We start from the raw sequence: 57,671 nt of genomic DNA, 5'->3' as shown, positions 1-57,671 counted from the left end.
TACAAGTTCAGTCATGACATCCATTAATAAAGTATTAAATGCTCTGTGTATTATAACATTAGAAGCGAGTTAAAAAGTTATCAAGCAGTTCTAAGCCTTGATCAGTTAGAATAGCTTCGGGGTGAAACTGCACACCTTCGATTGCTAGTTCTTTATGAAGTAACCCCATAATTTCGTCAAACTCGCCTTGCTCAGTCTGAGTCCATGCGGTTACTTCAAGTTCTTTAGGTAGAGTTTGATCTTTAACCACTAAAGAATGATAACGACATACTGTTAACGGGTTAGCTAAGCCTTTAAACACCCCTTTATTAGTATGAACTATGGGTGATGTTTTACCGTGCATTACTTTTTTAGCACGTATTACATCTCCCCCTAAAGCTTGCGCGATAGTTTGATGCCCCAAGCAAATCCCTAAAATAGGATATTGCCCTTTTAGTTGCTCAACAACATTTAACGAAATACCCGCTTCGTTAGGCGTGCATGGCCCCGGCGATAACACGATGTGCTGCGGGTTTAACTGTTTTATTTGCGCAATGCTTAGCTCATCATTACGTTTTACTAAAACGTCTTGATCTAAACGCTGAAAATATTGCACTAAGTTGTAAGTAAACGAATCGTAGTTGTCGATCATCAACAGCATTACACAACAGACCTTATAAATTATTGACCACTTACTTCACACAAGTGGTACTAAGCGCTGCATTCTACCACTATTAATTAGTCAACATAAATTAGCAAAAAGCGTTAAAAATTAACTCTTTTTGCTAAAAGCTCTTTAAAGTCTCTAGTGGGTACTGGTTTACTTAACCCGAACTCTGCTTAAGAGATTTATTAACGTATTAAATCATGATGATATTTAAATTTATTTTCTCTAGCCAGAGATACCTTGCAGCTTGAGCAATAATATCGAGCTATAAGCTTTTCGCGAGTAGTTAACACTCCTATTTAGGCTGTATACCCCAACAATAAATTATTGACCCCTAAAGTACGTGCGTTTATTGATCGCTCTGTTAAATACTTTGGTGAAATGCCTTACTGAGCAAAATAAACAGATTGTTTGCTCTACATCAAATTAGCGGCTCAATGGTTGAATTATATCTATGTAAGCCCCAGTGTATTATATGAAAGGCAGTAATTCACTTATACAACTCACTTACTTGTGAGCTCATTTATATCCTATTAAGGAGCGAATATGTTAGGCGAAGACCACTCATTAACTAATGACTTTCCAGAGTACTTAAGGACAATTGCCGAGTTAAATGAAAGCGATACTGAATTTGCAAAAAAAGCAGATAAGTACGACAAGCTAGATAAAGAAATTAGAGTGTTAGAGCTCAAAGATGCGCCCATAAGCGATGAGCAAATGCATCAGCTAAAACATGAACGTACAGAATTAAAAGATTGGCTATACGAGCGCTTGCAGCAAGAGCAGTAATCCAGCTAAAAAAAGAGCTCACTGACAAGTGAGCTCTTTAGATCAACCATAAGGATTTTTTCTAAAACTTTACAAAGCCACCCACAGATTTCATAAATACAGTACTTGGGTTAATAACATCTTTGCGTTTCTAGCAAGTGCTATCGGTAGCACCGGTAAGTAAAACTGTTTTATTTATGTTGCTCTCTCCTAACTTTGTTCTCGCTATATTAGCAGCCCCCCTACCGCTGAAATTAGGTCAATAATCGAAACAGTTTATCTAATCAATTTATAAAGCTAAGCCTTTGTTAGTTAAAACAAAAGCATGCTATTTAGAGGCAGGCGAGTGTTTAATCTGAATGTTTTTTATGCTTTTATTTGAATTATCCAACAATCATAACTATTGTTTTTAAACCACCTTAATAGTAGTATTTATCATATAAATACACTTTTCGAGAATAAACATGAAAGTTTTAGTCACTGGCGGCATGGGTTACATAGGTAGCCACACATGTATTGCATTGCATGAAGCAGGTATTACACCTGTTATTTATGATAACTTGTCTAATGCTAGTTCGCGGGTACTTGACCAACTCGAAAAGATTACTGGCACTCGGTTTGAGTTTATATTGGGTGACATTCAAGACGAGCAACAATTTAAACTCGCCCTAAAACATACTAAAGCCGAAGCTGTTTTTCACTTTGCGGCTTTAAAAGCCGTTGGCGAATCAACTGAGCAACCACTGCGTTATTATCAAAATAATGTGTCGGGCACATTAAGCATGCTACAAAACATGCAAGAGGCAGGCGTTAACCATATTATATTTAGCTCATCGGCTACAGTATACGGTGAGCCAGACTACCTCCCTATTGACGAAAAGCATCCTATACGCGCAACTAATCCTTATGGTTGGACTAAAGTCATGGTTGAACAAGCCATGCAAGACGTATGTAATGCCAACAGTCAATTTATGGGTATTGCGCTTCGTTACTTTAACCCAGTAGGTGCACACCCAAGTGGTTTATTAGGTGAAAGCCCTAATGGTATTCCTAATAACTTAATGCCTTTTATTGCTCAAACTGCAGTAGGTAAACGTGACGTGGTCAATATTTTTGGTGACGACTACGACACCGAAGATGGCACAGGCGTGCGCGACTATATTCATGTTTTAGATTTAGCTAAAGGTCATGTTGCGGCATTTATGCAGCATAAAACAGATACCGCCTTTCATGCTTACAACTTAGGCACAGGGCAAGGTTATTCTGTGCTTGATATGATCAACGCATTTAGCGCATCAGCCAATAAAGATATTCCGTATAAGATTGCGCCGCGCCGAGCAGGTGATATTGCCTGTAACTACGCCGATGCCACAAAAGCGCAAAACACACTTAACTGGCACGCAGAACTAACACTTAGCGACATGACAAACGACACATGGCGCTGGCAAACTAATTACCCAAGTGGGTTGGAGAGTTAACATGGCTTTATTAGAAAGTACTCACAGACGTAAAAATCCGCTAACGGGTCGTTGGGTATTAGTGTCACCACATCGTAATAACCGCCCATGGTTAGGCGCAACAGAAGCCGTTAACGAAAACGTATTACCAAAACACGATGACAGCTGCCCACTTTGCCCAAGTAATACCCGTGCAAATGGCGACAGTAACCCTGATTACAAATACACACACGTATTTAGAAATGACTTTGGCGCATTAACGCCTAATGCCAGCGAGCAATTACAAAGCTTAGAGTCAGACAGCGATTTATTTATTGCCGACGAAGCCAGTGGCGAATGCCGCGTAATTTGTTTTTCTCCAGAGCATAATAAAACACTACCAGAGCTTAGCCAAAACGCATTGCACGAAGTAGTAAAAACCTGGAAACAAAATTATACAGAGCTTGCACAGCAGTACGAATGTGTACAAGTTTTTGAAAATAAAGGCGAGATCATGGGTTGTTCGCAACCTCATCCTCACGGCCAAGTATGGGCTCACTCGCATTTATCAACCGAAATAGAAGCCGAAGATAACCAGCAGCTTGCCTATTATAAAAAGCATGGCACAGCCATGCTTGCCGATTACGCGCAAAAAGAGCAAGCAGATCAAACACGTGTTGTATTTGAAAACGAACATTGGCTTGTTGTTGTGCCATTTTGGGCAGCGTGGCCGTTTGAAACAATGCTAGTAACTAAAGATAACATTCAAAACTTTAGCCAGCTAAACGATGCGCAAACCGACTCTTTGGCTCAGGCACTTAAAGTATTAACCACTAAGTACGACAACGTATTTAATTGCAGCTTCCCATACTCAATGGGATGGCACAATGCACCTGCTAATAGAAGCTCTGATGAGCAACATTGGCGTTTGCATGCACACTTTTATCCGCCGCTACTTCGCTCTGCTACTGTTAAAAAACACATGGTAGGCTACGAAATGCTAGGCGAAAGCCAACGCGATTTAAGCGCAGAAACCGCTGCTTCTATTTTAAAAGCAGCCAGTACAACACACTATAAAGATACAGCAGGACACACAGATGAAGCTTAACGAATTCCAACAACAATTTTTGTCACTGTATGGCGCGCCTGCTCAAGGTATTGCTGCAGCACCGGGGCGTGTAAACCTCATTGGCGAATTTACCGACTACAACGACGGTTTTGTTTTACCGTGTTCGTTAGAGTTTCGTACCCAAGTAATGTTTAAAGAGCGCGACGACAATATTATTACTGTGCATTCTTTAAATTACCCAGGCGAAAAAGACAGCTTTAGTGTTGATGAAGAAATCACTGAAGGCCAGTCGCAATGGGGTAACTACATTCGTGCTGTGACTTATGCTCTTAAAAGAGCGGGCTACACACTGCGTGGCGCCGATCTACTAATTGACAGTAACTTACCGCAAGGTAGTGGCTTGTCATCATCGGCAGCACTAGAAGTTGCAGTTGGCGGTATGTTTAACCATATTGCACAGCTTGGTTTACCGCCAGAGCAAATTGCGCTATTTGGCCAAGAAGCCGAAAATGACTTTATGCATTGCCAATGCGGCATTATGGATCAGCTTATTTCAGCTAAAGGCGAGAACGGTCATGCACTATTAATCGACTGTGAAAACTTAGCAACCAAATCAGTTAAAGTTCCTGATGATTTAAATATTGTTATTGTTAACTCTAACTACCCGCGTAAGTTGGTTGATAGCGAGTACAACCAGCGCCGCATTGACTGCGAACAAGCTGCTGTAAAAATGGGTGTAGAAACACTTCGCCAAGCCACCATGGCTGGCCTGCAAGCAGTAAAAGCAACATTAAGCGAAAACGAATATAAACGTGCACACCACGTAATTAGCGAAAACGACCGTGTAATTGCAGCAACAACTGCACTACAAAATAATGATATGGATGCACTTCGTACGCTAATGGCAGCATCGCACCAATCACTTAAACACGATTTTGAAGTAACCGTACCTGCAACCGATGGCCTAGTAGAAATTTGTAAAGAAGCGATGGGCGATCGCGGCGCAGTACGTATGACAGGGGGTGGTTTTGGTGGCGCAATTGTATGTTTGTGTCGCGATGCGGAAGTACCACTAATTAAAGCTGCGGTAGAAAAGCATTACTTTGAGCGTTTTAGCCTAAATGCTGATATTTACGTATGTTCAGCGGGTTCAGGATTACAAATTACGTCTTTTTAAATAAACTTAAGGAATAAGCATGGCAAAGGTTAATTGGGGAATTATTGGGTGTGGCAATATAGCTCACACCTTTGCTAAAAGCATTGCGCATTGCAGTGATGCACAGCTCATTGGCGCTGCATCAACGAGTATGCAGCGCGCTAAAAGATTTGCCACACCGTACAATATTCAAGGCTATGAGAGCTATCAAGCTCTTATGCAGTGCCCAAATATAGATGCCGTATATATTGCCAATACGCACGATCAACACTTTAAAACTATCGCTCAATGCTTAACACACAATAAGCACGTGCTAAGCGAAAAACCAATTACCGTTAATGCTGAGCAGTTACAAAGCCTCACTAAGCTTGCCAAGCAACAAAACTGCTTTTTAATGGAAGGTGTTTGGATGCGGTTTTTACCAGCTATAGTAAAATTACAACAGCTCCTAAGTGAAGGTGTTATTGGTAATGTGCACAGTGTTAATGCCAACTTTAGTTTACCTGGCAGCTTTGCCGACACTCACCGATTAATGAATCCTGTAACAGCGGGTGGCGCCCTGCTCGATTTAGGTATTTACCCTATTTCGATTGCTGATGTGGTATTTAATAAAGCCCCTGAACATATCAAATCCTTTGTACATAAAAGCACAACCGGCGTTGATGAGCGAAGCACTGCTATAGTTGATTACGGTAACGGGCAATTTGCATCTCTTGCCAGCGCACTGCAGCAAAATGGCCCAACAGAAGCATGTATTAATGGTGAGCTTGGCTATATTCGAATACCTCAGTTTGTAGGTGCAAAAACACTAAAGCTACATATAAGTGGCCAAGACCCTAAATACTTTGAATACAACTTTAGCGACGATGAAAACTTTAAGTTTGAAATTGCACATGTCACGCAGTGTATATTACAAAAACAAACCCAAAGCAGCGTGTTGCCACTAAGTACTAGCTTACGAGTTATGAATATAATGGATACCTTGCGAGCACAATGGCAACTGCAATATAGCAATGCCGTCGAGTCGGCTGAACTGACTAATTAAAAAATAAAAATACACAACAAGGACACACAATGACACACACACTCAAGGCGCTTTCAAAAGCCATATTACTTGCTACGTGCAGTTTATCTGTCAGTGTAGCTGTTGCTGAATCTAATAAACCAGAGCAGCTATATCCGCCAATCACTAGCGAAGTACTCCCAGAACTTGCAGCTAAAGGTGGCTACAATGTAGGTGTGAAAACACTTGATTTAGTTAACCCTGCGCAATTTGACCCCGCTACCCAAGGTCAAAAAGATCGTCCTTTAAAAGTAGAGGTGTGGTATCCGGCTGCAAATACAGCAAAAGCGCCACTTACCAGCTACACCGATCAAACTCGCTCAGGTAAAGAGTTTACTCTGCAAGCCGATGCAATGCGTGATGTCGCCATTAATAATAAAGAGCACTACCCTGTGATAGTGCTTTCGCACGGTTATACCGGTTACCGTACAATTATGTACTACCTTGGCGAGCATTTAGCGTCGAACGGTTACATTGTGGTAGCTATTGATCATACTGACTCAACCAACGCCGATGTTGATTTTAAAAATGCGCCGTTCTCTGGCTTTTTTAGCACGCTTATAAATCGCTCACGCGATCAGCAGTTTGTTATTAATTACTTTAATGAGCAAAACAACTTTGCAAGCAAGCAAGTAGACAACAAAAGCGCAGGCGTAATTGGTTACTCAATGGGTGGCTATGGCGCTGTAAATACAATAGGTGGTTGTTACGCTTTTAATGAGCAAACTACAGCTATGTTTACGGGTATGAAAGACCCAGCTCAAATTAAACAAGTACAGCAATTGCTAAACAGCTGCGCTGGTGGGCAATACCAAAACCCAAAAGTAGACCCGCGTATAAAAGCGATGGTGGCCTTTGCACCATGGGGCGGACAGCACGCTATATTTGATGCCAAAGCAATGGAAAATATTAAAGTACCTTCGCTTTATGTAGCCGGTAACCTAGATGACATTTCAGGCTACGAAGGCATTAAAAGTCTTTATGAACAAACAGGCAGCAAAGATAAGTACATGCTTACTTACAAAAATGCACGCCACAATATTGCACCACACCCAGCCCCTGCTATTGCACAAAGCAGCAGTGAGCTAGATATAGGCCATTACTACGAGCCTTCGTGGTCTATGCGTACACTAAACGAAATCAACAAACACTTTGTACTTGCCATGATGGATTGCCACGTAAAAGGCATAGCCAGCGAGTGTAAATACTTAGATTTACCACAAAACGGCGACCAAGCTGTTGTTGATGGTAAGCCGCTGCCACAGTGGCGCGGGTTTGATAATCGCTTTTCTACCGGTATGGATTGGCAACAAGCTAAACCTCACACCAAGTAATAATAAACTTTAAGCGGCTGTTTTAATCAATAGCCGCATACGCCCTTAAAATAATGCAAAAATAAAACGCCTTTTATATAAAGGAGTTACCAGAAAATATTAGCGTGTTTATTTTTTAATCTGCTATTTTAAGAAAAAACCATTGCCATTAACTTCGGTTAAAGGCAATCTAGTCATATATAAGATAAGATAAATAACACAAATATCATGTCCAAATACATACTCTCAATTGATCAAGGAACCACAAGCTCTCGGGCCATCTTGTTTACAAAAGATGCAGACGTTTTTGGTACAGCACAACAAGAATTTTCGCAGCATTTTCCACAAAATGGTTGGGTAGAACACGACCCTAACGATATTTGGCAAACAGTGCTTAGCACTAGTCGCGAAGTGTTAACTAAAAACGATGTAAAGCCTGAAGAAATTATTGCCATTGGCATCACCAACCAACGCGAAACCACTTTGGTGTGGAACAAAAAAACAGGCAAAACAATTTATAACGCTATTGTATGGCAAGACCGTCGCACCAGTGACTATTGCGAAAGCCTAACAACTGATGAGCTTTGCCAAACGATAAGCGATAAAACAGGCTTATTGCTCGACCCTTATTTTTCGGCCACTAAAATTCGTTGGATTTTAGATAACGTTGAAGGCGCACGCGAACAAGCCCTTGCAGGTGAGCTCGCCTTCGGTACGGTTGACACTTACCTACTTTGGCAGCTAACAGGCGGCAAAGAGCACCGCACCGATGCAACCAATGCATCGCGCACCATGTTATTTAATATTCACACCCAGCAGTGGGATCAAGAGCTTCTAGAGTTATTCGATATTCCAGAATCTATGCTGCCAGAAGTAATGGATTCAGCTGACGAGTTTGGTTCAACCAGCGCTGATATTTTTGGCGCGCCAATTCGCGTATGTGGTATTGCAGGCGATCAACAAGCTGCGCTTGTTGGCCACGCATGTTTTGAACAAGGCATGGCTAAAAGTACTTACGGTACTGGCTGTTTTTTAATGCTTAACACTGGCGAAAAAGCACTGACCTCAGAAAACCGCTTACTGACCACTGTTGCTTATAGATTAAACGGCAAGCCAACTTACGCCATTGAAGGCAGTATATTTATGGCTGGCGCAACGATGCAGTGGATTGTTGAAGGCTTAAAGCTACTTAGCCATGCTGGCGAAAGTGAGTCGATGGTTAAAGATGTCCCCCTCGATCATGGTGTATTTTTAGTGCCTTCGTTTACGGGTTTAGGTGCTCCTTATTGGGACCCTAATGCACGTGGCGCTATTTTAGGGCTAACACGCGATTCGGGTATTAGCACCATAGTTGCCGCAGCGCTGCAATCAGTTGGTTACCAGACCAAAGATTTACAAAAAGCGATGGAGCGTGATGGTCTTCGCCCAAGTGTGCTTCGTGTAGATGGCGGTATGGTAAAAAATAATTGGGTTATGACCTTTTTATCAAACATTTTAGGCGCAACAGTTGAGCGCCCAACTGTGACCGAAACCACTTCTTTAGGCGTAGCATATTTAGCAGGCTTACAAACAGGTGTGTATGAGTCGACTGAGCAGTTATCTAAAATGTGGACATGCGACCGTCGTTTTGAGCCAACCATGAGTGCCGACGAGCGTAACGACCTATACGCAAAATGGCAGCACTGCGTAGCTCAAGTATGCTTAACGAATAAAAACTGCCCATAGTAAATACTACGTGGTTAAGGCCAATACTTTAACCACTTTGCTTTTTTAACTTAGCTAAATGCTAGATTTAAAAAGCATGCTTTACTGCTTTAAATTGAAAATGGATTGGCGTCAAAATTAACGAATAAAAATCTGGGTTTTCTATTGTCAAATGAAAACAGCAGCTTTATGATGCTTATGTCTTATTTATATTACAAATAAAAAGGTTAGCTCGGTGGAATTAGCAGATAACGAATATGACTTACTAGTCATCGGTGGCGGTGTAAACGGCACTGGAATAGCAGCTGATGCAGCAGGCAGAGGATTAAAAGTACTCTTGTGCGAACAATCAGACCTTGCCTGTGCAACATCTTCAAACAGTTCTAAGCTGATCCACGGTGGTCTGCGCTACCTTGAGCATTACGAATTTAGATTAGTAAAAGAAGCCCTAGCAGAGCGAGAAGTGCTACTTAAAAACGCACCTCATATTATGTGGCCGCTAACCTTTAGATTGCCGCATCAAAAGCATTTACGCCCTGCGTGGATGATTCGCATTGGTTTGTTTATGTATGACAACCTAGCGAAACGCGAAACACTAGCGGGTTCTCGAAGCATTAAATTTGGCGAAAATAGTGTTTTAGAACCCTCTATTACCAAAGGGTTTGAATACTCTGATGGCTGGGTTGACGATTCTCGCTTAGTCGTTTTAAACGCCCTTGCAGCGCAGGAAAAAGGCGCCGTTATTACCACACAAACTAAGTGTGTAAATGCTAAACGTGAGCAAGGTAAATGGCAGGTAACGCTTGAGCAGCAAAAGAGTAAAGCTAAATACACCATTTCTGCCAAAGGCATTGTTAATGCTGCGGGTCCTTGGGTAGCTAAATTATTTGATGAAGCCCTAACAGAAAAATCACCACAAAATATTCGCCTTGTAAAAGGTAGTCACATTGTAGTGCCTCGCATTCACGATGAGAAACAAGCTTATATTTTACAAAATAAAGATCAGCGCATTGTGTTTGTTATTCCGTTTGAAGATGACTTCTCACTTATTGGCACAACCGATGTAGAACACAAAGGTGAAGCACAAGACGTTAAAATTAGTGATGAAGAAATTGATTACTTAATTGATATTACTAATACCTACTTTAAACAACCGATTAAACGCGAAGACATAGTACATACCTTTTCAGGTGTACGCCCATTACTTGATGACGAATCAGTTAATGCACAAGCCGTTACTCGCGATTATAAATTAGAGCTTTCGAGTGATGCTAAGCAAACACCTCTACTGAGTGTGTTTGGTGGAAAAATTACAACTTATCGCAAACTTGCCGAAGCTGCGGTTAATAAGCTTGAAGACTTTTACCCACAAATGAGCAAAGCGTGGACCAAGCATAGCTCGCTCCCTGGTGGTGATTTTAGCTCTGTAGAAGCACTTAAATCAGAGCTAAAAGCAAAATACGAATGGCTACCTGAAATAACACTTAAACGTTTTGTACGCACTTATGGTACTCGTGCTAAACATATATTAGGTAGTGCAACTGGGTTGAGTGATTTAGGCCAAGATTTTGGCCATGGTTTATTTGCAGCAGAAGTAGATTACTTGCTAAATGAAGAGTGGGCAGAAAACGCATACAATATTTTATGGCGCCGCAGCAAATTAGGACTACGTTTTAATGAGGCACAAGTTGCTGCGCTTAATGATTATATTGAGCAAAGCAAAGCGGCTAAAATTGCTTAATAACCGCTAAAGTAATTGGCTGTTATAGTCCTAAAAACTTCCCGTGCAACCCCTTTATAATTTAATTATTATAGAGGGGTTTATTTTTTTGACTCTAAATTAAATAAGTAATTAAAGCCGCTTAGCGTGGCTGTTTTAATATCAAACTCAACACACTTAACACCAATTTGTTTAAGCGCTGTGGTAAAACACTTATTAAGCTGCTTTGTGCCAATCACCACAACTTGTGTATCACTCAATAATTGCCATTCGCTAGCATGGCGAGCTGCTCGTACATCACTGCCAATTAATACACCCGACAAATAGGCTTTAGCTTGTACTGGCGTTAACTCCTTTGAAAGCTGGCGTGTACGCACACTAAAAATACCATGTGCCAAGTTACCGCTATCACTACCTAAAGTTAGCTCACAGCCTTGCTCAAATGCTTTAAAATCAAAATCACCTTCTGCGCAGTCGTTAGGAATTAAAACACTTTGATGACATAACAAATCATATAACTCGCCGGTCATGGCTGTTTTAAAGCAAATGATTTCGCCGTTGTTTATAAGCACCCATTTAGTATGTGTACCAGGTAAACATAATAATATTTTACCTTGTTGATACTCTGGATTTTGTTTTAAAAACCCTAAAATTTGCAGCTCTTCGCCGCGCATTACATCAAATAAGCTATTTTGCAGCGTACACTTTGTGCCAGGTAACGCTTTAATAATATGTCCATCGCAATCAAAGCTAACCGCAGCATTAAGTAGCCCTTCAGGATTAATTGGGCATTCTAAATATGGCGTTTCGTGCCAGCCGATGCTTGAGGTAATTTGCCCTGCAATATATATAGGTAAACTGCCATATTCTTGCTTCCACACTGCAATGGTGTCGATTAGGGTTTGCTCAAAATTTTGATTCGCCTTAACAACTCCTGGGCCATCACGCTGTGCTAGTAATTTAAGTGTTGATTGCGCATGTACTTCGCACAAATAAGCACGTAAATGGCTCGTGCCCCAGTCAACAGCAATAAAAAGAGATGAATTAGCCAAGCTTTAAAGCCTCCCACCGTCGATTTTAATACTCTGCCCGGTGATCATACTGCTTTCATCGGCGGCTAAAAAGAGTGCCAAATTAGCAACATCTTCAGGGGTTACTAATTTTTTAAGCGCCATGGCTTCCATCCACTTAACTTGCTCTTCTTCGGTAAACCAACTTGCTAGTTGACGGTCGGTAGCAACCCATCCAGGTAAAATAGCGTTAACGCGAATACCAAACTCGCCGTAATCGCGAGCCAATGCCTTAGTCATGCCAATTAGCCCTGCTTTTGCGGTTACATAGCCTGCCATTTGTGGCTGGCCCATAATCGCGTTAATAGAGCTAAAGTTAATGATACTGCCGGCTCCATCGCCTTTCATAAAAGACATAGCAACTTGAGAAGCAAAAAATGCAGGGTTTAAGTTTATTTGTAAGCACTGATCCCAGTCTTGCACCGTAACGTCTTCGCTCGCTTGGCGGCGGTCGTTCGCTACATTATTAACTAGTACATTAATGGCACCAAAAGCGGCGCATGCATCCACAAGTGATTGCTGAAGTGCATGAGAGTCAGTTACATCAACTTGCCTATACCATAGTTTTGCATTGGGTAAATCACGAATAAGCGATTGCGCTGCCTTATCATCAATATCTATAAATGCTACTTTTGCATTTTGGTTTACAAAGGACTTAACCATTGCTCTGCCGATGCCTGATGCACCACCAGTAATAAAAATAACTTTACCAGAAAGACTATGATATTGAGCTAGGGTGTTCAAATTCAACTCTCCATACAGCGCATTTTCAATTTCATTTAAACTCTTTATAAACTTACACTATAAAGAGCCAAACTAAGCTGTTATTGCTGTGTTAAAATATTTAGCTAATTAAAAGTTTATATCATATCCTTGAGTACATTAATATGATATATGATATATAATAAAGCAATATATCAACTCGGAATCCTGCGCAATGAAAAGCCAACCCCGTCAAAATTTAACACAACAATTAACCCACGATTTGGGTTTTGCTATTGTGCGTGGTGTTTACCCTGTAAGCGAAGGCCTGCCTTCTGAAGCCGATTTATGTGTAAAGTATGATGTAAGTCGCAGCGCCACCCGCGAAGCGGTAAAAATGCTCTCAGCTAAAGGGTTAATTTCATCGCGTCCTAAGCAAGGTATTCGTGTATTACCTGAAAGCAGCTGGAACATGTTTGACACCGACGTACTACGTTGGATTTTAAGCAGCAAGCCATCACTTTCATTATTAAAAGAATTTACTCAAGTACGCGTTGCCCTTGAACCACAAGCAGCCGCTCTTGCTGCACTAAATGCAACTGCTGAACAACTCGCTGAAATTGATAACGCCTTAGCCCGTATGGCTGAAGCAGACGAAGGCTTGGACGATCCACTCGAAGCTGACATTGCTTTTCATACCAGTATATTAGTTGCCAGTAACAATCGCTTTTTTGTGCAGTTAACTGAGTTTATTAGTACTGCCCTTAGAGTAAGTATTCGTTATACAAACCACATTAAAGGTGTACCGGGCGCAGACGTTGCTAAGCACGCTGATATTTTAGAGACCATAAAGTCACGCGATCCTGAACGCGCTAAAAAAGCAGTAGAAACAATTTTAGAAGAAGCACTACAGTTAATTGAATCTAAATTAGTTTAATGTTATTTCAACATATTGTATAAATATTGAGTCCATCGAATTTACTCTTTGCAGTACATTCGATGGACTTTTTTATTGCCTATAAGGCTTAATACCAATCCGCAATAATACTTAATCATTTTGCGGGGCTAAACGTGTCGCTACCTGCGTTAAAAAATTCTCATTTACGACTGCATGGATGCAGAAGGTAGAGCAATGCAGGAGCAATTGCCGAGAACAACTAAATAGCGAATTTTTTGCCTAGCTACCAACACGTTTTTCCGCCCTCAAAATAGATCATTTAATTAAGCGAACTGGTATAAATTACAGGCATTAAAAAATCCGATATCAGTCTCCTGATATCGGATTTTTAATTATTTAAATCAGCTTAATAACTCTGGTTACTAACTGAGATAAAACGCCTTTTACAGGCTAGAATTACAATCCTAATTTCTTCTCAAGGTAGTGGATGTTAGTACCACCATTTTGGAAGTTTTCATCTGCAAGAATTCTCTTATGCAAAGGAGTATTAGTTTTAATTCCGTCAATTACTAGCTCGTTAAGTGCATTGCGCGCGCGGGCAATAGCTACATCACGGTTTTCACCGTAAGTAATTAACTTACCAATCATTGAATCGTAATGTGGTGGAACCGTGTAGTCAGCGTAAATATGGCTGTCCCAACGAATACCTAAACCACCTGCTGGATGGAAACGTGTAATTTTACCCGGTGACGGGATAAACGTTTCAGGATCTTCAGCATTAATACGACACTCAATAGCATGACCACGAATAACAACGTCGTCTTGAGTGAATGATAACGGTTGACCCGCTGCAATTTTTAACTGCTCTTTCACTAAATCGATACCAGTAACCATTTCAGTTACAGGGTGTTCAACCTGAATACGTGTATTCATTTCGATGAAGTAAAACTCGCCGTTTTCGTATAAAAACTCAAACGTACCTGCACCGCGGTATCCAATTTCGATACATGCACGTGTACAGCGCTCGCCAATGAATTTACGCGTTTCAGCAGTAATTCCTGGTGCTGGAGCTTCTTCAACTACTTTTTGGTGACGACGTTGCATAGAACAATCACGTTCACCTAAATGTACTGCATTACCTTGGCCGTCTGCTAATACTTGAACTTCGATATGGCGTGGGTTTTCAAGGAATTTTTCCATGTAAACCATGCTATTACCAAAGAATTGCTTAGCTTCTTGCTGTGTTAATGCAATTGAATCAATAAGTTCAGATTCGCTGCGAACAACACGCATACCACGACCACCACCGCCACCAGCGGCTTTGATGATTACCGGGTAACCGATACGCTTAGCAATTTGCATGTTGCGTTCTTTATCATCTGATACCGGACCGTCAGAGCCAGGAACACATGGAACGCCGGCTTTACGCATTGCTGCGATAGCAGACACTTTATCACCCATAAGGCGAATAGTGTCGCCACGAGGACCGATAAATACAAAACCACTTTGCTCAACTTGGTCGGCAAAATCAGCATTTTCTGCAAGGAAACCGTAACCAGGATGAATCGCTACAGCGTCAGTTATTTCAGCCGCAGCAATAATGCGCGGAATATCTAAATAACTTTCAGTTGCTGATGGTCTACCAATACAGATGGTTTCATCTGCAAGCAATACATGCTTAAGATCGCGATCTGCCGTTGAATGCACAGCAACCGTTTTGATCCCAAGCTCTTTGCAGGCGCGCAATATACGAAGTGCAATTTCACCTCGGTTTGCAATGACTACTTTATCTAACATTAGAGTTGGCCTTTTAGGTTACGCTATTATTCAATGATGAATAGAGGTTGATCAAATTCTATTGGCTCGCCATTTTCAGCTAAGATAGCTCTTACTGTACCGGCTTTATCTGATTCAATTTGGTTCATCATTTTCATAGCTTCGATAATACAAAGTGTATCGCCAACTTTAACTTGCTGACCAACTTCTACATATGCTGGAGCTTCAGGAGACGCAGCAGAGTAAAAAGAACCAACCATTGGTGATTTAACTTGATGACCCGTAGGCTCAGCTGGTGCTGCTTCAACAGCTACAGGAGCCGCTGCAACTGGTGCTGCTGGCGCTGGTGCATATTGCTGTGGAGCAAATTGCGGGTAACCTGGGCCTGCACTCATGTTGTTACGGTTAATACGTACTGATTCTTCACCTTCAGTGATTTCTAGCTCAGCAATACCTGATTCTTCTACTAATTCGATAAGCTTCTTTATCTTGCGAATATCCATTACACGACCCGCCTGTTAGTTTGTGTGTTAATTTAAATTAAATTGCGCTTTGCAACCGGCTCACAGCGGCATTCAATGCTGCGTGATAACCCATTGCGCCTAATCCACATATCACGCCTTGTGCCACATCAGAAAAATACGAATGATGACGAAAGGCTTCACGTGCGTGCACATTACTTAAGTGCACCTCAAAAAACGGAATATCAACACTCAACAGTGCATCACGTAATGCGACGCTAGTATGCGTAAATGCAGCTGGGTTGATAATTATGTAATCAACCGCTTGCCAAGCATCGTGAATTCGTTCGATGAGTGCTTGCTCACTATTACTTTGAAAATGCGTTAACTCAACATCTAGACTATTAGCAGCACTGGTTAGCTCCTCCATAATCTCACTCAGCGTCTGAAAACCGTATTTATCCGGTTCACGTTTACCAAGCATGTTCAAATTTGGACCATTTATAACTAAAAGGTTAAATTTTGCAGCCATAATACGCGATATATCCTATAAGTAATGAGTTAAGCGGTTACTAACTAGTTTTTCACTTTTAAGTAAGCAGAAAAAGCAATGTAGCAACAATTTCTCACGTTAACCAACTATTATAGTGATTTCGACGTAAATAGCAGCAAAATACTGGTCTTATCAGTGTCGTGGGTACAAATATAAGAAGAATTAAGAAGGTGCCACTTAGTCAATTCAAGTGGCACTATTGCACTATTATTGTGCGCTGGCGCGCACAACTGCTAGGTGTTTAGCAAAGTCCTCAGCATTTAAAAAGCCCGTTACGCGCTGCGTACTAAGCTCTTGTCCTTGAGTATTAAAAAACAAAATACTAGGTAAACCAAACACCGTGTACTCTTCCATTAGCTCAATTGTTTTATTATCACTCTCAGTTAAATCAATTTGAATAAGCTGATAGTGGCTAAACTCACTTTGCACTTTGGCATCAGGAAAGGTGTAATGTTCAAACTCTTTACACGCCACACACCAGTCGGCATATAAATCGACCATAACCATTCGACCTTCGTCGTTTGCTTGTGCAACTGCTTCTTTTAATTCTGCTAAATCAGCAACCTGTTTAAACTCATTATTTTGTGAGCTTACCTGTACTGTTTGTACTTGAACTGGCCAAAAGTAGTTTTTAGTTAACGTAAAGCCTGTAATAACTAATAGAGTTGCAGCAAACCATAATGCAGTTTTTAACTTGCTTTGTGTTTGGCTACTTTGCCAATGATGTAAGTACAGTGCTGTTGCTAATGCAAGCACACCTGCCATTAATAATATAATGTCGGCGCTTACTAGTCGCTCAAGTAATATAAGCGGCACAACGAGCATCACAAAACCAAACAAGGTTTTAACTTGCTCCATCCAACCACCGGCTTTAGGCAGTAATTTACCACCAGATGTACCAAGTAATAAAAGTGGTAACCCCATACCTAAACTAAGCACGTATAGCGTTAAACCACCTACTAAGTAATCACCACTTTGTGCTACAAATAAGAGCGCTGCCGACAGTGGCGCAGTAGTACACGGTGATGCAATTAACCCCGACAGTACGCCCATTAAAAATACGCCAACGTAGTTGCCGCCTTTTTGGTTGTTACTTACTTGGGTTAGCTTGCTCATCATACTGCTTGGCAGTTTAATTTCGTACCAACCAAACATCGACATAGCCAATAATACAAACAATAAACTAAAACTGATTAACACAAATGGATGCTGTAAATACCCCTGCACTTGCCCACCAAGCGCCGCAACAACTAAGCCTAGTGCTGCATAGGTAACTGCCATGCCTTGTATATATACAAACGACAACGCAAACGCTTTTTTAGTTGAAAGGTTTTGCTGACCCGCAATTAAGCTCGACAAAATTGGAAACATTGGGAATACGCATGGCGTAAAAGCAAGGCCTACACCAACAGCAAAAAATATGAGTAAATTAGTTATTAAGCTCTGACTGGCTAATTGCTCAGTAAAAGTCAGTTCTTTTTCGGTGTCACCTGAATTTGTTGTAGGTTCAGTAGTTGGCTCGTTGAGTGCTGCAAATGTACTTTGCGCTGTTGCCGCTTCATCTGTAGCGCTATTTTGATCTACATTTTTAATCTGTGCGCCACTAATTACACTAAGTGGGATACTAATCACTTCTGGTGGATAACAAAGCCCTGCTTTTGCACAGCCCTGATAGCGAACTTTAACAACCGCTCCCTCAGTGATATTACTTAACTTACTAACAACGCTCGCGGTATTAAAAAAGACTTCTGTTTTACCAAAAAATTCATCTTCAATAATTTCGCCACTACCCGAGTCACCTACTTGAATGTTTGCGCCCTTGGCAATGATTTCTATTTTCTTTTTATATAAATAATAGTCTGGCGCTATATCCCAACCTACAAACAAGGTGCTGCCTTGCTGATCAAAGTCAAATACAAACGCTTGGTCTACAGGTAAAAAAGTGTGTTGAGGAGGCCCAAGTAGATCACCAAGCACATTATTAGTCGCAGCCTTTACAGGTACGGTTAATAATGTAACCAACAATAAAAAGAAAAAACGCATTAATTCAGTACCTCGTCCATCCAATTAAAATACGCCAAATTTCCCGTAGAAACTTCTAAAACCTGAATCTCTGGCACTTCGTAGCTATGTAACTCTTTTATTGTTAGAAACACATCGTTCATTTTGTCTGATTTCGTTTTTATAAGTAGCTTAGCTTCAGTTGCTTCTGCAACTTCGCCTTCCCACATATAAATAGAGCCCATGTTAGGTAAAATATTTACACAAGCAGCTAGTTTTTTTTCTACCAACGCCCTTGCAAGTGTGCGTGCTTCTGCTTCGTCTTTGCAGGTCGTAAAAATCATTTTAAAATGCGTAGTCATTATGAACCTATACTTATTGGACAGTGTCTATCATCATAGTATCTGATAGCCGATACAATGTGTAGACGCTAAAATATCAGTAAAATGACGATACCTATGCCCTAACCTTGAAAAGAGACCTCGTCACCCTCATTTATATTTCATCAACTCTTTTGAGTGTCATTATTTAGAGAGCGCTATGTTTAGATTTTTATTTGTGTTGTTTATTATCATCCCTATTATCGAAATCGCTTTGCTGATTCAAGTAAGCGACGTGATTGGCGGATTTGCAACAATTGCACTTGTTGTTGTTACTGCGATTTTAGGTGCCAAAATGGTTAAAACACAAGGTATGGGTGCGCTGCAAAACGTACAAGCGCAAATGGCGCAAGGGCAAATGCCAGCCAAAGAATTATTTACCGGAATATGCGTTGTAATTGCAGGTGTATTACTCCTTACTCCTGGCATTATGACTGACGTATTTGGGCTACTATTATTAACCCCTGCAATTCGTAACAAATTGGCTGCAGGCCTTGCTAGCCAAGCAACTGTTAGAATGAGCGCAGGCATGCAACAAGGGCCATCGCCGTTTGCTGGGCAGCAACATGCTGAACGAGAGCAAGGGCAAATGGAACGACCAACTACTATTGATGGTGAATATGAGAGAAAAGATTAAAAATTTATCGTTTTTTCTCTTGGAATTTTTCACTCTACCCCCATTAATGAATGCAAATTAGAAAAGCTTTTTTCTGTACTGTTCAGAAACTGTTAGGAGAACTAAAAAACATGAACATTCGTCCTTTACAAGATCGCGTAATCGTTAAACGTCTAGAAGAAGAAACAAAATCTGCTGGCGGTATTGTATTAACTGGCTCTGCAGCTGAAAAATCAACTCGCGGAGAAGTTGTAGCCGTAGGTAATGGTCGCGTTTTAGAAAACGGTGACGTGAGAGCGTTAGAAGTTAAAGCCGGTGACACTGTGTTATTTGGCTCATATGTTGAAAAAGTTGAAAAGATCGAAGGTCAAGAGTACCTGATCATGCGTGAAGATAATATTTTAGGCATTGTAGGCTAAGCCTACTTTTCGTTTATAAACATTTAAGAATTTAGAGGAATTTAAAACATGGCAGCAAAAGAAGTACTTTTTGCAGGTGACGCACGCGCTAAAATGCTAACTGGCGTAAACATCCTGGCAAACGCAGTAAAAGTTACATTAGGTCCTAAAGGCCGTAACGTTGTACTAGATAAATCATTTGGCTCACCAGTTATCACTAAAGATGGTGTATCTGTAGCAAAAGAAATCGAACTTGAAGACAAGTTTGAGAACATGGGCGCACAAATGGTTAAAGAAGTTGCATCTAAAGCAAATGATGCAGCCGGCGATGGTACAACTACCGCTACAGTACTTGCACAGTCTATTGTTAATGAAGGCCTTAAAGCTGTTGCAGCGGGTATGAACCCAATGGATCTTAAGCGCGGCATCGACAAAGCAGTTATTGCTGCTGTTGCAGAGCTTAAAGCGTTATCTGTTCCTTGTTCTGATACTAAAGCAATTGCACAAGTAGGTACTATTTCAGCTAACTCTGATAAAGAGATTGGCGACATCATTGCACAAGCAATGGAAAAAGTAGGCCGTAACAGTGGTGTTATTACTGTAGAAGAAGGTCAATCACTTGAAAACGAACTAGATGTTGTTGAAGGCATGCAGTTTGACCGTGGTTACTTATCTCCTTACTTCATCAACAGCCCAGAAAAAGGCACTGTTGAACTAGATAACCCATTTATTCTACTTGTAGATAAAAAAATATCTAACATCCGCGAATTATTACCAACATTAGAAGCGGTTGCTAAAGCAAGCAAACCACTACTAATCATCGCAGAAGACCTTGAAGGCGAAGCACTAGCTACATTAGTAGTTAATAACATGCGCGGTATTGTTAAAGTATCAGCAGTTAAAGCACCTGGTTTTGGCGACCGTCGTAAAGCAATGCTACAAGATATCGCTGTATTAACTGGCGGTACTGTTATTTCTGAAGAAATCGGCTTAGAGCTTGAAAAAGCAACAGTTGAAGACCTAGGTACAGCTAAGCGCGTAATTATCACTAAAGATGATACAACAATCATTGATGGTGCTGGTGAAGAAGCGGGTATTAGCGGTCGTGTTTCACAAATTAAAGCACAAATCGAAGAAGCAACATCAGACTACGATAAAGAGAAACTACAAGAGCGCATGGCTAAACTAGCTGGCGGTGTTGCAGTAATCAAAGTAGGTGCTGCTACTGAAATGGAAATGAAAGAGAAAAAAGACCGCGTTGAAGATGCATTAAATGCAACTCGTGCAGCGGTTGAAGAAGGCGTAGTACCTGGCGGCGGCGTTGCACTTGTACGTGCAGCTAGCAAGCTGGTAGATTTAGTTGGCGACAACGAAGATCAAAACCACGGTATTAAAGTTGCACTTCGTGCGATGGAAGCGCCACTTCGTCAAATCGTAACTAACGCTGGCGAAGAAGCATCAGTTGTAATTAACGCAGTTAAAGGCGGCGACGGTAACTTTGGTTACAACGCAGCAACTGGCGAATACAACGACATGATTGAAATGGGTATCCTAGATCCAACTAAAGTAACACGCTCTGCATTACAGTTTGCAGGGTCTATTGCGGGTCTAATGATCACTACTGAAGCAATGGTAGCTGAAATCCCAAAAGATGAAGCTGGTGGCGCTGATATGGGTGGCATGGGCGGAATGGGTGGTATGGGCGGCATGATGTAAATCATCCCCTAAACACCTAGCTCAAATAAAAACCCAGCTTCGGCTGGGTTTTTAGCTATTGGGCACAAATAAAGTAAAAGCCACAGGTGTGGCTAATTAATAAAATGACTTCGCGTATCCCTTTGCTTCTTAAATGCATGCCAAGCCATACTCAGAGTTAATTTTATTTATTAAAAATTATTAAGGATATTAAGATGAATAAAAAACCTGAACTAATCATCTCATCACTCGATGCAGATAGATTGTATGACTTAATGGAATCATTGCCTGCAGGTAGCTTTGCTAATAAAGAAGAATTGGAAGCTGAACTGGCACGAGCTACAATAGTCGAACCTAAAGATATGCCATCGTCAGTTGTAACGATGAACTCAACTGTAAACTTTATTGTTGAGTCTTCTAAAGAAGAATTTACGTTAACCTTGGTGTACCCAAAGAACAGTGACTCTAGCGGCGATAAAATATCGATATTATCACCCGTTGGTAGCGCATTACTTGGGCTAAACCAAGGCGACGAAATTGAGTGGCCTAAACCGAGTGGCGGCTTAATAAAGGTAAAAATAAAAGAAGTAACCTATCAACCAGAACGTGCTGGTGAATTACACAGATAAACACTTTATGCACTTAGTACTAAAAAATCGATTTAAAGTAAACCCAGCCTCGGCTGGGTTTTGCTTTTTATTATAAAGCAGATTGATACTGTTTAATTTATACCTATAACTAAGTTGCATACTGCGGGCATATACCCTGCGTAATCGTTTACTAAATATGATAAAAAGCACATTTATTTAATAGTACGGAGTGAGCTAAACATGACTAACGTTCAACAGCATATCGGCAGCATTGCATTAGTTGTTAAGGACTACGACGATGCCATTGAGTTTTATACTCAAAAGCTAAATTTTGAATTAGTTGAGGATACTGATTTAGGAGAGGGTAAACGCTGGGTGTTAATTTCACCTCCAAATTCAAACGGGGCTAGTTCAAACGGGACTTGTTCAAATGGGACTAATTCGAGCAGGACTAATCTACTGCTTGCTAAAGCCACAACGCCCGAACAGATGAGTGCTATTGGTAATCAAACGGGTGGTCGCGTGTTTTTATTTTTGCATACCGATGACTTTTGGCGAGATTATAATTTAATGCTTTTTAAAGGCGTTACATTTAACGAAGAGCCTAGAGTAGAACCCTATGGCACCGTAGCGGTTTTTGAAGACTTGTATGGTACAAAATGGGATTTATTACAGCTTAATAATCAGTGAGATAAAATGCTGTTAAATATAAAAGCAAAATTTTTATTAAGCGCAGGAGTTATTGCATCTGCAGCGGCTGTATGGCATTTACTTTGTATATGGGGTGGCACTAGTTGGTTTATATTTGCTCGCGCCCCAATACAAATAATAGAATCATCACAGCAAGGTACATTCCTTGCGCCTTTAGGTAGTATTGCAATAGCTGGACTCATGTTTGCCTGTACTGCATTTGCCTTATCAGCAATTGGCTTAGTGCGTAACATAGTACTTACTAGAACCGCTTTAATTGCTATTGCAACCTTGTGTATCATACGAAGCTTAATAATTATCCCTGCATTAATACGAGCCGATACGTGGAATATTATAGCGAGCAGTGTTTGGCTTTATGTAGGTGTATGCTTTTTAGTGGGTGCAATAACGTTCCACAATTTAAAGCCGAACACTGATAGTTGAGTGACGCTTAAACTCACGTCACTTTATTAACTAACTCTCTTACAATTGCGAATAAATCACTGGGTAGCATTCCCCTTTGCCCGTCTCGCTCACTTGCGATATCACCGGCTTTAGCATGCAGTGTTACACCATAGCGTGCTGCTTCATCAATAGTTAAACCTTGAGCAAGTAAGGCACCAATAATACCAGTAAGTACATCGCCACTGCCGCCAACGGCCAGTCCTGGGTTGCCATCCTCACACACCCACGTGTGCTGGGCATTATCTATTAATGTTCCTGCGCCTTTTAATACACAAGTCGCGGTGTAGCGCTTGGCGCAAAGGCGAGCATAATTAAAACGATCAGATTCGATTTCGCTGGTGCTAACACTTAGCAGTCGCGAAGCTTCGCCGGGATGTGGAGTAAGTACGCATTGCTCTAACGTGTATGATGAAGCTTGCTTAGCCAGTAAATTAAGGGCATCTGCATCTATAACCAATGGCATTTTATTGTTTTGGCAATATTGCATTACTTCATCGAATGTTTGTTGTGCCCACTCGTCTTGCCCAAGCCCTGGGCCAATAACAACGCAGCTTGCCCACTCTAGCGCTTGATGTAAGTTATTACTGCTTACCATAAGTTCTGGTCTGCCAATACTAATAGGCGTTATTGAGCTTTCGTGTGTATACACTCTTACCATGCCAGCACCCGTTCTAAGAGCTGCTTCACTACTTAACCTAATTGCACCTGCAGTACCTTGATTGCCTCCAACACATAAAAGCTTGCCATGGCTGCCTTTGTGACTATTGATTGCCCGCGTGGCTATTCCTTTAAAGCTATTGATACTAACAAGGGTTCCTGATGATTGAGCGATACAAGTAAACGCATCGCCAATTGCTAAGTCATCAAATACTAACTTACCGCTATATTGTTTACCTGCCGTCGTTGTGAGCCCTTGCTTAATACCCACAAAAGTAACGGTTGAAGTCGCTTGTACTGCACATCCTAAAGGCTGTCCTGTATTTGCTTCAATGCCTGATGGAATATCAATGCTTATTACGGGCTTACCACTGTTATTTACCGCGTTAATTATATTTGCAAAATTATCGCGCACGGCGCTATTAAGCCCAGTACCAAGGAGCGCATCAATAACGATATCGCACTCATTAAGAGCATCTTTTGTAAAATGAGAAACCACCCCACCCGCTTCAATCCATAGCTGCTGCGCTTTTGCTGCATCACCGGTTAATACTTTATTAGGCTCAGCTGCGCATACTGTTACCTTTTTACCTGATTGAATAATAAGCCTAGCTACAACGTAACCGTCTCCAGCGTTGTTACCATGGCCAACAATGACTAATGTATGCTGTGCATCAAATAACTGCCATTGCTTATATACAGCCTCGCCTGCACGCTGCATTAGGGTAAATAAATCACAATGACTATTTTTAGCAGCTAAAGCTTCGTTGTCTCTTACTTGTTGTGCGGTAAATAAGGTTTTATTAAGCATAAAGGCTCCTTTACTAGGTGATACTTCACCTTATCAAATACTTATATCTAGCGGCTAGTTCCGTTGACAATTTTAAACTGCAATTTTATTTAAAATCTAGGGCGTGTTGAACTTTGGTGGGTGAATTTGCAGCAGTATGTTTGGTTTTTAGGCAAGGCGGAGCCTATGTAGTGTGGTTATTCCCCATGAATAGGCGATAACGCAGCATAAATACCAAACATGCGCTGCCCTTTGGGTTCTTTCTAGGGACGATCAACTCTTTGTTGCTCGGTTTTTACTTAGCCCACTAGGTTACAAACCTCGCGCCGCGATTTAGTCGCCCCTAGATTGAACAAATTTCAATCCACAAAAATCAACACGCCCTAACTTAGCAAAATACTCCCAAGCCAATTTGGACATGACCAACATGAGCACGACTAACTTGAGCAAGGTGAGCTAATTAAAGTACAATGCAGTTAATTAAAGGCTTGGCTTACTTGTAACCCAAGCCTGTTTATTTTTAGGTAGAGAAAAACATGGCACAAACTCGCGGTAACTTATTTATTTTGTCAGCCCCTTCTGGTGCTGGTAAATCAAGCTTAATCAATGCGTTATTAAAAAAACACGCTGACATGAAAGTATCTGTATCACATACAACTCGCGCCCCTCGCCCAGGTGAAGAAAATGGTGTGCATTATCACTTTGTATCTACAGACGAATTTAAAGCGCTTATTGCCAAAGATGACTTTTTTGAATGGGCTCAAGTATTCGATAATTACTACGGCACATCAAAGCAGGCTATTGAGTCGCAACTTGATGCGGGTATTGATGTGTTTTTAGATATTGATTGGCAAGGAGCTCAGCAAGTGCGCAAAATTATGCCAAGCGTACAAACTATTTTTATTCTACCGCCTTCAAAAGAAGAGTTAGAACAACGCTTAAATAACCGTGGCCAAGATTCGGCAGAGGTTATTGCCTCTCGTATGGCAAAAGCACAATCTGAAACATCACATTATAACGAATACGACTTTGTAATTGTTAATGATGACTTTGAGGACGCACTTGCCGACATAGAAATGATTGTAATGGCTCAGCGCTTAACACTAAAAGCGCAAGAAGATCGTCACCAAGTTTTACTAAATAGTCTGCTTAAATAATTTAAGCTTACTTAAATTAGGCTTAGGCAAGTAAAACTGATAAAAATTGAACACTGGCTATTGGCGAAAGTGGCTCCTTGGAGTAAACTACGTCTTTGCTTTTAAATTATTTTTGGAGTGCTGTGATGGCCCGCGTAACAGTTGAAGATGCAGTAGATGCAGTTGGTAATCGTTTTGACTTAATTTTAGTTGCGGCTCGTCGTGCCCGCCAAATTGCTGTTGGTGGTAAAACTCCACTAGTAGACCCTGAAAACGATAAGCCAACGGTAGTTGCTTTACGTGAAATTGAATTAGGTTTAGTTGATAGCGCTTCAATGGACTTAATTGACCGTGAAGAACAACAACACCAAGAAGCAGCAGAATTAGCTGCTGTTGCTGCCATTGTTGGTGGCAACCAATAATCGACCTCCCGGTCTGATTTAGCCAACGGCGCAGTATTTCTACTATAGCCGTTGGCAATCCTTTCATTTCATCGTATATTCGTAGCTTACCTAATTTGCTTCACTAGGGCTGTTTATCTTTCGAGGTTAAATTTGCAGTAGTATGTTTGGTATTTAGGCAAGGCAGAGCCTATGTAGTGTGGTTATTCCCCATAAATAGGCGATAACGCAGCATAAATGCAAAACATGCGCTGCCTAAAGGGTTCTGCCTAGGGGCAATTTACTCTTTGTTGCTCGATTTTTACTTAGCCCGCTAGGCTAAAAACCTCGCGCCGCGTTTAAATCGTCCCTAGATTGAACAAATTTTAATCCTGAAAGGTCAACAGGCCCTAGAACATTGGAGTGTGAATGTATCTTTTTGAAGGTCTTAAAAAGAAAATTTCAGAATACTTGCCCGCTGCTGATGTAGAGCTGGTTCAAAAATCTTACGTGGTAGCCCGAGAGGCCCATGAAGGACAAACTCGCTCAAGTGGCGAACCTTACATAACTCATCCAGTAGAAGTAACCCAAATTCTTGCAGGCATGCATCTTGACCATGAAACGCTCATGGCCGCGCTAATGCATGATGTAATTGAAGATACTGATTTTAGCCAACAAGATTTAGCCGAAATTTTTGGCGAAACTGTGGCAGAACTCGTTGAAGGTGTAAGTAAGCTCGATAAGCTCAGCTTTAAAGATAAAAAAGAATTCCAAGCTGAAAACTACCGCAAAATGATTATGGCAATGACTCAGGATATTCGAGTTATTTTAATCAAGCTTGCTGATAGAACGCACAATATGCGTACTTTAGGGGCACTGCGCCCAGATAAGCGCCGCAGAATAGCACGTGAAACGCTTGAGATTTACGCGCCAATAGCAAACCGCTTAGGTATTCACGATATTAAAAATGAGCTTGAAGACTTAGGTTTTCAAGCTTTATATCCTATGCGTCATCGCGCACTTAAATCTGAAGTAGCTAAAGCACGTGGTAATCGCAAAGAAGTTATCACTAATATCCAACATGAAATAGAAGCACGTCTTGAAGAGTCAGGCATTAAAGCGACTGTGTCAGGCCGTGAGAAACATTTATATAGTATTTATAAAAAAATGCTTAATAAAGAACTGCTATTTAACGAAGTTATGGATATTTACGCGTTTAGAATTGCAGTTGATTCTATGGATACGTGTTATCGCGTATTAGGTGTGGCTCATAGTCTTTATAAGCCTATAGAAACACGCTTTAAAGATTATATTGCTGTACCAAAAACTAATGGTTACCAATCGCTTCATACTTCATTAGTTGGCCCACACGGAATACCTGTTGAGATTCAGATTCGTACTCACGATATGGATCAGATGGCCGACAAAGGTGTAGCGGCGCACTGGATGTATAAAAAATCAGGTGATGGTGCCGGTAATACTTCGCAGCAACGTGCCCGTCAATGGATGCAAAGCTTATTAGAGCTTCAGCAAAGTGCGGGTTCATCGTTTGAATTTATTGAAAACGTAAAAACTGAGCTATTCCCAGAAGAAATTTACGTATTTACACCAGATGGGCGTATTGTTGAGCTACCAATGGGCGCTACCGCAGTCGATTTTGCGTATGCAGTGCATACTGATGTAGGCAACACTTGTGTAGGCGCACGCGTTAATCGCAAGCCACATCCTTTAAGTAGGCCATTAGATACAGGGCAAACCATAGAGATAATAACAAGCTCAGGTGCCCACCCTAATGCAACATGGCTAAACTTTATTGTTACTGGTAAAGCACGCTTGGGTGTTCGTAATTACCTTAGAAGCCAGCATCATGAAGAAGCTATGCTCTTAGGGCGTCGTTTACTTGATTCGGCATTAGGCGAAAACAAACTAGATAGCATTGCTGATGAAAATATAGCGAGAGTACTTGAAGAGCACGAACTAACTACGCTTCTTGAATTACTTGTAGAAATTGGCTCTGGTAACTTAATGAGTATGTTAATTGCCAAGCGCTTATTGCAAAATGACAATGACGATTTAACTGATATAACAAGCCAAGCTAAAGCGACCATTATTGGTACTGAAGGCATGTTAGTGAATTACTCTAAGTGTTGCCGACCTGTACCAGGCGATGCCATTACGGCTCATATAAGCCAAGGTAAGGGCCTGACCGTTCACCGCCAAGAATGTAAAAATATTCGTGGTTGGGAAAATGAGCGTTCTAAATACTTAGTTGTAAAATGGGACGATAACCCAGAAAAAGAATATATTGCAGCTCTGAGAGTTGAAATTATTAACCATCAAGGCGCGTTAGCTAAGCTAACCAATGTTGTCGCTACAACCCAAGCCAATATTGTCGAAATTGCCACCGATGAAAAAGAAAGTAATTTATACGTGATAGATTTAGGGGTTACCGTTAAAAACCGTATCCACGTTGCTAACATTATGCGCCGCATTCGCGTTATGCCTGATGTACAAAAAGTCTATCGTAAAAAATAAAATAGGAAACACATGAATAAAGCATTTATCTCTACCGACAAAGCACCTGCAGCTATTGGCACTTACAGCCAAGCAGTTAAAGTAGGTACCGCTGTTTATTTATCTGGTCAAATTCCATTAGTTCCAGAAACGATGGAAATGATTTCAGAAGATTTTAGCGAGCAAACGCATCAAGTATTTAAAAATATTGCTGCGGTATGTGAAGAAGCAGGCGGAAAAATTCACGATTTAGTTAAAATCAATATTTACCTAACTGATCTATCTAACTTCGCCACTGTAAATGAAGTGATGAGCCAATACTTTAAACAACCTTACCCAGCGAGAGCTGCATTAGGTGTTCGTGCACTACCAAAAGGTGCACAAGTTGAAATAGACGGAATAATGGAACTACCTTCTACAAACTAAGTATTACAGGCTATAGAGCCTCTCTATAGCCTTTATTCTCCTCTAAGCACTTCGTTTTATCTGACTTCTTGACTCATAAGTAAATTTCTAGCAATCTGTAGTTGTGTTTTAAAAAACAAACTTAACTTAAGTAGTAAAAAAGGATTAACTCGTGTTTAAGCTTGCCAACAATGGAAATGTTTTACTTGATGTAAAAGAACATATTCCTCCCAGCGCTGCATTTATTTTAGAGGCTCTCGAAAAGTCAGCTTTTTGCGACTGTAAAATAGATCATGACGCTATTAATGATTTTTTTAAAAACGAAAACACACAACAAACTCTCGTTGTAGCAACAAAACACAATGCCACTTTAAATGTAACAATTAGCGACGATAAAATGCTGGCCATTGGCGAGCTAACGCTTGCCCAAGGTGGAAAGTTATTAAGTTTAGAAGATGCAAAAAAACAACTCGTTAAAGCAGGCATTGTGCGTGGGTATAAACAAGCTTTTTTAGAACAGCTGCTGCAAAAACAATCTGAACACTCTGCGGGATCTGTAGTTAAAGGGATATTAGCTAAAGGTAGGCTCCCAAGCGATGGTTTAGCCACTAAACTAATAACAACCGTAGAGACTTTAAAAGACCGCTTAAAAGCGCCCAAGCTCAAAGAAGATGGCAGTGTGGACATGCGCGACTTTGGCAAGCTTGCAAGCGTAGAACCTGGCTCTGTGCTTATTCGCCAGCAACCAGCAACCCCCGGTAAAGAAGGCTTTACCGTAATAGGTGACATACTGCCCGCAAAGCCCGGAGAAAATAAACAATTAGTGGCAGGCGAAGGGACTGAAATATCAAAAATGAATCCGCTTGAGTTAGTCTCTACTATTGCTGGTGTTCCGGTTGAAATTAATAATGGTATGCGTGTCGACGATATTTTTACCATTTCAGATGTAAATGTAAAAAGCGGCCATATTGACTTTCAAGGCAGTGTTATTGTTACTCGCAATATAGACCCTGGGATGAAAGTAACTGCCAAAGGCGATATTACTATATTTGGCACAGTTGAATCAGGTGAGCTTACCGCAGGCGGAAACATCACGGTTAAACAAGGCATTATTGGCCATCAAAAAGTGGATAGTAAGTCACTTTCTTGCAAGCTAATTGCGCTAGGTGATATTCATGTATCTCACTCACAGTATTGTTATCTCGATGCAAATAATATTTTTATTGATCGCCAAACAAGCCATTGTGTAATGAAAGCTAAACGCTTACTGCAAGTAGGCCAACCAGACTTACCTAAAGGTAAAATATTTGGTGGTGAAATACTTGATGCAACAACTCTCATTGCTGGCGAAATAGGGAATGAATCAGGTGCTAAAATGATTATTAATTTAGCAGCTTCTGGTGCTGAAATAACAGCGGATACTGATAATTGCTTTAGAGACTTAGCTAAAACAGATGCACAATTAGATACGCTGCAAGCAGCGCTAGAAAAAACTGATTTAGTGAAGGATGCCGAAAAGAAGAAAATATTAATCACTAAAATTGGCGCTACTCAGAAACATTATTGTGAGCAAGCAGAGAAATTAGAAAAACGTCTTTCAAACTTAGATCATGACTTACACGATTTACTTAGCGACGCTAATTTAACGGTGAATTCTGTTTTGCATTCAGGCGTAGAGATTCATATTTTTGATAAAGTACTTAAAACAATCCGCAATTACCCTCCGTGCAACGTTAAACTTTTAAATAATAAAATTGAAATAGAGTTTAAAACACACTAAAAAATTGAGTGCTCTATTGAGCACTCAAATTAACTCACTTTTTTACAATTTAAAGTAAGCCACTTACCGTATCATAAGTTTGACTTGGCCATACACCCACTTGTACTTGGCCAATATGCTGCTTTTGTAGCAATAGCATAGCCAAGCGAGACTGCCCTATTCCACCGCCAATCGTTTGCGGAAATTTACTTTGTAGTAGCGCTTTATGCCAATCAAACTCTAAGCGGTCTTCATTTCCAGTTGTACTTAACTGCGCTTTTAAAACCTCCGGACTTACACGTATACCCATTGATGATATTTCAAATGCATTTTCAAGCACTGGGTTCCATACCAAAATATCGCCATTTAAACCCATGTATTGATCGCATGTTGGCGTAGACCAATCATCGTAATCTGGGGCTCTTACATCGTGAATTTTGCCATCTCCGAGTGCGCCACCAATACCAATTAAAAATACAGCACCATATTCTTGTGCAATGGCTTTTTCGCGTTGCTTAGCACTAAAATCAGGATACATTTTACGTAGCTCTTCACTGTGCACAAACTTAATATCGTCCGGTAAAAATGGCGTTAAACCATAAGACTCGCTTACAAAAGCTTCCGTCTCTTTTATTCCTTTATAAATAGATTGAACAGTTTGCTTTAGTGTTGCCAGCGAACGTTCTGTCGTTTCGTTAATTACTTTTTCCCAATCCCATTGATCAACATATACAGAATGAATAGGACTTAATGAATCTTCATCTGGGCGCAAAGCCTTCATTTGAGTGTAAATACCCTCACCAACACTAAAGCCATAAGTAGCCAGTGTTTTACGTTTCCACTTAGCCAGTGAATGCACCACTTCGTAGCGGCTATCTGTAATCGCTTTCACATTTACAGCAACTGCGTTTTCATGGCCGCTTAAGTTATCTTGCGTGCCGTCGCCAACCTTAGCCAAAATTGGGGCTTGAACCTCAACCAGCCCAAGTTGGGTTTCTAGTTGTTGTGAAAAAAATTGCTTAACTTTACTTATTTGCTGCTGTTGCTGCACATAGTGTGAACTCATAATAATTGGCCTCATTCCCAGTTATTGTTACTTGCTTAATTGATAAAAAACGATCTAACTAGCGTCCTTAATGAAGTTAATGTAACGATTCAAAGGATTAATTCAATATCCCATAACAAAAATAGCTTTAATATATAAAAACCATCAATTAAGTGGTATAAAAACCATATATTCGATAATTTTATGATAAAAATATAATGGAAAATTATTTAATCGATAATCTCGATAAACAGATACTTCATGCGTTAATGGCAAATGCCCGTACTGCGTACGCCGAATTAGCAAAAAGATTTAATGTAAGCGCAGGGACAATTCACGTAAGAATTGAAAAAATGAAGCAAGCAGGGATCATTACAGGCACCCAATTAACGATTAATACTAAACAGCTGGGCTACGATGTATGCTGCTTTATAGGTATTAATTTAAATAACGCACGTGATTACCCGCAAACGCTTATAAAGCTAGAAGCATTGGAGGAAGTGGTAGAGGCTTATTACACAACAGGTAACTACAGCATATTTATAAAGGTAATGACAAAGTCCATTGATCACTTACAAGATGTGCTGATTAATAAAATACAAGCAATAGAAGCAATCCAATCAACTGAAACACTTATTTCTCTACAAAACCCAATTAGCCGTACGGTAATGCCTTAACTGTAAAAATCTCGTATAATTGCCGAAAAAAGAGGATAACCATGCAGCAAACTCGCTATCAAAGAATCGAAGACGTACTTTCGCGCCGTCAAACAGACCTAACCGTGTGTTTAGAAGACGTGCACAAACACCATAACTTATCTGCAATAGTACGAAGTGCTGATGCGGTTGGTTGCCATCACGTACATGCTGTATGGCCTGAAAAGCAAAAATGGCTAACAAATAATACCTCAGGTGGCAGTAAAAACTGGCTAGAGACGCACCTGCATAGAAATATTGATGATGCAGTTACTGCAATGCGTGAACGCAATCCAGAAATACAAATATTAGCGACTCATCTATCAGAAGATGCCGTTGATTTTAGAGAAGTAGATTACACCAAGCCAACGGCTATTATTGTTGGACAAGAAAAAACAGGGATCTCAGAAAAAGCTCTAGAATATGCCGATCAAAATATTATTATTCCAATGCAAGGCATGGTGCAATCACTAAATGTTTCGGTTGCTGCTGCGCTAATATTGTTTGAAGCACAGCGTCAACGTGAGCTGGCTGGTTTATATAATAGAGATATGCTGAGCGCCGAAGTTAAGCACCCACTTTACTTTGAAGGCTGCCATCCTATTATTGCAAGGCAGTGTAAACAAAAAAAATTACCTTATCCTGCACTTGATGAAAACGGCGAAATAGTCGCTGACGAGCAATTTTGGCAAGCTTTAAAACATACTTGATGGACTAAAGCTCTGTAAGTACACTTAGCCTACTCACAAATAATAAGATTGATACACTTTGTCTAAACCTAGCTTAAATCAATACCCAATTACAGAGCTCAAAGGGGTCGGCCCAAAAATGGCTGAGCGTTTGTTAAAGCTAGGTATTTTAACTGTGCAAGATATGCTTTTTCATTTGCCACTTCGCTATGAAGATCGCACTCGCTTATACGCGATTAGCGAGTTGTCACTGCACAGCCACGTAAGTGTTGAAGCAACAATTGAAACAAGCCAAATTACGTTTGGTAAAAGGCGCATGCTTGTTTGCCAAATCAATGATGGTACTGGCAGGCTAACATTACGATTTTTTAATTTTACCGCCGCACAAAAAAACGCATTTAGTGCAGGTAAAATAATACGTTGTTTTGGTGAAGTGCGACGTGGCCGCGTTGGCTTTGAAATGAGTCATCCTGAATACAGCATCAGCGATACCTCTAACGAGCAACCAGTAGCGACCACATTAACGCCCGTTTATTCAACAACCGAAGGTTTAAAGCAACTATCGATTAGAGCTTTAAGCGAGCAGGCTATTGATTTACTGCATAAATACTCAGTAGAAGAACTACTGCCTTCACAGTGGCAGCCATCAAATATGCCGCTAAGTGACGCCTTATTATTACTGCACCGCCCACCAAATGATGTTGACGTAACTGCATTAGAGCAAGGTACTCACCCTGCTCAACAGCGCCTTGTATTTGAGGAGTTACTTGCTCAAAACCTCAGCTTATTAAAAGTACGAGAGCAAGGGCAACAAGTTAAAGCCGTGGCATTAAATCCGGTAAACACATTAGAAAGCCAATTTTTAGAGCAACTTCCTTTTGCACCCACAAATGCGCAAAGCCGCGTAGTTGCTGAAATTAAAGGTGACATGCAACACGCGTATCCAATGATGCGTTTAGTACAAGGCGATGTAGGCTCAGGTAAAACCCTAGTAGCAGCACTTAGTGCACTAACAGCCATTGCGCAGGGCTTTCAAGTAGCTTTAATGGCTCCTACTGAAATTTTATCAGAGCAACATGGCGTTAATTTTACAACGTGGTTTAATCAACTAGGTATAACAGTTGCTTGGCTTGGCGGTAAAACAAAAGGCAAAGAGCGCGTAGCAACACTTGAAAAAATAGCCTCTGGTGAAGCGCAAATGATTGTAGGTACTCACGCTTTATTTCAAGATGAAGTTAAGTTTAATAACTTAGTGCTTATCGTTATTGATGAACAACACCGCTTTGGTGTCCACCAGCGTTTATCACTGCGTGAAAAAGGTAAGTTTGGTGATTGTTACCCTCATCAACTAGTTATGACCGCAACACCTATCCCACGTACACTTGCTATGACCGCCTATGCCGACTTAGAAACCTCTGTGATTGACGAGCTGCCACCAGGGCGTACGCCAATCACAACAGTAGCACTTCCAGATACTCGCAGAGACGATATTATTGCCCGCGTTAAATTAGCGTGTAACGAGCAAGGCCGCCAAGTTTATTGGGTGTGTACACTTATTGATGAATCTGAAGTACTGCAATGCCAAGCCGCCGAAGACAGCGCACTGCAGTTAAAAGAAGCGCTACCAGAGCTAAACGTAGGCTTAGTACATGGCCGAATGAAATCAGCTGAAAAACAAGCCATTATGAGCGAGTTTAAAGCAGGTAATATACATGTTTTAGTTGCCACGACGGTTATTGAAGTTGGTGTAGATGTCCCTAATGCGAGCTTAATCATTATAGAAAACCCTGAGCGCTTAGGCTTAGCACAGCTGCATCAGTTACGTGGGCGAGTTGGCCGTGGCGCTACTGCATCGCATTGCGTGCTTTTATACCACGCACCACTGTCTCACACCGCTCAAAAACGATTAGGAGTACTACGCGATAGTAACGATGGTTTTGTGATAGCTGAGCGCGATTTAGAAATTCGTGGCCCTGGTGAAGTACTCGGTACAAAACAAACAGGGTTAGCCGAGTTTAAAATTGCCGATCTTACCCGCGATAAGCACATACTTAATCAAGTAAGACCGATTGCACAGCAAATGCTTAAGCAACACCCAGAGGTTGTTGACCCACTAATTCAACGTTGGTTGGGTAACAAGCAAAATTACGCGCAAGCGTAACCACTCTATTTTCGATACTTTTGAGTTTACTAAGTTAATTTACTAAATTAGCTTACAAAGGATATAAAAAAGCCAGCCCTAAACAATATAGAGCTGACTACTGATATCTAAACTGAGCTAAGCTAAGCTAAGCTAAGCTAAGCAGTATAAAAGCGATTAGCGCCTTTTACTGCTCTTAGTTAAATTTAAGCTTTATTAAGCTCAAATATAAGCGATGTTTGCGGGAATGATATTGGCATTTGTAAGCCAAACTGCATTAGCGCTTCACCGGTAAATGTTTGACCATTTACCGCTGCAATAGAAGATGGACGATACTCTTCAAATTTTACCGGCCACACTAAATTAAGTGTGTACTGCGCATCGGCATCTAGGCCAACAAAACGAAGCTTATTAGGCGCTGTACGCGGTGTTTCGCGAACGCTGTTATAGGCAAATAACGCTTTTGTTTTTTGCTCATCAATTAAACCAAAGTTAATTGATAAATCGTCGCTATCAAGGCGGTACAAATCGGCGCTATGAATAAACTCACGATGCTCTTTGTGTAGTGCTATTGCCGCTTTAAGTGCATTGTATTCGTGATCGTTCAGTTCACGTGGGTCCATTTCAATGCCCATGTGGCCAAACATTGATACCGCAGCACGCATTTCAATACTTACATTACGCCCTGTGATATGACAATCGCGTGGGCCTACGTGTGCACCCATAACCGACGATGGGAAAAAGAACGAACATCCACGCTGTATTTCAAGGCGATCAAGCGCATCGTTTGAATCTGACGTCCATACACGGTCTGTGTGTGCAAGTACGCCGTAATCTACACGTGCACCACCTGACGAACAACTTTCTATTTCAAGCCCTGGGTGCGCCGCTTTAATACGGTCAATTAAACGATAAAGTGCTAATGTTTGCTGGTGCACTGCTGGCTTACCATCAAAATTACCCGCATGGTTAATATCGCGGTTCATATCCCATTTAATGTACTTAATAGTTGGGTATTCAACTAAAATATCGTCAATTGCTTTGTATAGGTACTCAACAACCTCAGAGCGCGTTAAATCAAGTACGAGCTGATTTCTAAAGCTTAACTGTTCGTTGTTTTCAGATCCTAAAACCCAATCAGGATGCGCGCGGTATAAATCACTATCTGGGTTAACCATTTCTGGTTCAAACCAAATACCAAACTCCATACCTAAGCTATTCACATGATCTATAACTGGTGATAAACCATCGGGGTAAATTTTGTAATCTACTGTCCAATCACCTAAGCCTGCATTGTCGCCACGGCGGCCTTTAAACCAACCATCATCAAGTACAAAACGTTCAATACCTAGCGGGGCCACTTTGTCGGCTAGTTGCTTAAGCGTATCTACGTCGTGATCAAAGTAAATGCCTTCCCATGTGTTGTAATGCACAGGACGCGTTTTTTCACGCTGTGCTTGGCTAAGTAAATTAGCTTTAACAAAACGATGAAAATTACGAGAAAGCGCACTAAAACCTTCACTCGAAAACGAGCCATAAATGCTCGGGCTTTGATACGTTTGACCTTTAGCAAGCGTAAGCTCACCAGGAAGTAATAGCTCACCCATTTGTACATAACGACGACCTTCAGCTAAAAGCTCTGCGCGTAGTTTATTATTACCACTCCAACCTAAATGAAAGCCGTAACATTCGCCGTGCTGCTCGCCTGCATTTTCGTTATGCACTAATAAACCAGGGAATACATCGTGTGATGTTTTGCCTTTACGGTTTTCACGAACAAAACTGCCTAAGACTAAATCAACCGATTGACGTTGAAATTCATTTGACCAACGACCTTCAAAGCTCACTATTTTGCTTACGCTATCTGGCAATTGAAATGTTGGCGCGGCGCAAAAATTAACGCCCAGTGGTGAGTCACCTAAATTAGTTAATACGGTATGCGCGCTAAGTACGTCAGTGCTTTTATCAAGTGTAATGCTGTGCACGACTTCAATACCACGAAGCTTATCTACGCTTACAAATTCAAGTGTTGCGGCTGAAGGCTGACGAACGTCTTGAAGTTGTGGCCCTACTGACCATGCGATTGAATCATTTACTAGCTCAAGCCCTGGCGCACCAGTAAAGCCTTCGCCTAATAACGGAGATAGAGAAATAGGCGCTTCTTCAACCACGGCACATTTTACTTCTTGACGCGTAGCAAGCTGAGTTAGCATTGTTTCTGTTGTTTGCTCAGATAGGCGTTTACCAAAGTACAGTAACGCCGGTGTTTTGCTCTGGCAGTCGAAAATAACGGTGCTGTTTACACTGTCTAATCGATAAAATGATTTAGTGTCGGCCATGATTTTCCTATCCTCTTGTTCATTGTGTGAGTTATAAATATAACGAAAATTAGTAAGCTACACTATGTACTAAATGTATCTCTTTGCTTGAGCCACAATCTATCAGATGGTGACATTCAATAATAATAGTATATATCATATAAATTAGGTTTTGATAGTCTTTACATCGCAAATAGTCAGATAAACTCACTGGAAGTACCACTGTAATAAAAAGTATTAAACTAACCTTCGCTTTGAAGTTGTCATGTTGCTTTTAATACATATAAAAAAATCGGCCAGAGTTTCCCCATGACCGATTTTGTCAGCTTAAACTATTTATAATCTATTTTTGTACTTGTGCTTGGCCTGCGTCATCAAGTGCCGGTGTTTTACCTGCCCACTGCGCATTCAAACCAAATACCACTTTATTTACTATCAATGCAAAGGCTACACATACAATCAGTGTAATTGGCATTAAGTGAATGTAATGAATGTCAGTATGTAGTGGTGAGTTTGCAAATGTAAGCATGCCGTACATTACAACACCTAAAATTACTGCTGCAATACCTGCACGTGCATCCACATTTTTAAATAATAAGCCCACTACAAAAATTGAGAATATAGGCATACTTAATAAGCCATTTAATTGCTGTAGTAAGTTAATAATACTGTCTGCTTGCTGGTAAATTGGTACAAGTACCAGTGTTAAGCTTGTTAGTAGCAATGTTACGTAACCACTTAGCTTTACAACACTTGGCTCTTTATTAAAGTACGCTTCGTGAATGTCACACACATATAGTGCTGTAGCTGAATTTAATAAGCTGTTGTAAGTAGAAAGTACTGCTGCTGCCATTGCCGCTGCGAACACACCGGTTAACCATGCTGGCATTACATCACCCACAATTCGACCATAAGCAGCGTCACCAATATCGCCATAAAGTTTAAACGAAATAATACCCGGTAATACCACAATTGCAGGGACGATTAAAAAACGAATACCCGCAGCTGCAAATATACCTTTTTGCGCTTCTTTAACATTAGGTGCTGCCATTGCTCGCTGTGTGATTGTTTGGTTAGTACCCCAGTAATACATTTGAATAAAGATCATACCGGTTAAAAGTGTTGGCCACGGAATAGGTGAGTCAGCATCGCCTATGAGTGTTAAGCGCTCCTCAGGAATACCCGTAAAGTCATAATCAATCGCATTAAGTGCTAAAAACACGACTAAAACAGCCATGCCTAGTACAAGTATGCCATTGTAGGTATCGGATACAGCCACTGCTCGCAGGCCGCCAAAAAACGCATAAACAGCACCAATAATGGCAAATGCGGTGGCAATATACATTAGCGGAATATCAACCTTAAACATGGTTTGCATAAATAGCGCGCCAGAATAAATAACCGCTGGCATATAAATAAGTGCATTACCTAAAAAGAATAAACCACCAATAACAGCGCGAATATGTTTGTTGTTATAGCGCTTTTCTAAAAGCTCTGTGGTCGTTGTACAGTTGTATTTGTAATAAACAGGAATGAACACTTTGGCTAAAATAATCAAACCTATAATTGCTGCAAGCTCCCACCAAACCAGTAAAGCCATTTGGTTACCATTCATACCTACAAGCTGATCAGTACTTAAATTAGTTAATGTGATTGAACCTGCAACAAACATCCAAGTAAGGCCACCGCCCGCTAAAAAATACTCTTTGGTTTGGCTTTGTCCGTTATTGCGATTTTGGCCTCGGCATTTCCAATAAGTAAGGCCACCAATTAAAGCGGTGACAAAAACAAAAACCACCAGCTGTAAAATGTTATCTGACATGTGTGTGTCTCCTGCGCGTTATGCGCAATGTCTGTGTAATAAAAAAGTGCACGCTACAGCGCGTGCGCATCTCGACTTAGTTCTAACTTAATTTGCTTTAAAGGCATAAGTTCGGGACGTTGGTTATGCAGCTTTACCAATGCATTTAACTGAAACAGTGAAATAAGCATGCTGTTAAGCACACTCAAGTAACCTTGCTTGTGTAAGTTTGCAACGGTATCGCTATTTAATGTTTGCAGTTTGTCTTCATCAACGGTGCTCAAACCTTGAATAGTTTGGGTTTCGCCTTGTTCAAACTGCAATACAATATCTATGTTTTTAATGAGCCCTAACCGCGCAACTTCTTGGGTAAATTGATACGTTTGATAGTCATTTTTTAAGTCGCTTTCTAACAGTTTTTGCTGTGCACTTAAAAATAAACTCGGATTACCTTTAGCATCAAATAGTGCCTCACCTTGCTGCGTGTTTACGGCTGAGCTTTGATCATCAATCGCGATAAAATAATCGCTACTATTTGCTTCTCGGGTCATTAAATAAAGAGGCTGGGTTTGCATACATACCGGCGTGTAAAGTGCCTGCCATTGGTTGTTATTAACCAATAAACTTTGACCTGCACTAAAGCTGGTTAACGCTGATACTGTATAACTGCCATTTTGTGTATTACGTGCTAAAAAAATAGGTAAGTCGCAGGCTGCTTTTGCTATTTCATTTGCTCTTAAATTAACTAAATGCTGCGTTTTTGCGTATTCAACGGCTGCATTGGGGTTAATTTTTAATGTTTGGTGTTTGGTGTTTACTAGTTCACTAATAGCCATAGTTACACATCCTTAAACTGGGTTAGCTGCTAACCACTGCTCTATAAAAGCACGGTGAGGCGGCAAAGTTTGCAACATCTGCTGTGTAAGCTGGCTGTTACGTTCAATTATTTGTTTGGCTTGCACATGTTGTGAATACAAATATGCTTGTTTAGTAAAGTCAGGCTTAAAGCCCATACCGTACAAAACATACTGATAACTGGCGGCAGGGAATAACTCTAATGCGCCATGAAAATCTTGAATAAGCGGGCCACGGCTTCCCCAAAGAAGTAAATCTTCTTGCAGGGTTTGTGGAATAGTATTGGGCTGTACATGTGCTTGCCAGTAAGGTTCTGGGCGCTTGGTTAGCATGTAATGCAGCTTTAAAAAGTCGATAATACGCTGCCAGCGGTAATCCATTTGCTCGTTAAAGCGTTTAGCTACTATAGGCATTACTTGTGTATCTGCTGGCATGTGCTCTGCTACAAAGCGTGCTGAAATTTCAACAAGCATAATAGCGGTTGCTTCAAGCGGCTCTACAAACCCTGCTGACATACCAATAGCAACACAGTTTTTATGCCAAAACTTCTCACGGTATCCTGATTCAAAACTAATTTTACGGGCAGTTAAACCGTTTGCTGCATCGCCTAAATAGTCTCTTAGGTTTTGCTCTGCTTCATCGTCTGATAAAAATTTGCTTGAATAGACATGCCCTACACCACGGCGATGCGTTAAACCTATATCCCAAATCCATCCTGCGTTTTGCGCTGTTGCTATGGTATGGCTGGCTAAGGAGTTATCGTTTTCATCGTAAGGGACTTGCATCGCCAGTGCGCTGTCGTTAAATAGCACGTGGTCCATTTTTTTAAACGGTACGTTGAGCGCTTGGCCTAATAACAATGATGAAAAACCAGTACAGTCTATAAATAAATCGGCGTTTATAGTGCGGGTTTGATCTTTTAGAGTAAGCACATTTATTGCACCCTCGTCATCAAGCTTTACCTGATCAACAGTACCAATAATATGCTCTACGCCAAGCTTACTTTTACAATGCTGTTTAAGCATTTCTGCAAAAGCGCCGGCATCTAAGTGATAAGCGTAATTACAATTACCTTGATATTCACCTTGCGCTATACCTCTTGGGGCTAAGCTTGCTTCGCAAATATCATGTTGAAAATTAGTTTGCTGTGCAAAGTCTTCAACATTATCTAAATATGGGGCTAAATCTATACGGCCGTAGCCTAGCGGTACAGTAAATGGATGGTAGTAAAAGTCATTATTGCCATGAGTCCAATTTACAAACTTCCCGCCTTGTTTGAAGGTAGCATTACAGGCTTTAAACACATCAACTTCACGCAAGCCTATTTGCTGAAGTGTGTTTTTCATCGTGGGCCAGGTACCTTCACCTACGCCAATAGTTGGAATGTCTGACGATTCAACCAACATCACTTTTAAGCCGTCACCATTTTGACCTTGGTGATACGAAGCTATAATTGCAGCGCTCAGCCATCCTGCTGTACCACCGCCAACTACCGCTACTGTTTTTATTGCTTTATTCATAATGGACTACTCTTTGAGTATTTTTTGATAACGTTTTATACAGCAAATGCCCGTTAGGGCATTTTGATTTAATGTGAATTCATTTTAGCCAATTAGGTTAACTAATATACATTACTGCTAAATTAACCTAATTGGTATTAGCACCAAAGTGCTGCAATGAAACAAGAGGCGAAAAAATACGCCTCCATCATTAATTAAAACGATCCGCGAATACCAAACGCGTAACGTGAGCCATTATCTTCTACTGAATAGATTTGGTTAGCAAAACGACCTGTTTGCACTAACTCTTCTTCAGTGATATTGATGCCTTCCGCAAAAATAGTGAAGTTTTCGTTAATATCGTAGCTTGCACTAATATCCCACTGGCCGTAAGTCTCTACGTTCACTGGTTCACCGTTAAAGCCGTTATCAACTAAGCGTAAAAAGCCTTCACGGTTGTTAAATGCAACACGTGCTTGCCAGTTTTCTTGCTCATAGAAAAATATTAAGTTTTGTGAATCCCCAAGACCTTCTAGTGCAAATGTTTGTGTAGTATCGTCACCCACACTAATGTCGCTATTCACAACGGTTGCATTAGCAATAAAACCAAAGCCATTTTCAAACATGTGAGTAACACCGACTTCAAAGCCGGTTACAGTTGCAGACTCACCATTTTGAGGACGACTTACAGTGTAAACTTCTGAACTACCAATAAGTTCGTCATCTGTTTGATCTGTACATGTAGTACACGCAAAATCAGGGCCTGAACGATCAGACATTTCGTATGTTTCGGCACCTGTTAGGGTAACAATAAAGTCATCTACTTCTTTACTAAATACTGCAAAGCTAAATAAGTTAGCATCGTTGTAGTACCACTCGTAAGAAATATCCCAGTTTTCTGATTGGAATGGCTTAAGTGCTGGATTACCACCACTTGCCGTTAAGTTTTGACGACGTGGCTCGTTAAAGTTTGTCGCAGGAGATAGCTGAGACATCGTTGGACGAGTAATACTGTCATACGCCGCAAAGCGTAAAATCATGTTGTCTTGTAGCTCTAACTTAACATTGAAAGATGGTAACAAGTTTGAGTAGCTAGTGCCTTGCTCGATGTTCGTTGCAGGCCCAAAAACATTCTGAAACAATGTTGCGTCAGATGTTGGTATTACATCGCTAATAAAGCTTTGTATTGCAGCAACTTCAATATCAGTTTCTGAGTAACGTGCGCCCATATTAACAGTTACTGGCATATCAGCTAGGTCAAAACCAAGCGTAAAGTCCATGTATAAGCTAGTGATGTCTTCGTTAATTGTGTAACGGTTATTTTGTAGTGTTGGTTCTACTGGGAAACCTTGATCGGCTAAGTAATCAAGCATTTTATCGCCATCGTAGCTATAAAATGTATCGATCAAACCAGGGAAGTAGTTACTCGCTGTATATGCTTCAAAATCAATTGCATCAAGTGGTGCTTGTGTACCATAACCACAGAACTGACATTGACTACCAAAGATTTGAAAGCTTGATTTTTCACGCTCTTGGCGATAAGCACCAAAGTTAATACGCTCAACTGGGCCTTTATCTGGCACATATTCAAAATCGGCTTTTACTTCAGTAATTTCATCTTCATCTGTAAATTGATTACCAATTTCGTTGTAATGAAGTCGCGCTAAGCTTGGATCAGGCAATGAACCATTTGTAAATCCATCATGCTGAACAGTTGGAACGCCACCTGTGCCATCAAAACTGAAGCTATTAATAATACCCACTACGTTAAAACGATCTCTACCAGCACGGTCGTTTTCGGCTGTTGAGCGAGATACATCAAATTTAGCTTTTAATGACTCGTTTACTTGCCAATCAACGTTAATACCAAATGCTTTATTAGTTACATCACGTGAATTACGTGTATGCGATACAAAGTCACTTGCAGGGTCGCCACTTGGCGCGCCTAAACCAACTTCTTGAGAGAAAGTTAAAAGAGTGCCTGTTTCTGGATCAATCGTTGCACTGCCTACGCGGTCTGGTTCAAACCAAGATGCTAAATCGCGTACTGTTGAGTCAACTTCGAATTTTGAAATCATACCATCAACAGTAATCGTAACATCGTCAGACGGTGCGTATTGAAGTACTAAACTTGCATTTGTACGCTCGCGCTCTTGCTCATCAACTACTTGGTCCCAGTTACGTGGAATGTAAGCATTTTCAAACAATACACCATCCGTTGGGTTAGAAATTGTTTGGCCACCGCGCCAACCTGCCGTTAAAATTTGGTTATTTTGAAGTTTACGTTGTTGATTAGTGATGGCAAAAAGCACACCTAGCTTGTCATCGTTAAACGTATTACTTATTAAGAATGATGTTGATGGAGATACTTCTTCAGAAAGGCTTTCGTACATACCTTTAACTGAACCTAAAATATGTAAACCGCCAAAATCAAAAGGACGTGCTGTAGTTACGTTAACCGTACCACCAATGCCGCCTTCTTGAAGCGTTGCTGTATTACTTTTATAAATATCAGCACCGGTGATTTGATCTGCAGCTAATACATCAAAGTTGAATTCACGCCCTGCACTGTCTGTCGCAATTTGACGACCATTAACAAGTACAGTATTAAATTGTGGACCAAAACCACGAATAGTTACCGCTTGGCCTTCACCACCACTACGGTCAATTGCTACACCTGTAATACGTTGCAGAGATTCTGCTACGTTTAAATCAGGAAATTTACCAAGATCTTCTGCTTTAATCCCGTCTGTAACAACATTAGATGCTTTTTTATCTAACATTGATGAACGTAAGCTGCTGCGGATACCCGTTACTGCGATAACTTCAACATCTTCATTTACTACTGTAGGCGTATTGCCTTCAGCGCCTTGAGCTGCAACGTTTCCGCTTGCCAATATGCCAGTAATAGCAATACTGATCGCGGTTTTCTTGTTGAACGATAACTTATTGTTAATTATCATTTTTTAAAAACTCCTGATTGTGTGTAGTCGTTGTGTCGTTGTGGTAGTGCATATAGTTTCAAATACTATTTATATTATAAATACTTTAAACCAGCAAAAAGTGCAACCTTTTCCTGAATTATGGATAGCATTTAATCACTGTATTTTTGCTTTTAATTTTCTTTAAATTAACATTGGAATGCTGTATTCATTCAGAAAAAGAGTAAATAATAACCTGTTCGTAATCCTCTCCCGGCAATAAATTAGCTTTTGGAAAATTTTCACGATTTGGCGCATCTGGCCAATTTTGCGCTTCAAAACACAAAGCTTGCCGTGCTTTAAAAGGCGAACCAACAAAGTTTGCGGTATAAAGCTGCATGCCTGGCTGCGTACTTTTAAGGGTTAAACTAACGTTCGTGTGTGGCGAAGTTAATGTAGCCATCGTCTTTAAACTGCTGTCATCATTAAAAATATAGCAGTGATCAAAGCCATTTCCAGCTTCTAGTTGAGGATGAACGGCGCTTAAGGCCTCACCAACTTGAGCTGGCTTAGTAAAGTCAAAGCAGGTACCGCAAACTAAAGCGGCTTCATTGAGTGGAATACTAGTTGTATCAATAGGAAGGTAACGATCGGTATTAATTTGAACAAGATGCTCATTAATTGATTCACTGCCATCAAGATTAAAATAGCAATGGTTGGTAAAGTTAACGAGCGTTTCTTTATTGGTTATCGCTTTAAAGTGCAGAGTAAGCTCGCCGTTTTTAGCGCTAATAGTTTGCCAAACCTGCAACTCACCGGGGAAACCTTGTTCGCCGTCGGGCGAGCAATAATAAAGCTCAACTTCACTTTCAGTTTGTTTGGTTACTTGCCAAAGTACTTTATTAAAGCCTTTAATGCCGCCATGTAGGCTATTAGGGCCGTTATTTGCTTCTAGTTGATACTGTGTACCAGATAAGTTAAAACGCCCCTTTGCAATGCGATTAGCGTATCGACCTACTGTAGCGCCAAGATAAAATGGGTTTTCAAGATAGTATTGAGGATCATCGACGCTAAGCGTCATTTCTTGTTCTTTAAATTTAATGCTTTTTATTATTGCGCCAAATGGCAAAATTTCAGCTGTTAAATTTTGACCATCACTGAGCTGAATAACTTGTAAAGGTTGGTTATTGGCAATAGATGTCACACGCATTCTCCAATCAAATTACCGAATTAACATTTCCTGTTATAACGGCGCAACAATATATAATATAAATAGTATATAACTAGCGCTTGTAACTCAATCTAAATGCGTTAAAAAATCACGACAAAAATTTACAGCTGCCATTATTATTTACATAAGGCGAGTAAATTAAATACTTATTGTTTTTAACCCCTCAAAAAATCACACCTAATTAACTAACACATAAAAACAAATAAAAAGACAAATACAATCATAACCTTAAGAAAATCCAACCAATCGACATATGTTAAAGTTTTATTAAACCACTCTTTTATTTGGAAAATTTTCAGCCTTACTTTGTTTAGTTGATGTCTGCACCATTTAATCCAGCTTAATCGCTGCGTGTGCACTTTGTTTTTAGTATTTATAAACATTAACTGAGAGAAGAAAGGAATTATGATCCCATTTAGACTTAATAAACTGAGTATATTAGTTGGCGCTGTATCTGGCACATTCATATTAGCAAGCAGCCCTATACATGCAGCTCAAAGTGATAAAGTTCAGCAGGAAATGGAAGCGATCACGGTAACAGGCTACCGTTCTAACCTAGCCCGTAGTAAGGAACTCAAAAAAAATGCAATTGGCTCGCAAGACAGCATATTAGCTGAAGACATTGGCGAATTCCCAGACGCTAACTTAGCTGAGTCATTACAGCGTGTACCGGGTGTGTCTATTTCGCGTGACTCAGGTGAAGGTCGTCAAATATCGCTACGTGGCTTGGGTCCTAATTTTACACGCACACGCTTAAATGGCATGGAAGCACTTTTTACAAGCGATTCAGGTATTGACCAACGTGGTGGTGCATCTCGCTCTCGAGATTTTGATTTCAGTATTTTTGCCTCAGAACTATTTAATCGCGTAGATGTTTATAAATCGTATGATGCGTCACTAGATGAAGGGGGTATTGCCGGTACTGTTGATTTACATACTGCAAAACCTTTTGATAATTCTGAAGAAGGGCTACAAGGTGCTGTAAGTGTAAAAGGTATTTATAATGATAGAACAGAGCATTCAGACCCTCGCTTTGCTGGTTTGTTATCAAATACTTGGGGGAATTTTGGTGCGCTCGTATCGGTTGCTTATTCTGAAGTAGATACAATTGAAGAAGGCTATCATGTGTGGTCTTGGAAACAAGCGAGCTTTGGTGATGATAATGTTGCAGATTCAGTTGATGCCGATATCAAAAACCGTTTGGTCAATGCCACGGGTAATGACCGTGTGTTTGTATCTCGCGCTAATAACATTGCATCTTGGGCTAATACACGTAAACGTACCGGTATTACCGCTGCATTTCAGTGGCAACCTTCTGATGCAATGTCTTTTGATTTGGATATTTTATACGGAAAGCTATCTAACGATCGCATTGAAAACCAATTATCAACAGCGGGCACAAACGCATTTACTGGCGATGTGACGGCAAATCAGTTACTCGTTGATGCAGCTATTGAAGGTGACGATTTAGTATACGCCTCATTTGAAGGTCTTGATTTACGTACCGAGTCAAAAGTAAGTTTTGGCGAAACTGATTTTCACCAAATATCACTCAGTGGCAATTTTGAACTAACCGATAAACTATACATGACAACCATGTTTGGTTTATCAAAATCTACTTTTGAGCAGCCTATAAACGATAAAGTTTTTAGTGAATCTGTCGACCATGCGTTTTCTGTTGATTGGCGCAATGCTAAATATGGTCAAAATACTTACGACTTTGATATTACCGACGTTGACCAGTGGGCATTAATGCGAACTGATGTCCGCGAAGATGAAATAAGCAATGAATACAACACGTATCAAGTCGATTTTAATTATGAACTCAATGATGTGCATTCACTTAAGTTTGGTCTACAGTCTAAAAACTATCAATCAGATGGCTTTGAACGCAGAGACCGTGTTGATTGGGAAAACAACCCAAATTCACCTGAAGCTGTTTTTCAAATAACAAACATCCCAATATTACATGACTATGTTATTGCAGATAACCAAGCTACTTTTGAGCGTGTTGTTGCAACAGGTTTAATTTCTCGAGAGTTAGACGCCTCTCATAATCGCCCTGGTACTGTATATCAAATTGAAGAAGATACTATTGGGGTTTATGCACAGTATTTATGGAACACCGAAATAAGTAACTTCCCAATTAGAGGTAACTTAGGTTTGCGTTGGTACGAAACTGAACAAACATCGAGCGGGGAAGTTAATACAGGAGCAGGTTTTGAGCAAATTGAATTTAGTAAAACCTATTCCGATTTACTACCAAGCTTAAATGTTGTTGCTGATATTTCTGATAATTGGTTAATCCGCTTTGGTGCAAATCGCAATATTTCTCGACCCAATTTAAATCAATTAAAAGCGGCTGGGCAAGTGGGCGTTGCAGATCAATTTATTAGTGCTGGTAACCCTAATTTAGAGCGTTTTGTTGCTGATTCATTCGAAACATCATTTGAGTTTTATGGTGATTCGTCAAGCTTAGCTATTGCAGTGTTCCATAAAGATATGGAGTCATTTATTGTCCAGCAATCAGTGACTCTACCTTATGAGCAAACGGGTTACCCTCTTGAGTTTTTAGATTTTGACCCGCGCGTAAATGCGCAATCTGAGTTTACCGTTTCACAACCTATTAATGGTGATTCTACAGATGTCACTGGTTTAGAAGTTGCGTTTCAAATGGACTTTGATTTTTTACCAGAGCCATTTAATTACTTAGGAATGCTCGGTAATGTAACCATTGCTGATGGCGAAACTATTTTATTTAACGAAGGTGAGCGTATCAGCGTTACTCCTCCTGGCTTGTCTGAGCTGTCTCACAACTTTACCCTTTATTATGAAACGCCGCATTGGGGCATGCGTGTTTCGAGCTCTTATCGTGATGAGTACATTACAGGCGAAGGCTCAGAGCAAAACATTGTTGCAGGATACGATGAAACAACGTTTATTGATTTTAAATCGTTCATGAATATTACAGAGCAAGTAAAAATAACCTTTGAAGCAACGAACTTAACCGACGAAGCGATTCGACAATTCCTCGATCACAGAACCCAATCTTACTCACAAAGTGGTCGTAATTTTGCGTTAGGTATGTCGTATAAATTTTAGCTCTCACCTCTAAACTGGCTGCTTTTGCAGCCAGTAACTTTAAGGAAAAAAGTTATGCAAAAACACACTGTTTCATTACTTATTAATTTATTCCTGCTTTTGGTTTGTTGCCCATCAATTGCTGCAAATGACACATTTACTTTAGGTATTGTTGCCGATTGCCAATATGCAGAACAAGCCAATAAAGGTACTCGACACTATACATCTTGCCCTCAAAAGTTCAGCACTGCGGTTGAGCAATTTAATGCTCTGCCTTTATCGGGAGTATTACATTTAGGCGACTTTATCGACCGTGAATTTAAAAGTTTTACCCCATTAAATACAATATCATCGTCACTTAACGCTCCCCTTTATCATGTATTAGGAAACCATGAATTCTCGGTAGATGATAAGTTTAAAATGCGCATAACTAACACTTTAAATATGCCATCGCGCTACTACAGTTTTGAAATAAACAACTGGCTCTTTATCGCATTAGATGGCAACGATGTGAGCACTTACGCATGGCCTAAAAATAGTAAAAAACATCAACAAAATATGACCTTGTTTAACTCTCAATATAAAGGGCACGAAGATTGGAATGGCGCAATTGGTATAAAACAGCTTAAGTGGTTAGAAGAAAAGCTAAAAGTAGCGCAAGTAAAAGAACAACCTGTTGTACTACTGAGTCACTTCCCTATTTTTCCTGAGAACAACCATAACCTATGGAACGCGCAAGAAGTGCTAACCCTTATTAGCCAGTATTCAACCGTAAAAGCATGGTTTAATGGTCATAACCATGTAGGTAATTACGCAAAAAAAGACGGCATTCACTTTGTAACTTTTCATGCGATGCTTGATACCGATACAACTGCATTTAGCACTCTTGAATTTTCGCCAACCCAACTTAAAATTAATGGTCAAGGGAGGCAGCCTTCAATGGTTCTTCCCATTAAATAACCGCAATAAAACTAAGATAACCTATGGCTCTATATAATAACGCGTACAAGGAGAGGATTAGCGTGACTAGGGAACTTAGTCACGCATTTTTGGCACTTATGTAGCTATGCAATTGCTCAATAGCACTTTGCATTTGGCGGCTTATATCACCTAGGCTAAACCCTGTTGCCACTTTAATTTGTTGATATGTTTCACCATGAATTCGGCTACGTACTATAAGGTCTCGCTGCTTATCTGTAAGCGTATTCATCGCATCTGAAATATATTCAATTCGCAAATTCATGCTACATAGATCCTCAGGGCTACCTTGTGTACATAGTGGTTCATCAATATTATCGAGGGTGTCGTCTAAAAAATGTTGGGTATTTTTAAAACGAGAACGATAATTTAAACCAATGTTAATAGCTGAACGAAGCAGATAAGCTTTCGGAAACTCTATTTTATCAATATGCTGGTGCGACAACATATTACTAAATGCCTCCTGCACTAAATCCTCATGGTCGCTAAGGCTTGCCCCAAAAAAATCACGGACTCTACGGTTTAGTTCACTGTTGTGCTCGGTATATAATTTTTCAAAAAATGATTCGATAATCATAAAATGACCTTAAAAACCTCTTAATTCAAAAGTAAAAACAACTGTGTTAGCTGTTGTATTTAAGAGGATTAATTTAGCATTCAATTATGCTAAGAATATGACAAACCAAGCGTTTGTCACTAAAAGGTCATTTATTAGCAAGTTATGACTCAGCAGTAATATGCTCGTTAAGCGCTGCTTTTTCGTCAATGCTAAGCGCTTGTTTTGATTTAGCAATAAAATCATACCTCACCATAACGGCCTTACCTATTGCGCAGCATTTATCGTGTTGCCATGCTTCCTGTCTCAGCGTAAAAGAGCTAGTGCCTATATGCTCTACAGAGGTTTTTACGGTCACTTCGTGGCCATAAAATAATTCGCCTACAAACGACACTTCAACTTTGGCGATAATCAATTTCCAATCATGTGGATTTAAGTCCGGTGTAAAAAACTTAAAAATAGGTCCACGTGCGACTTCAAACCATACAGGTAGTACGGTATTGTTAATGTGTCCGAGTGCATCTGTTTCGCTAAAGCGCGGCATCACTTTTTCAATAAACATAAAAATCCAATAATAATTATATAAAGGTAAACCATGACGGACTTTATACGCGTTGTTGATAACGCATTAAGCGATGAGTTTTGCGATGAATTTATTACCACATTCGCGCAAAGCCCGCATGTAAAACAAGGGGTAACATCGGGCGGTGTCGACTTAAAGAAAAAAGACAGCCACGACCTACACTTAAATAATCACCCCGAATATGCACAACAATTAAAACATATACAACAAACGACTGCACAGCATGTTTTTAAGTATGTTGAAGAGCATATTTTTATGATGATTGGGGCATTTGGCTTAAAGGTCTATCACCCAAAAACAGGTGAAGTAGTCGATTTAACCCAAGAGAATTTTGAAGAAGTGGGTAAACCACAATTACCTTTGCTAGTTCAGCAAATTTTTAGACTTGGTAATATTCAAGCGCAAAAATATGAAGTAAACAAAGGTGGCTACCCTTACTGGCACAGTGAAGTTTATCCGCAGCTACAGCACAATGAAGCACTACATCGCGTGTTGTTATTTATGTTTTATTTAAACGATGTAGAAGAAGGTGGTGAAACGGAGTTTTACTATCAAAATCGTAAAATAGCACCTAAAAAAGGCACTATGGTAATAGCTCCTGGCTACTTTACACATACCCACAGAGGTAATAAGCCAGTATCAAACGATAAGTATATTTTAACCTCGTGGGTACTGTTTAACCGCGCAGAACAAATATACGGTGCGCCAAAGAGTTAGCGCACCAAAACTTACATGATTAACCGAGTAGTTCATCAAATAAGTCAAATAGCTTATCAAGTTCAGTAATCGTGTTGTAGTGCATACAACCAATACGTACTACACCGCCTTTATCAAGCACACCTAGTTGCTTGCACAAACCTTGGGCATAAAAGTTACCATCCCACACGCATATATGCTGCTTACCTAAAAATTCTGAAACGGCGCGTGGCTCAAGCCCTTCAAAAATTAAAGCAAAAGTAGGTGTACGCTCATTTAAGCGATCAAAGTCATCAATACCAAACAACTTAATGCGTGGGTAGTTTACCAAGCGCGTTAAAAAGTGCTCACTAAGCGCCATTTCGTGTTGTTTAGTTTTAGCAAAAGCTATGCTTAACTTTTCGCGGCGTGAATGGCTATCGTCAAGTTCGCTAATTGCTGCAATGTAATCAACAGCAGCAATAAAGCCCGCCATAGCTTCAAAGCTTTGTGTGCCGGTTTCCCAACGACCTGGTGCTACGTCTTTAGCTGGCTCAACTTTATAAGGTGTAAACCCGTCTAAATGTTCTTTTTTACTGTAAACCATGCCTAAATGCGGGCCAAAAAACTTATATGCAGAGCAGGCTAAAAAGTCGCAATCAAGCGCTTGCACGTCAACAAGTTCATGCGGTGCGTAATGTACGGCATCAACATAAACAAGTGCGCCTACAGCGTGAGCAAGCTCAACAATACGTTTAATATTATTAATTGAACCTGTGGTATTTGAAGCATACGTTACCGCTACAAGCTTAGTGTTGCTGTTTAATAAGCTTTCAAATTGCACCATATCTAAGCTGCAATCAGCTTCATTAATAAGCGCAGTATTTACCTTTGCGCCTTTATCTTCTGCGGCTTGTTGCCACGACGATACATTTGAGAAATGATCGGCATTGGTTACAATTATTTCATCACCAGCCTGCCAGCCACGTGAAATAGCACGGCTAAAGCTAAATGTTAGGCTGGTCATGTTTGGACCAAACACAATGTGTTGTGAGCTAGGTGCATTAAGTAAATCAGCGGCTGCTTGACGCGCATTCGCCATCAACTCAACCGTTTTATCACTTGAGAAAAACGCGCCACCTAAGTTTGAATTATAATAACCTAAATAAGCTGTCATCGCATTAAGCACCGATGTTGGTACCTGCGAGCCACCTGGTCCGTCTAAAAATATTGGCGATTTACCATCAACGTTTTGCATTAATGCAGGAAACTGCTCACGTAATTGCGTTATGTTCATGCTTATTCCTTAAGACGTTAATACAAAACAATCCAGGTAACCTGGTTTGCTAGCATCAATTTTGTTCATAGGTGTTGCGTTATGCCACACTTGACGGTCGTTTATTAATGCAAACATGCCGTCTTTTATTTCCATTTTAAAACAAGGCTCAGCTTGCTTGTTTTCGTATACAAGTAGCTCACCGCCTTCTAAGTTTTCATGAGAAACGCCGCATATACATACATGGTCAAAACCATCTTGATGCACGCCTTCTGGCGCTGCTGGCGTATCACTATTAATAGCAAGCATACGGAACTGATGAATTTCAATATCACGCTGTTCATCAATACCAGTAAGTTGGCGAAACTCATTTACAATGCTTTTCATGCCTTCTGACTCAAGTAAACTTTGCTCTAGGTTTTCGTAAGTACGCTCTACATTACCTTGAAAAGTATTAATTGAATCGTCTTGAACAAATGCTTTGGTTTGTTGTAACTTTATTTCACCATTTTGCATTTTAACTACTGAGTAACGACGTTTACGAAAGGCACCATCTGCATAAGGATTTGCAGGCAGGTTATCAAAAGAAGGCTTAACCAAATCAATATTTGCTTGGTTAACAAAACGTAGTTGCAGTAAATTCTGGTTGTTTAATGCTGTCATAAAATCTCGCCTAAAATAATGAGAATATTGATGAGGATTTTAATGCATTTTGATAGGAATTTTTGCGCGATTACTTACTTTAAAAGCAACTTAAGACTAGATTTAATACAATAATATAAAAAAAGAAGCATGAACTATCTAATATTTATTTTAGCCAATAAAAAACCCGCCTAAGCGGGTTTTTAAACAAACTCTAAAAATTATACAGCTTGTTGAATAATCACGTTGTCTGCTTTTTTAGTGTAAGCAGGCATACGGTGGAAGTTCAAGTAACGGTATGTATCTGACGCCGTTGCATTGATCTTCGCAGCATACTCTTGGTACTCAGCAACTGTTGGTAATTTACCAATGATTGCAGCAATTGCAGCAAGCTCAGATGATGCTAAGAATACGTTTGCGCCATTACCTAAACGGTTAGGGAAGTTACGTGTAGAGGTAGACACAACCGTTGCTTTATCTGCAACACGTGCTTGGTTACCCATACATAGTGAACAACCTGGAGTTTCGATACGTGCGCCAACACGACCAAAAATACCATAATAACCTTCTTCTGTAAGTTGGTCTTTGTCCATCTTAGTAGGTGGAGCAACCCAAAGCTGAGTCGGAAGTTGACCTTTAAAGCCATCAAGCAACTTACCAGCAGCACGGAAGTGACCAATGTTAGTCATACAAGAACCGATGAATACTTCATCAATTTTCTCGCCAGCAACATCAGAAAGAAGACGCGCATCATCTGGGTCATTTGGAGCACAAAGAACAGGTTCTTTAATCTCAGCTAAATCAATTTCAACGATATGCTTGTACTCTGCATCAGCGTCAGCTTCCATTAGTTCTGGGTTAGCTAACCAATCTTGCATTGCAGTAATACGACGTTCAATCGTACGTACATCGCCGTAACCTTCAGAAATCATCCACTTAAGCATAACAATGTTTGACTCAAGGTATTCAGAGATAGACTCTTTAGATAACTTAACAGTACAACCTGCTGCCGAACGCTCTGCAGATGCATCTGATAATTCAAACGCTTGCTCAACAGTTAGGTGCTCAACGCCTTCAATTTCTAGTACGCGACCAGAGAATTCGTTAATTTTACCTTTTTTCTCAACTGTTAATAAACCTTGTTTGATACCGTAGTAAGGGATTGCATGAACAAGGTCACGTAGAGTGATACCTGGTTGCATTTCGCCTTTAAAACGAACCAAAATAGATTCAGGCATATCAAGTGGCATAACACCTGTTGCTGCTGCGAATGCTACTGCACCCGAACCTGCTGGGAATGAAATACCTAATGGGAAACGTGTATGTGAATCACCACCAGTACCTACGGTATCTGGTAATAACATACGGTTTAACCACGAGTGAATAATACCATCACCTGGACGAAGTGAAACACCGCCACGGTTCATGATGAAATCAGGAAGCGTATGGTGAGTGCTTACATCGATAGGCTTAGGATAAGCTGATGTATGACAGAATGACTGCATTGTTAAATCTGCAGAGAAACCTAAACATGCTAGATCTTTAAGTTCATCACGTGTCATAGGACCTGTTGTATCTTGCGAACCAACAGTTGTCATTTTAGGCTCACAGTACTGACCTGGGCGAATACCTGCAACGTTACATGCTTTACCAACCATTTTTTGCGCTAGTGTGAAGCCTTTATCAGAAACTTCTGTTGCTGTTGGTACTTTAAATGTATCAGTTGCACCTAAGCCAAGAGATATACGCGCTTTATCAGTTAAACCACGACCGATAATTAGTGGAATACGACCACCAGCACGAACTTCATCTAAAATCACATCAGATTTAAGCTCAAAAGTAGAAATCACTTTATCAGTACCATGTTGCTTAACAACACCTTCGTACGGATAAATGTCGATTTGCTCGCCCATGTTGAGTTCATCAACATTTAATTCGATTGGTAATGCGCCTGAATCTTCCATTGTATTGAAGAAGATTGGAGCAATTTTATTACCTAGACATACACCGCCAACACGCTTGTTTGGTACGAATGGGATATCATCGCCCATAAACCAAAGTACAGAGTTAGTTGCAGACTTACGAGAAGAACCCGTACCAACAACATCACCTACGTAAGCAAGTGGTAAACCTTTAGTTTTTAATTCTTCAATCTGAGTAATTGGACCTACTTCGCCCGCTTTATCAGGTGTAATACCATCGCGTTCAATTTTTAGCATTGCTAAAGCATGAAGTGGGATATCTGGACGAGACCATGCATCTGGTGCAGGAGACAAGTCATCAGTATTTGTTTCGCCAGTTACTTTAAATACAGTAACTGAGATCTTTTCAGCAACAGCTGGCTTATTAGTAAACCATTCTGCATTTGCCCAAGACTCAATAATTTGCTTAGCGAATGTATTACCTGCTTTTGCTTTTTCTTCTACATCGTAGAACGCATCAAACATAAGTAATGTATTTGAAAGGCCTTTAACTACGATTGGTGCAAGTGTTTCGTCATCAAGTAGGTCAATCATTGGTGCGATATTGTAACCGCCCAACATTGTACCTAATAATTCTGCCGCTTTTTCTTTAGAAACAAGTGGAGAATTAGTTTCACCTTTAGCTACAGCTGCTAAGAAGCCCGCTTTAATATAAGCAGCATCATCAACACCTGCTGGTATACGCTGAATGAACAAATCTAAAATGAATTCTTCTTCACCTGCAGGTGGAGTTTTGATTAATTCAATAAGATCAGCAGTTTGCTGAGCATCTAATGGCGCTGGTACGATACCTAACGCGGCACGTTCTTCTACGTGTTTACGATATTCTTGTAGCACAATATTGCCCTCTTGGTGACGTGAAAGTATCCGGTAGCGCTTCAAGCGCAAATAAGTTACCCAATACTTATAGTATTCTAACGCGTAATTATAAAGCTTTTATGGATAGATGAAAATCCATCCAGTTACGCAACTGATTATACCGATTATAAATACTATGAATAGTGGTTGTAGTAAAAACTATTTTCATGAATACTTGTTAAGTAAGAATCATTACCATTAAACAATACTAATTTATTACAGGCATAAAAAAACCCAGCACTTGGCTGGGTTTTTATTACAAACTATTTAATTAACGTAAAACTTTAACGTTTTTGATAGTTTTGATATGCGCTTCTACACGACGGTTTTCTGCGTTTGCAGCTTTAGTGTTTGCATCATTTTTAAGACGCTCTTCACCTAAACCAACTGTAGTAATACGGTCTTTAGCAATGCCATCAGTAACTAATTGCTTAGCTACTGCATCAGCACGTTTTTTAGATAACCATTTGTTGTAAGTTGCTTTACCTACAGAAGAAGTGTGACCTTCTAAAAGTACTGTTGTATCTGGGTAATCTTTTAAGAATGCAGATACTTTTTCAATATCGTTTAAGTACTGAGTAGATACTGCTGAAGCATTGTTAGGGAAAGTCACTAATAAGCTTACAGTCACTTCTTTATCTTCATATAAAGTACAACCAGTGCCATCAACTGCATCAGTCATAGGTGTGTTAGCACACTTATCATCTGCATCAGGAATGTTGTCGTTGTCGCTATCTGTAGGAGCTACAGCTACTTCAATTACCTTAGGCTCTGGAGCTGGTTTAACTGGCTCTACAGGAGCTGAATTTTGGCCAAATAAGTAGTTAATACCAATTTTAGCGCCTACATCTGTGTAACCACGGTCAAGACCTTGGTATACAGCTGTTTCAGCATTTACAAATAAGCCATCTGTAATGAAATGTTGGTAACCAACACCTGCATTTAAGAATGTATTGTCATCTACTACGTCTATTTCTTTAATACCGAAAAGACCGTAGAAAGGACCGCCATTTAAATGGTAAAGAGCATCAATAC

At 40.3% G+C, this 57,671-nt stretch carries 49 protein-coding genes (2 of these 49 cut by a window edge); 26 read left to right on the top strand and 23 right to left on the bottom strand.

Annotated features, from left to right (window positions below; all coding sequences use genetic code 11):
- Positions 1-15 carry the 5' portion of an HDOD domain-containing protein gene (locus tag I6E72_RS12305; RefSeq protein ID WP_197112464.1) on the bottom strand. 1,146 nt of this gene lie to the left of the window's left edge, so 15 of the gene's 1,161 nt are visible here — the first part of the coding sequence; its start codon is at positions 13-15; its stop codon lies off the left edge, out of view.
- Between the two features lie 43 nt (positions 16-58).
- Positions 59-640, bottom strand: coding sequence for an anthranilate synthase component II (locus I6E72_RS12300; protein WP_165722195.1), 582 nt, complete (start codon positions 638-640; stop codon positions 59-61).
- A gap of 552 nt (positions 641-1,192) precedes the next feature.
- Between I6E72_RS12300 and I6E72_RS12295 the strand changes: the two genes are divergently transcribed.
- The 8 genes from I6E72_RS12295 to glpD all read left to right on the top strand — a co-directional run bounded on the left by I6E72_RS12295 (position 1,193) and on the right by glpD (position 10,896).
- Positions 1,193-1,435, top strand: coding sequence for a YdcH family protein (locus tag I6E72_RS12295; RefSeq protein ID WP_024600067.1), 243 nt, complete (start codon positions 1,193-1,195; stop codon positions 1,433-1,435).
- Between the two features lie 443 nt (positions 1,436-1,878).
- A complete protein-coding gene (gene galE, locus I6E72_RS12290) occupies positions 1,879-2,892 on the top strand; it encodes a UDP-glucose 4-epimerase GalE (protein ID WP_024589574.1) in 1,014 nt (337 codons plus the stop codon).
- Between the two features lies 1 nt (position 2,893).
- Positions 2,894-3,958, top strand: a complete 1,065-nt coding sequence (locus I6E72_RS12285; RefSeq protein ID WP_010555021.1) for a UDP-glucose--hexose-1-phosphate uridylyltransferase — start codon at positions 2,894-2,896, stop codon at positions 3,956-3,958.
- Complete coding sequence (gene galK / locus I6E72_RS12280) at positions 3,948-5,096, top strand: galactokinase (protein ID WP_165722196.1); 1,149 nt, start codon at positions 3,948-3,950, stop codon at positions 5,094-5,096. The genes I6E72_RS12285 and galK overlap by 11 nt, the downstream gene beginning before the upstream one ends.
- Positions 5,097-5,115: 19 nt before the next feature.
- A complete protein-coding gene (locus I6E72_RS12275) occupies positions 5,116-6,120 on the top strand; it encodes a Gfo/Idh/MocA family protein (RefSeq protein WP_165722198.1) in 1,005 nt (334 codons plus the stop codon).
- 29 nt (positions 6,121-6,149) lie between these two features.
- Complete coding sequence (locus I6E72_RS12270; protein ID WP_165722200.1) at positions 6,150-7,472, top strand: alpha/beta hydrolase family protein; 1,323 nt, start codon at positions 6,150-6,152, stop codon at positions 7,470-7,472.
- Between the two features lie 207 nt (positions 7,473-7,679).
- Positions 7,680-9,176, top strand: coding sequence for a glycerol kinase GlpK (glpK, locus tag I6E72_RS12265; RefSeq protein ID WP_033010428.1), 1,497 nt, complete (start codon positions 7,680-7,682; stop codon positions 9,174-9,176).
- Between the two features lie 214 nt (positions 9,177-9,390).
- Positions 9,391-10,896 carry a glycerol-3-phosphate dehydrogenase gene (gene glpD / locus I6E72_RS12260; RefSeq protein ID WP_165735743.1) on the top strand — a complete coding sequence of 502 codons (1,506 nt, stop codon included), beginning with the start codon at positions 9,391-9,393 and terminating at the stop codon, positions 10,894-10,896.
- 80 nt (positions 10,897-10,976) lie between these two features.
- Here the strand turns inward: glpD and I6E72_RS12255 are convergent, their stop codons facing one another.
- Positions 10,977-11,927 carry a 2-dehydro-3-deoxygalactonokinase gene (locus I6E72_RS12255; protein ID WP_197112462.1) on the bottom strand — a complete coding sequence of 317 codons (951 nt, stop codon included), beginning with the start codon at positions 11,925-11,927 and terminating at the stop codon, positions 10,977-10,979.
- A gap of 3 nt (positions 11,928-11,930) precedes the next feature.
- Positions 11,931-12,689: an SDR family NAD(P)-dependent oxidoreductase gene (locus I6E72_RS12250; RefSeq protein WP_002958845.1), complete on the bottom strand. Its 759-nt coding sequence runs from the start codon at positions 12,687-12,689 to the stop codon at positions 11,931-11,933.
- Between the two features lie 193 nt (positions 12,690-12,882).
- Between I6E72_RS12250 and I6E72_RS12245 the strand changes: the two genes are divergently transcribed.
- Complete coding sequence (locus I6E72_RS12245; protein WP_197112460.1) at positions 12,883-13,584, top strand: FadR/GntR family transcriptional regulator; 702 nt, start codon at positions 12,883-12,885, stop codon at positions 13,582-13,584.
- 417 nt (positions 13,585-14,001) lie between these two features.
- Here I6E72_RS12245 and accC read toward each other — a convergent pair whose 3' ends face one another.
- From accC to cutA, 5 genes are all read right to left on the bottom strand, one after another.
- Positions 14,002-15,342 carry an acetyl-CoA carboxylase biotin carboxylase subunit gene (gene accC / locus I6E72_RS12240; protein ID WP_007580045.1) on the bottom strand — a complete coding sequence of 447 codons (1,341 nt, stop codon included), beginning with the start codon at positions 15,340-15,342 and terminating at the stop codon, positions 14,002-14,004.
- Positions 15,343-15,368: 26 nt separating this feature from the next.
- A complete protein-coding gene (gene accB, locus I6E72_RS12235; protein WP_024589567.1) occupies positions 15,369-15,824 on the bottom strand; it encodes an acetyl-CoA carboxylase biotin carboxyl carrier protein in 456 nt (151 codons plus the stop codon).
- Between the two features lie 37 nt (positions 15,825-15,861).
- Positions 15,862-16,314: a type II 3-dehydroquinate dehydratase gene (aroQ, locus tag I6E72_RS12230; RefSeq protein ID WP_007580040.1), complete on the bottom strand. Its 453-nt coding sequence runs from the start codon at positions 16,312-16,314 to the stop codon at positions 15,862-15,864.
- A 228-nt stretch (positions 16,315-16,542) separates the two neighbouring features.
- Positions 16,543-18,378: a protein-disulfide reductase DsbD gene (locus I6E72_RS12225; protein WP_007580038.1), complete on the bottom strand. Its 1,836-nt coding sequence runs from the start codon at positions 18,376-18,378 to the stop codon at positions 16,543-16,545.
- Entirely contained in the window at positions 18,378-18,698 is a 321-nt protein-coding gene (gene cutA / locus I6E72_RS12220) for a divalent-cation tolerance protein CutA (RefSeq protein WP_007580036.1), read from the bottom strand. Before cutA ends, I6E72_RS12225 begins: the two co-directional genes overlap by 1 nt.
- Before the next feature lie 178 nt (positions 18,699-18,876).
- Between cutA and I6E72_RS12215 the strand changes: the two genes are divergently transcribed.
- From I6E72_RS12215 to I6E72_RS12190, 6 genes are all read left to right on the top strand, one after another.
- The gene (locus tag I6E72_RS12215) at positions 18,877-19,353 is read left to right on the top strand and encodes an FxsA family protein (protein WP_121953807.1); all 477 of its coding nucleotides are present in this window, start codon (positions 18,877-18,879) and stop codon (positions 19,351-19,353) included.
- A 110-nt stretch (positions 19,354-19,463) separates the two neighbouring features.
- The gene (locus I6E72_RS12210) at positions 19,464-19,751 is read left to right on the top strand and encodes a co-chaperone GroES (protein WP_007580032.1); all 288 of its coding nucleotides are present in this window, start codon (positions 19,464-19,466) and stop codon (positions 19,749-19,751) included.
- A gap of 48 nt (positions 19,752-19,799) precedes the next feature.
- Positions 19,800-21,446 carry a chaperonin GroEL gene (gene groL, locus I6E72_RS12205; RefSeq protein ID WP_007580030.1) on the top strand — a complete coding sequence of 549 codons (1,647 nt, stop codon included), beginning with the start codon at positions 19,800-19,802 and terminating at the stop codon, positions 21,444-21,446.
- A 194-nt stretch (positions 21,447-21,640) separates the two neighbouring features.
- Complete coding sequence (gene rnk, locus I6E72_RS12200) at positions 21,641-22,054, top strand: nucleoside diphosphate kinase regulator (RefSeq protein WP_010555031.1); 414 nt, start codon at positions 21,641-21,643, stop codon at positions 22,052-22,054.
- 201 nt (positions 22,055-22,255) lie between these two features.
- A complete protein-coding gene (locus tag I6E72_RS12195; RefSeq protein WP_197112458.1) occupies positions 22,256-22,705 on the top strand; it encodes a VOC family protein in 450 nt (149 codons plus the stop codon).
- A gap of 6 nt (positions 22,706-22,711) precedes the next feature.
- Positions 22,712-23,149 carry a hypothetical protein gene (locus I6E72_RS12190; RefSeq protein WP_007580023.1) on the top strand — a complete coding sequence of 146 codons (438 nt, stop codon included), beginning with the start codon at positions 22,712-22,714 and terminating at the stop codon, positions 23,147-23,149.
- 13 nt (positions 23,150-23,162) lie between these two features.
- On the opposite strand, the gene I6E72_RS12185 is transcribed toward I6E72_RS12190, so the two are convergent.
- Positions 23,163-24,638: an NAD(P)H-hydrate dehydratase gene (locus I6E72_RS12185; RefSeq protein ID WP_197112456.1), complete on the bottom strand. Its 1,476-nt coding sequence runs from the start codon at positions 24,636-24,638 to the stop codon at positions 23,163-23,165.
- A 515-nt stretch (positions 24,639-25,153) separates the two neighbouring features.
- Here I6E72_RS12185 and gmk point away from each other — a divergent pair.
- From gmk to I6E72_RS12160, 5 genes are all read left to right on the top strand, one after another.
- On the top strand, positions 25,154-25,774 hold the full coding sequence (gmk, locus tag I6E72_RS12180) for a guanylate kinase (RefSeq protein WP_024593430.1): 621 nt from the start codon (positions 25,154-25,156) through the stop codon (positions 25,772-25,774).
- A 125-nt stretch (positions 25,775-25,899) separates the two neighbouring features.
- Positions 25,900-26,175, top strand: coding sequence for a DNA-directed RNA polymerase subunit omega (rpoZ, locus tag I6E72_RS12175; protein WP_007378835.1), 276 nt, complete (start codon positions 25,900-25,902; stop codon positions 26,173-26,175).
- Between the two features lie 387 nt (positions 26,176-26,562).
- Positions 26,563-28,668 carry a bifunctional GTP diphosphokinase/guanosine-3',5'-bis pyrophosphate 3'-pyrophosphohydrolase gene (gene spoT, locus I6E72_RS12170; RefSeq protein WP_007580016.1) on the top strand — a complete coding sequence of 702 codons (2,106 nt, stop codon included), beginning with the start codon at positions 26,563-26,565 and terminating at the stop codon, positions 28,666-28,668.
- A 12-nt stretch (positions 28,669-28,680) separates the two neighbouring features.
- On the top strand, positions 28,681-29,073 hold the full coding sequence (locus I6E72_RS12165) for a RidA family protein (RefSeq protein WP_007580015.1): 393 nt from the start codon (positions 28,681-28,683) through the stop codon (positions 29,071-29,073).
- Positions 29,074-29,224: 151 nt separating this feature from the next.
- On the top strand, positions 29,225-30,832 hold the full coding sequence (locus tag I6E72_RS12160; RefSeq protein ID WP_165722212.1) for a DUF342 domain-containing protein: 1,608 nt from the start codon (positions 29,225-29,227) through the stop codon (positions 30,830-30,832).
- A gap of 49 nt (positions 30,833-30,881) precedes the next feature.
- Here the strand turns inward: I6E72_RS12160 and asnA are convergent, their stop codons facing one another.
- Positions 30,882-31,877, bottom strand: a complete 996-nt coding sequence (gene asnA / locus I6E72_RS12155) for an aspartate--ammonia ligase (RefSeq protein WP_197112454.1) — start codon at positions 31,875-31,877, stop codon at positions 30,882-30,884.
- 197 nt (positions 31,878-32,074) lie between these two features.
- Here asnA and asnC point away from each other — a divergent pair, with 197 nt between their 5' ends.
- From asnC to recG, 3 genes are read left to right on the top strand one after another with little or no spacing between them, the layout of a single operon-like run.
- Positions 32,075-32,533, top strand: a complete 459-nt coding sequence (gene asnC, locus I6E72_RS12150; protein ID WP_002958822.1) for a transcriptional regulator AsnC — start codon at positions 32,075-32,077, stop codon at positions 32,531-32,533.
- Positions 32,534-32,574: 41 nt separating this feature from the next.
- The gene (gene trmH / locus I6E72_RS12145) at positions 32,575-33,261 is read left to right on the top strand and encodes a tRNA (guanosine(18)-2'-O)-methyltransferase TrmH (protein ID WP_007580009.1); all 687 of its coding nucleotides are present in this window, start codon (positions 32,575-32,577) and stop codon (positions 33,259-33,261) included.
- A gap of 58 nt (positions 33,262-33,319) precedes the next feature.
- Complete coding sequence (gene recG, locus I6E72_RS12140; protein ID WP_197112452.1) at positions 33,320-35,401, top strand: ATP-dependent DNA helicase RecG; 2,082 nt, start codon at positions 33,320-33,322, stop codon at positions 35,399-35,401.
- 185 nt (positions 35,402-35,586) lie between these two features.
- Here recG and I6E72_RS12135 read toward each other — a convergent pair whose 3' ends face one another.
- The 6 genes from I6E72_RS12135 to I6E72_RS12110 form a co-directional block, all read right to left on the bottom strand.
- Positions 35,587-37,719 carry an alpha-galactosidase gene (locus tag I6E72_RS12135; RefSeq protein WP_197112450.1) on the bottom strand — a complete coding sequence of 711 codons (2,133 nt, stop codon included), beginning with the start codon at positions 37,717-37,719 and terminating at the stop codon, positions 35,587-35,589.
- A 322-nt stretch (positions 37,720-38,041) separates the two neighbouring features.
- A complete protein-coding gene (locus I6E72_RS12130) occupies positions 38,042-39,520 on the bottom strand; it encodes an SLC5 family protein (RefSeq protein ID WP_007580003.1) in 1,479 nt (492 codons plus the stop codon).
- Between the two features lie 53 nt (positions 39,521-39,573).
- Positions 39,574-40,335, bottom strand: a complete 762-nt coding sequence (locus I6E72_RS12125; protein ID WP_010554817.1) for a SapC family protein — start codon at positions 40,333-40,335, stop codon at positions 39,574-39,576.
- A 12-nt stretch (positions 40,336-40,347) separates the two neighbouring features.
- Entirely contained in the window at positions 40,348-41,874 is a 1,527-nt protein-coding gene (locus I6E72_RS12120; RefSeq protein WP_197112448.1) for a tryptophan halogenase family protein, read from the bottom strand.
- Positions 41,875-42,068: 194 nt separating this feature from the next.
- Positions 42,069-44,816 (bottom strand): TonB-dependent receptor, encoded by a 2,748-nt coding sequence (locus tag I6E72_RS12115; RefSeq protein WP_197112447.1) that lies wholly within the window; start codon positions 44,814-44,816, stop codon positions 42,069-42,071.
- A 187-nt stretch (positions 44,817-45,003) separates the two neighbouring features.
- Positions 45,004-45,978, bottom strand: a complete 975-nt coding sequence (locus I6E72_RS12110; protein WP_197112445.1) for an aldose epimerase family protein — start codon at positions 45,976-45,978, stop codon at positions 45,004-45,006.
- Between the two features lie 432 nt (positions 45,979-46,410).
- Between I6E72_RS12110 and I6E72_RS12105 the strand changes: the two genes are divergently transcribed.
- Together I6E72_RS12105 and I6E72_RS12100 are read left to right on the top strand one after the other, a co-directional pair.
- On the top strand, positions 46,411-49,107 hold the full coding sequence (locus tag I6E72_RS12105) for a TonB-dependent receptor (protein WP_197112443.1): 2,697 nt from the start codon (positions 46,411-46,413) through the stop codon (positions 49,105-49,107).
- Between the two features lie 54 nt (positions 49,108-49,161).
- The gene (locus I6E72_RS12100; RefSeq protein ID WP_197112441.1) at positions 49,162-50,046 is read left to right on the top strand and encodes a metallophosphoesterase; all 885 of its coding nucleotides are present in this window, start codon (positions 49,162-49,164) and stop codon (positions 50,044-50,046) included.
- Between the two features lie 79 nt (positions 50,047-50,125).
- On the opposite strand, the gene I6E72_RS12095 is transcribed toward I6E72_RS12100, so the two are convergent.
- Positions 50,126-50,641, bottom strand: a complete 516-nt coding sequence (locus I6E72_RS12095) for an RNA polymerase sigma factor (RefSeq protein WP_024610405.1) — start codon at positions 50,639-50,641, stop codon at positions 50,126-50,128.
- Positions 50,642-50,783: 142 nt separating this feature from the next.
- Positions 50,784-51,182, bottom strand: a complete 399-nt coding sequence (locus tag I6E72_RS12090; RefSeq protein ID WP_024593444.1) for an acyl-CoA thioesterase — start codon at positions 51,180-51,182, stop codon at positions 50,784-50,786.
- Positions 51,183-51,215: 33 nt separating this feature from the next.
- On the opposite strand from I6E72_RS12090, the gene I6E72_RS12085 reads away from it, so the two are divergent.
- Positions 51,216-51,920, top strand: coding sequence for a 2OG-Fe(II) oxygenase (locus I6E72_RS12085; RefSeq protein ID WP_197112439.1), 705 nt, complete (start codon positions 51,216-51,218; stop codon positions 51,918-51,920).
- A gap of 19 nt (positions 51,921-51,939) precedes the next feature.
- On the opposite strand, the gene I6E72_RS12080 is transcribed toward I6E72_RS12085, so the two are convergent.
- The 4 genes from I6E72_RS12080 to I6E72_RS12065 form a co-directional block, all read right to left on the bottom strand.
- On the bottom strand, positions 51,940-53,175 hold the full coding sequence (locus I6E72_RS12080; protein WP_197112437.1) for a cysteine desulfurase-like protein: 1,236 nt from the start codon (positions 53,173-53,175) through the stop codon (positions 51,940-51,942).
- Between the two features lie 9 nt (positions 53,176-53,184).
- Positions 53,185-53,817, bottom strand: a complete 633-nt coding sequence (locus I6E72_RS12075) for a 2OG-Fe dioxygenase family protein (RefSeq protein ID WP_007579988.1) — start codon at positions 53,815-53,817, stop codon at positions 53,185-53,187.
- Positions 53,818-54,017: 200 nt separating this feature from the next.
- Positions 54,018-56,615, bottom strand: coding sequence for a bifunctional aconitate hydratase 2/2-methylisocitrate dehydratase (acnB, locus tag I6E72_RS12070; RefSeq protein WP_197112435.1), 2,598 nt, complete (start codon positions 56,613-56,615; stop codon positions 54,018-54,020).
- Between the two features lie 292 nt (positions 56,616-56,907).
- On the bottom strand, positions 56,908-57,671 hold the 3' portion of the coding sequence (locus I6E72_RS12065; protein WP_024607656.1) for an OmpA family protein. It continues 298 nt past the right edge of the window; 764 of the gene's 1,062 nt are visible here — the last part of the coding sequence; its start codon lies beyond the right edge, outside the window; it ends in the stop codon at positions 56,908-56,910.

This window comes from Pseudoalteromonas sp. NSLLW24, assembly GCF_015864725.1.
Classification (GTDB): Bacteria; Pseudomonadota; Gammaproteobacteria; order Enterobacterales; family Alteromonadaceae; genus Pseudoalteromonas; species Pseudoalteromonas arctica.
This window is presented reverse-complemented; position numbering and strand designations above follow the sequence as displayed.

What these genes read in the sequence shown, in the direction of transcription:
- glpK (WP_033010428.1), top strand. Translation starts at nt 7,680, where the DNA reads ATGTCCAAATACATACTCTCAATTGATCAAGGAACCACAAGCTCTCGG.
- I6E72_RS12090 (WP_024593444.1), bottom strand. Translation starts at nt 51,182, where the DNA reads ATGTTTATTGAAAAAGTGATGCCGCGCTTTAGCGAAACAGATGCACTC.
- gmk (WP_024593430.1), top strand. Translation starts at nt 25,154, where the DNA reads ATGGCACAAACTCGCGGTAACTTATTTATTTTGTCAGCCCCTTCTGGT.
- I6E72_RS12185 (WP_197112456.1), bottom strand. Translation starts at nt 24,638, where the DNA reads ATGCTTAATAAAACCTTATTTACCGCACAACAAGTAAGAGACAACGAA.
- I6E72_RS12075 (WP_007579988.1), bottom strand. Translation starts at nt 53,817, where the DNA reads ATGACAGCATTAAACAACCAGAATTTACTGCAACTACGTTTTGTTAAC.
- I6E72_RS12115 (WP_197112447.1), bottom strand. Translation starts at nt 44,816, where the DNA reads ATGATAATTAACAATAAGTTATCGTTCAACAAGAAAACCGCGATCAGT.
- asnC (WP_002958822.1), top strand. Translation starts at nt 32,075, where the DNA reads ATGGAAAATTATTTAATCGATAATCTCGATAAACAGATACTTCATGCG.
- I6E72_RS12225 (WP_007580038.1), bottom strand. Translation starts at nt 18,378, where the DNA reads ATGCGTTTTTTCTTTTTATTGTTGGTTACATTATTAACCGTACCTGTA.
- galE (WP_024589574.1), top strand. Translation starts at nt 1,879, where the DNA reads ATGAAAGTTTTAGTCACTGGCGGCATGGGTTACATAGGTAGCCACACA.
- I6E72_RS12080 (WP_197112437.1), bottom strand. Translation starts at nt 53,175, where the DNA reads ATGAACATAACGCAATTACGTGAGCAGTTTCCTGCATTAATGCAAAAC.
- trmH (WP_007580009.1), top strand. Translation starts at nt 32,575, where the DNA reads ATGCAGCAAACTCGCTATCAAAGAATCGAAGACGTACTTTCGCGCCGT.
- I6E72_RS12120 (WP_197112448.1), bottom strand. Translation starts at nt 41,874, where the DNA reads ATGAATAAAGCAATAAAAACAGTAGCGGTAGTTGGCGGTGGTACAGCA.
- I6E72_RS12165 (WP_007580015.1), top strand. Translation starts at nt 28,681, where the DNA reads ATGAATAAAGCATTTATCTCTACCGACAAAGCACCTGCAGCTATTGGC.
- accB (WP_024589567.1), bottom strand. Translation starts at nt 15,824, where the DNA reads ATGGATATTCGCAAGATAAAGAAGCTTATCGAATTAGTAGAAGAATCA.
- I6E72_RS12300 (WP_165722195.1), bottom strand. Translation starts at nt 640, where the DNA reads ATGCTGTTGATGATCGACAACTACGATTCGTTTACTTACAACTTAGTG.
- accC (WP_007580045.1), bottom strand. Translation starts at nt 15,342, where the DNA reads ATGTTAGATAAAGTAGTCATTGCAAACCGAGGTGAAATTGCACTTCGT.
- rpoZ (WP_007378835.1), top strand. Translation starts at nt 25,900, where the DNA reads ATGGCCCGCGTAACAGTTGAAGATGCAGTAGATGCAGTTGGTAATCGT.
- I6E72_RS12215 (WP_121953807.1), top strand. Translation starts at nt 18,877, where the DNA reads ATGTTTAGATTTTTATTTGTGTTGTTTATTATCATCCCTATTATCGAA.
- I6E72_RS12190 (WP_007580023.1), top strand. Translation starts at nt 22,712, where the DNA reads ATGCTGTTAAATATAAAAGCAAAATTTTTATTAAGCGCAGGAGTTATT.
- spoT (WP_007580016.1), top strand. Translation starts at nt 26,563, where the DNA reads ATGTATCTTTTTGAAGGTCTTAAAAAGAAAATTTCAGAATACTTGCCC.
- I6E72_RS12195 (WP_197112458.1), top strand. Translation starts at nt 22,256, where the DNA reads ATGACTAACGTTCAACAGCATATCGGCAGCATTGCATTAGTTGTTAAG.
- I6E72_RS12275 (WP_165722198.1), top strand. Translation starts at nt 5,116, where the DNA reads ATGGCAAAGGTTAATTGGGGAATTATTGGGTGTGGCAATATAGCTCAC.
- asnA (WP_197112454.1), bottom strand. Translation starts at nt 31,877, where the DNA reads ATGAGTTCACACTATGTGCAGCAACAGCAGCAAATAAGTAAAGTTAAG.
- I6E72_RS12130 (WP_007580003.1), bottom strand. Translation starts at nt 39,520, where the DNA reads ATGTCAGATAACATTTTACAGCTGGTGGTTTTTGTTTTTGTCACCGCT.
- I6E72_RS12105 (WP_197112443.1), top strand. Translation starts at nt 46,411, where the DNA reads ATGATCCCATTTAGACTTAATAAACTGAGTATATTAGTTGGCGCTGTA.
- I6E72_RS12095 (WP_024610405.1), bottom strand. Translation starts at nt 50,641, where the DNA reads ATGATTATCGAATCATTTTTTGAAAAATTATATACCGAGCACAACAGT.
- galK (WP_165722196.1), top strand. Translation starts at nt 3,948, where the DNA reads ATGAAGCTTAACGAATTCCAACAACAATTTTTGTCACTGTATGGCGCG.
- aroQ (WP_007580040.1), bottom strand. Translation starts at nt 16,314, where the DNA reads ATGGCTGCAAAATTTAACCTTTTAGTTATAAATGGTCCAAATTTGAAC.
- groL (WP_007580030.1), top strand. Translation starts at nt 19,800, where the DNA reads ATGGCAGCAAAAGAAGTACTTTTTGCAGGTGACGCACGCGCTAAAATG.
- I6E72_RS12210 (WP_007580032.1), top strand. Translation starts at nt 19,464, where the DNA reads ATGAACATTCGTCCTTTACAAGATCGCGTAATCGTTAAACGTCTAGAA.
- I6E72_RS12125 (WP_010554817.1), bottom strand. Translation starts at nt 40,335, where the DNA reads ATGGCTATTAGTGAACTAGTAAACACCAAACACCAAACATTAAAAATT.
- I6E72_RS12285 (WP_010555021.1), top strand. Translation starts at nt 2,894, where the DNA reads ATGGCTTTATTAGAAAGTACTCACAGACGTAAAAATCCGCTAACGGGT.
- I6E72_RS12270 (WP_165722200.1), top strand. Translation starts at nt 6,150, where the DNA reads ATGACACACACACTCAAGGCGCTTTCAAAAGCCATATTACTTGCTACG.
- I6E72_RS12245 (WP_197112460.1), top strand. Translation starts at nt 12,883, where the DNA reads ATGAAAAGCCAACCCCGTCAAAATTTAACACAACAATTAACCCACGAT.
- cutA (WP_007580036.1), bottom strand. Translation starts at nt 18,698, where the DNA reads ATGACTACGCATTTTAAAATGATTTTTACGACCTGCAAAGACGAAGCA.
- I6E72_RS12100 (WP_197112441.1), top strand. Translation starts at nt 49,162, where the DNA reads ATGCAAAAACACACTGTTTCATTACTTATTAATTTATTCCTGCTTTTG.
- I6E72_RS12135 (WP_197112450.1), bottom strand. Translation starts at nt 37,719, where the DNA reads ATGGCCGACACTAAATCATTTTATCGATTAGACAGTGTAAACAGCACC.
- I6E72_RS12085 (WP_197112439.1), top strand. Translation starts at nt 51,216, where the DNA reads ATGACGGACTTTATACGCGTTGTTGATAACGCATTAAGCGATGAGTTT.
- rnk (WP_010555031.1), top strand. Translation starts at nt 21,641, where the DNA reads ATGAATAAAAAACCTGAACTAATCATCTCATCACTCGATGCAGATAGA.
- I6E72_RS12295 (WP_024600067.1), top strand. Translation starts at nt 1,193, where the DNA reads ATGTTAGGCGAAGACCACTCATTAACTAATGACTTTCCAGAGTACTTA.